This is a genomic window from Roseomonas sp. TF40, from assembly GCF_057219975.1.
In genome coordinates this window covers 166,190-222,790 of record NZ_JBXVVR010000006.1, presented here as the reverse complement: position 1 = coordinate 222,790, position 56,601 = coordinate 166,190, and the positions used below count along the sequence as shown (strand labels likewise).

46 protein-coding genes (2 of these 46 only partly in view) are annotated in these 56,601 nt (G+C 70.5%); 12 read left to right on the top strand and 34 right to left on the bottom strand.

The features are described from left to right. Together purN and purM are read right to left on the bottom strand one after the other, a co-directional pair. Positions 1-28, bottom strand: the 5' portion of a protein-coding gene (gene purN, locus AC2D9U_RS17850) for a phosphoribosylglycinamide formyltransferase (protein WP_484751551.1). It extends 569 nt beyond the left edge of the window; only the first 28 of its 597 coding nucleotides appear in the window; its start codon is at positions 26-28; its stop codon lies beyond the left edge, outside the window. 13 nt (positions 29-41) lie between these two features. Then, positions 42-1,103, bottom strand: coding sequence for a phosphoribosylformylglycinamidine cyclo-ligase (gene purM / locus AC2D9U_RS17845; protein WP_484751550.1), 1,062 nt, complete (start codon positions 1,101-1,103; stop codon positions 42-44). Positions 1,104-1,151: 48 nt separating this feature from the next. On the opposite strand from purM, the gene AC2D9U_RS17840 reads away from it, so the two are divergent. The 3 genes from AC2D9U_RS17840 to AC2D9U_RS17830 are packed head-to-tail and all read left to right on the top strand — an operon-like array spanning position 1,152 to position 3,587. Continuing rightward, the gene (locus AC2D9U_RS17840) at positions 1,152-1,868 is read left to right on the top strand and encodes a hypothetical protein (RefSeq protein WP_484751549.1); all 717 of its coding nucleotides are present in this window, start codon (positions 1,152-1,154) and stop codon (positions 1,866-1,868) included. Next, positions 1,852-2,442 (top strand): CDP-alcohol phosphatidyltransferase family protein, encoded by a 591-nt coding sequence (locus AC2D9U_RS17835; protein ID WP_484751548.1) that lies wholly within the window; start codon positions 1,852-1,854, stop codon positions 2,440-2,442. The genes AC2D9U_RS17840 and AC2D9U_RS17835 overlap by 17 nt, the downstream gene beginning before the upstream one ends. Beyond that, the gene (locus tag AC2D9U_RS17830; protein ID WP_484751547.1) at positions 2,439-3,587 is read left to right on the top strand and encodes an AI-2E family transporter; all 1,149 of its coding nucleotides are present in this window, start codon (positions 2,439-2,441) and stop codon (positions 3,585-3,587) included. The genes AC2D9U_RS17835 and AC2D9U_RS17830 overlap by 4 nt, the downstream gene beginning before the upstream one ends. 9 nt (positions 3,588-3,596) lie before the next feature. On the opposite strand, the gene AC2D9U_RS17825 is transcribed toward AC2D9U_RS17830, so the two are convergent. Genes AC2D9U_RS17825 through aspS form a run of 5 tightly spaced genes read right to left on the bottom strand, consistent with a single transcriptional unit; the run spans position 3,597 to position 10,766 of the window. Continuing rightward, positions 3,597-5,117, bottom strand: a complete 1,521-nt coding sequence (locus AC2D9U_RS17825; protein ID WP_484751546.1) for a Ppx/GppA phosphatase family protein — start codon at positions 5,115-5,117, stop codon at positions 3,597-3,599. Between the two features lie 4 nt (positions 5,118-5,121). Continuing rightward, positions 5,122-7,341, bottom strand: a complete 2,220-nt coding sequence (locus AC2D9U_RS17820) for an RNA degradosome polyphosphate kinase (protein WP_484751545.1) — start codon at positions 7,339-7,341, stop codon at positions 5,122-5,124. A gap of 9 nt (positions 7,342-7,350) precedes the next feature. Next, positions 7,351-8,073, bottom strand: coding sequence for an HdaA/DnaA family protein (locus AC2D9U_RS17815; protein ID WP_484751544.1), 723 nt, complete (start codon positions 8,071-8,073; stop codon positions 7,351-7,353). Positions 8,074-8,108: 35 nt separating this feature from the next. Beyond that, on the bottom strand, positions 8,109-8,957 hold the full coding sequence (locus tag AC2D9U_RS17810; protein ID WP_484751543.1) for a cell envelope integrity EipB family protein: 849 nt from the start codon (positions 8,955-8,957) through the stop codon (positions 8,109-8,111). A 9-nt stretch (positions 8,958-8,966) separates the two neighbouring features. After that, positions 8,967-10,766 carry an aspartate--tRNA ligase gene (aspS, locus tag AC2D9U_RS17805; protein ID WP_484751542.1) on the bottom strand — a complete coding sequence of 600 codons (1,800 nt, stop codon included), beginning with the start codon at positions 10,764-10,766 and terminating at the stop codon, positions 8,967-8,969. Positions 10,767-10,856: 90 nt separating this feature from the next. Between aspS and rnd the strand changes: the two genes are divergently transcribed. Next, a complete protein-coding gene (gene rnd / locus AC2D9U_RS17800) occupies positions 10,857-12,038 on the top strand; it encodes a ribonuclease D (protein ID WP_484751541.1) in 1,182 nt (393 codons plus the stop codon). A 186-nt stretch (positions 12,039-12,224) separates the two neighbouring features. Here the strand turns inward: rnd and AC2D9U_RS17795 are convergent, their stop codons facing one another. Beyond that, positions 12,225-13,808 carry an ABC transporter substrate-binding protein gene (locus AC2D9U_RS17795; RefSeq protein WP_484751540.1) on the bottom strand — a complete coding sequence of 528 codons (1,584 nt, stop codon included), beginning with the start codon at positions 13,806-13,808 and terminating at the stop codon, positions 12,225-12,227. Positions 13,809-13,975: 167 nt separating this feature from the next. Beyond that, complete coding sequence (locus tag AC2D9U_RS17790) at positions 13,976-14,614, bottom strand: calcium-binding protein (protein WP_484751539.1); 639 nt, start codon at positions 14,612-14,614, stop codon at positions 13,976-13,978. 375 nt (positions 14,615-14,989) lie between these two features. Between AC2D9U_RS17790 and AC2D9U_RS17785 the strand changes: the two genes are divergently transcribed. Together AC2D9U_RS17785 and AC2D9U_RS17780 are read left to right on the top strand one after the other, a co-directional pair. Further along, positions 14,990-16,597 carry an MFS transporter gene (locus AC2D9U_RS17785; protein WP_484751538.1) on the top strand — a complete coding sequence of 536 codons (1,608 nt, stop codon included), beginning with the start codon at positions 14,990-14,992 and terminating at the stop codon, positions 16,595-16,597. A gap of 73 nt (positions 16,598-16,670) precedes the next feature. Continuing rightward, positions 16,671-17,381 (top strand): TVP38/TMEM64 family protein, encoded by a 711-nt coding sequence (locus AC2D9U_RS17780; RefSeq protein ID WP_484751537.1) that lies wholly within the window; start codon positions 16,671-16,673, stop codon positions 17,379-17,381. 9 nt (positions 17,382-17,390) lie between these two features. Here AC2D9U_RS17780 and AC2D9U_RS17775 read toward each other — a convergent pair whose 3' ends face one another. Further along, a complete protein-coding gene (locus tag AC2D9U_RS17775) occupies positions 17,391-18,749 on the bottom strand; it encodes a glycosyltransferase family 4 protein (RefSeq protein WP_484751536.1) in 1,359 nt (452 codons plus the stop codon). A gap of 198 nt (positions 18,750-18,947) precedes the next feature. Here AC2D9U_RS17775 and AC2D9U_RS17770 point away from each other — a divergent pair, with 198 nt between their 5' ends. The 4 genes from AC2D9U_RS17770 (at position 18,948) to AC2D9U_RS17755 (ending at position 24,411) form a co-directional block, all read left to right on the top strand. Beyond that, positions 18,948-20,375 carry a mannose-1-phosphate guanylyltransferase/mannose-6-phosphate isomerase gene (locus AC2D9U_RS17770; protein ID WP_484751535.1) on the top strand — a complete coding sequence of 476 codons (1,428 nt, stop codon included), beginning with the start codon at positions 18,948-18,950 and terminating at the stop codon, positions 20,373-20,375. Positions 20,376-20,394: 19 nt separating this feature from the next. After that, positions 20,395-22,569: a glycosyltransferase gene (locus tag AC2D9U_RS17765; RefSeq protein ID WP_484751534.1), complete on the top strand. Its 2,175-nt coding sequence runs from the start codon at positions 20,395-20,397 to the stop codon at positions 22,567-22,569. Positions 22,570-22,621: 52 nt separating this feature from the next. Next, a complete protein-coding gene (locus AC2D9U_RS17760) occupies positions 22,622-23,245 on the top strand; it encodes a ribonuclease HII (protein WP_484751533.1) in 624 nt (207 codons plus the stop codon). A 62-nt stretch (positions 23,246-23,307) separates the two neighbouring features. Further along, on the top strand, positions 23,308-24,411 hold the full coding sequence (locus AC2D9U_RS17755) for a DNA methyltransferase (protein WP_484751532.1): 1,104 nt from the start codon (positions 23,308-23,310) through the stop codon (positions 24,409-24,411). 211 nt (positions 24,412-24,622) lie between these two features. Here the strand turns inward: AC2D9U_RS17755 and AC2D9U_RS17750 are convergent, their stop codons facing one another. The 10 genes from AC2D9U_RS17750 to AC2D9U_RS17705 form a co-directional block, all read right to left on the bottom strand. Then, entirely contained in the window at positions 24,623-25,567 is a 945-nt protein-coding gene (locus AC2D9U_RS17750; protein ID WP_484751531.1) for a metal ABC transporter permease, read from the bottom strand. Further along, complete coding sequence (locus AC2D9U_RS17745) at positions 25,564-26,907, bottom strand: metal ABC transporter permease (protein ID WP_484751530.1); 1,344 nt, start codon at positions 26,905-26,907, stop codon at positions 25,564-25,566. The genes AC2D9U_RS17750 and AC2D9U_RS17745 overlap by 4 nt, the downstream gene beginning before the upstream one ends. Next, positions 26,904-27,704, bottom strand: a complete 801-nt coding sequence (locus tag AC2D9U_RS17740) for a metal ABC transporter ATP-binding protein (protein WP_484751529.1) — start codon at positions 27,702-27,704, stop codon at positions 26,904-26,906. The genes AC2D9U_RS17745 and AC2D9U_RS17740 overlap by 4 nt, the downstream gene beginning before the upstream one ends. Next, a complete protein-coding gene (locus tag AC2D9U_RS17735; RefSeq protein ID WP_484751528.1) occupies positions 27,701-28,711 on the bottom strand; it encodes a metal ABC transporter solute-binding protein, Zn/Mn family in 1,011 nt (336 codons plus the stop codon). The genes AC2D9U_RS17740 and AC2D9U_RS17735 overlap by 4 nt, the downstream gene beginning before the upstream one ends. A gap of 230 nt (positions 28,712-28,941) precedes the next feature. Next, positions 28,942-29,283, bottom strand: a complete 342-nt coding sequence (locus tag AC2D9U_RS17730) for a hypothetical protein (RefSeq protein WP_484751527.1) — start codon at positions 29,281-29,283, stop codon at positions 28,942-28,944. A gap of 49 nt (positions 29,284-29,332) precedes the next feature. Continuing rightward, complete coding sequence (locus tag AC2D9U_RS17725) at positions 29,333-31,183, bottom strand: potassium transporter Kup (protein WP_484751526.1); 1,851 nt, start codon at positions 31,181-31,183, stop codon at positions 29,333-29,335. Between the two features lie 115 nt (positions 31,184-31,298). Beyond that, the gene (locus tag AC2D9U_RS17720) at positions 31,299-32,093 is read right to left on the bottom strand and encodes an amino acid ABC transporter ATP-binding protein (RefSeq protein WP_484751525.1); all 795 of its coding nucleotides are present in this window, start codon (positions 32,091-32,093) and stop codon (positions 31,299-31,301) included. 48 nt (positions 32,094-32,141) lie between these two features. Beyond that, the gene (locus AC2D9U_RS17715; RefSeq protein WP_484751524.1) at positions 32,142-33,284 is read right to left on the bottom strand and encodes an amino acid ABC transporter permease; all 1,143 of its coding nucleotides are present in this window, start codon (positions 33,282-33,284) and stop codon (positions 32,142-32,144) included. A 2-nt stretch (positions 33,285-33,286) separates the two neighbouring features. Continuing rightward, the gene (locus AC2D9U_RS17710) at positions 33,287-34,492 is read right to left on the bottom strand and encodes an amino acid ABC transporter permease (RefSeq protein ID WP_484751523.1); all 1,206 of its coding nucleotides are present in this window, start codon (positions 34,490-34,492) and stop codon (positions 33,287-33,289) included. Positions 34,493-34,612: 120 nt separating this feature from the next. Then, on the bottom strand, positions 34,613-35,662 hold the full coding sequence (locus AC2D9U_RS17705) for an amino acid ABC transporter substrate-binding protein (protein WP_484751522.1): 1,050 nt from the start codon (positions 35,660-35,662) through the stop codon (positions 34,613-34,615). Between the two features lie 186 nt (positions 35,663-35,848). Between AC2D9U_RS17705 and lhpI the strand changes: the two genes are divergently transcribed. Next, positions 35,849-36,787 (top strand): bifunctional Delta(1)-pyrroline-2-carboxylate/Delta(1)-piperideine-2-carboxylate reductase, encoded by a 939-nt coding sequence (gene lhpI, locus AC2D9U_RS17700; RefSeq protein WP_484751520.1) that lies wholly within the window; start codon positions 35,849-35,851, stop codon positions 36,785-36,787. Positions 36,788-36,830: 43 nt separating this feature from the next. Next, positions 36,831-37,724 (top strand): AraC family transcriptional regulator, encoded by an 894-nt coding sequence (locus AC2D9U_RS17695; protein WP_484751518.1) that lies wholly within the window; start codon positions 36,831-36,833, stop codon positions 37,722-37,724. Positions 37,725-37,896: 172 nt separating this feature from the next. On the opposite strand, the gene AC2D9U_RS17690 is transcribed toward AC2D9U_RS17695, so the two are convergent. The 14 genes from AC2D9U_RS17690 to AC2D9U_RS17625 all read right to left on the bottom strand — a co-directional run. Continuing rightward, positions 37,897-39,231: an RtcB family protein gene (locus tag AC2D9U_RS17690; protein ID WP_484751516.1), complete on the bottom strand. Its 1,335-nt coding sequence runs from the start codon at positions 39,229-39,231 to the stop codon at positions 37,897-37,899. A gap of 277 nt (positions 39,232-39,508) precedes the next feature. Beyond that, positions 39,509-39,826 carry a hypothetical protein gene (locus tag AC2D9U_RS17685; protein ID WP_484751514.1) on the bottom strand — a complete coding sequence of 106 codons (318 nt, stop codon included), beginning with the start codon at positions 39,824-39,826 and terminating at the stop codon, positions 39,509-39,511. A gap of 62 nt (positions 39,827-39,888) precedes the next feature. Next, positions 39,889-41,103 carry a 2-oxoglutarate dehydrogenase complex dihydrolipoyllysine-residue succinyltransferase gene (odhB, locus tag AC2D9U_RS17680; RefSeq protein WP_484751512.1) on the bottom strand — a complete coding sequence of 405 codons (1,215 nt, stop codon included), beginning with the start codon at positions 41,101-41,103 and terminating at the stop codon, positions 39,889-39,891. Positions 41,104-41,131: 28 nt separating this feature from the next. Continuing rightward, the gene (locus AC2D9U_RS17675) at positions 41,132-44,029 is read right to left on the bottom strand and encodes a 2-oxoglutarate dehydrogenase E1 component (protein ID WP_484751510.1); all 2,898 of its coding nucleotides are present in this window, start codon (positions 44,027-44,029) and stop codon (positions 41,132-41,134) included. A 139-nt stretch (positions 44,030-44,168) separates the two neighbouring features. Continuing rightward, positions 44,169-45,065 carry a succinate--CoA ligase subunit alpha gene (gene sucD, locus AC2D9U_RS17670; protein WP_484751508.1) on the bottom strand — a complete coding sequence of 299 codons (897 nt, stop codon included), beginning with the start codon at positions 45,063-45,065 and terminating at the stop codon, positions 44,169-44,171. A 1-nt stretch (position 45,066) separates the two neighbouring features. Then, a complete protein-coding gene (gene sucC, locus AC2D9U_RS17665) occupies positions 45,067-46,260 on the bottom strand; it encodes an ADP-forming succinate--CoA ligase subunit beta (protein ID WP_484751506.1) in 1,194 nt (397 codons plus the stop codon). A gap of 34 nt (positions 46,261-46,294) precedes the next feature. Continuing rightward, on the bottom strand, positions 46,295-47,248 hold the full coding sequence (gene mdh / locus AC2D9U_RS17660) for a malate dehydrogenase (RefSeq protein ID WP_484751503.1): 954 nt from the start codon (positions 47,246-47,248) through the stop codon (positions 46,295-46,297). A gap of 128 nt (positions 47,249-47,376) precedes the next feature. Continuing rightward, positions 47,377-47,727, bottom strand: coding sequence for a hypothetical protein (locus AC2D9U_RS17655; RefSeq protein ID WP_484751501.1), 351 nt, complete (start codon positions 47,725-47,727; stop codon positions 47,377-47,379). A gap of 138 nt (positions 47,728-47,865) precedes the next feature. After that, positions 47,866-49,275 carry an adenosylhomocysteinase gene (ahcY, locus tag AC2D9U_RS17650; RefSeq protein ID WP_484751499.1) on the bottom strand — a complete coding sequence of 470 codons (1,410 nt, stop codon included), beginning with the start codon at positions 49,273-49,275 and terminating at the stop codon, positions 47,866-47,868. 120 nt (positions 49,276-49,395) lie between these two features. Continuing rightward, a complete protein-coding gene (locus AC2D9U_RS17645) occupies positions 49,396-50,016 on the bottom strand; it encodes an ankyrin repeat domain-containing protein (protein WP_484751496.1) in 621 nt (206 codons plus the stop codon). Positions 50,017-50,057: 41 nt separating this feature from the next. Then, entirely contained in the window at positions 50,058-52,232 is a 2,175-nt protein-coding gene (locus AC2D9U_RS17640) for a hypothetical protein (RefSeq protein ID WP_484751493.1), read from the bottom strand. 151 nt (positions 52,233-52,383) lie between these two features. Then, complete coding sequence (locus tag AC2D9U_RS17635) at positions 52,384-55,134, bottom strand: DUF4159 domain-containing protein (RefSeq protein ID WP_484751491.1); 2,751 nt, start codon at positions 55,132-55,134, stop codon at positions 52,384-52,386. Continuing rightward, a complete protein-coding gene (locus AC2D9U_RS17630) occupies positions 55,134-56,030 on the bottom strand; it encodes a DUF58 domain-containing protein (protein WP_484751489.1) in 897 nt (298 codons plus the stop codon). Before AC2D9U_RS17630 ends, AC2D9U_RS17635 begins: the two co-directional genes overlap by 1 nt. Continuing rightward, on the bottom strand, positions 56,023-56,601 hold the 3' portion of the coding sequence (locus tag AC2D9U_RS17625; RefSeq protein ID WP_484751487.1) for an AAA family ATPase. The gene runs 426 nt beyond the window's last position; 579 of the gene's 1,005 nt are visible here — the last part of the coding sequence; the start codon falls outside the window, past its right edge; its stop codon occupies positions 56,023-56,025. Before AC2D9U_RS17625 ends, AC2D9U_RS17630 begins: the two co-directional genes overlap by 8 nt.

The following is a 56,601-nucleotide window of genomic DNA, read 5'->3' as shown; positions in this document are numbered from 1 at the left end:
TCAGGATCGCGGTGCGCAGTCGGCTCATCGCGGCCCCCTGCCTAGCGCGGCCAGGTGTCGGTGAGGTTGTCCACCCGCACCGCCGCAGCACCTGCCCCAGCCTCCAGCACCCCGATGCGGGTCACGTTCTCGCCATCGGCGGCGAGGCGCGCCATCGCCGCCTCGGCCTGGCCGGCCGCCACGACCAGCACCATGCCGAGCCCGCAATTGAACACGCGCAGCATCTCCTCCGGGGCGACATTGCCGGCCTCAGCCAGCCAGGCGAAGACCGGCGGCACGGCCCAGGCGCGGGCATCGAGCGCGGCGACCACGCCCCGGGGCAGCACGCGCGGCAGGTTGCCCGGCAGCCCGCCGCCGGTGATGTGCGCGGCCGCCTTCACCAGCCCGGCGCGATGCAGGGCCAGCACCGGCTTCACATAGATGCGCGTGGGCGTCAGCAGCGCGGCCGCCACGCTCTGGCCGGGCGCGAAGGGGGCGGGACTTTCCAGCGTCAGCGTGGTGGTGGCGAGCACCCGGCGCACCAGGGAGAAGCCGTTGGAATGCACGCCCGAGCTCGCCAGGCCCAGCAGCACGTCACCCGGGCCGACATCGGGCCGCGGCAGCAGCGCCTCGCGCTCCGCCGCGCCGACCGTGAAGCCGGCAAGGTCGTAGTCGCCACCCTTGTAGAGGCCGGGCATCTCCGCCGTCTCGCCGCCCACCAGGGCGCAGCCGGCGATGCGGCAGCCCTCGGCGATGCCGGCCACGACCTCGGCCGCCTGCGCGACCTCCAGCTTCCCGGTGGCGAAGTAGTCCAGGAAGAACAGCGGCTCGGCGCCCTGCACCACCAGGTCGTTCACGCACATCGCCACCAGGTCCTGGCCGACGAAGCCATGGATGCCCGAATCGATGGCGAGCTTGAGCTTGGTGCCCACCCCATCGGTGGAGGAGACCAGGATCGGGTCGCGGAACCCGGCGGCCTTCAGGTCGAACAGCGCCCCGAAGCCGCCAAGGCCCCCCATGGTGCCGCTGCGGTCAGTGGCGCGGGCGAGCGGCTTGATGCGCTCCACCAGCGCATCGCCGGCTTCGATATCCACACCGGCGTCGCGATAGGTCAGGCTGGTCATGACGGGCCCCGATCGGCTATTCGGCTGTCAGCAATTCGAGGTGGTCAGATGCCGGTCAGCACGCGGGGCGGAAAGAACCACGGGGGCGCGGCCACCGCAATCGCCGCGCTGTCGCTGTGGCTGATCTGCGCCGCCGCCAGCCCGATCCTGGCGCAGGCCCTGCCCCCGGCAGCCGGCGAAAGCCCGCTGATCCAGCGCAACGTGCCGGCCGAGGCCACCGCCGAGAACGCCGTGGTGGCGCGCGACCGGGCGCTGGTCGCCGGCCAGCGCGCGGCCTATGAGCGCCTCGCCAGCCAGATGGGCCTCGCCACCAATCTCAGCGATTCGCAGATCGAGGCGCTGGTGCAATCCATCGTCATCGAGAGCGAGCGGGTGACGACGAACCGCTACACCGGGCGCATCACGGTGAACTTCAACCCCGCGCGCATCACCGGCGGCCAGGCCGCCGTGGCGGCGGCACAGGGGCCAGGCCAGCCCGGCGCCCGGCCCGGCCCACCTGCCGTCGCCACGGTCGATGCCGTGGCGCGCTACGGTTCCTTCCGCGAGTGGCTCGAACTGAACCGCCGGCTCAAGGCCTCGGCCCAGGTGGCGGGGGTGGAGGTGGTGACGATCAGCGGGCAGATGGCGCGGCTGCGCGTGGGGCTGCGCAGCGATGCCACGACTGCCGCCGCCGACATGGCCGCGGGCGGCCTCGCGCTCGGCCCGGCACCGATGGGCGCCCCGCCCGGCGAGGGATGGCGCCTCAGCCTTGCCGGAGGCCGCTGACCGCGACCGCCGCGTCGGAACCGGAACCGTCAGGGATTCCGGGCATTTCACGCTGCCCAATGCCATCACCCTCGCACGGCTCTGCGCCGTGCCGGCGGCGGTGTGGCTGATCCTGAAGGGGCGGCTTGACCTCGCCTTCTGGGTCTTCGTGCTGGCCGGCGCCTCGGACGGGCTGGATGGCTGGCTGGCGCGGGTGCGCAACACGCGCTCGCATCTGGGCGCCATCCTCGATCCGATCGCGGACAAGGCCTTGCTGGTCTGCACCTACATCACCCTCGCCGTGATCGGCGTGCTCCCGGATTGGCTGGCGATCCTGGTCGTGTTCCGCGACCTGTTGATCGTGGGCGGGGTGCTGCTGCTCTACCTGCTGGGTGAGCCGCCGCAGATCCGCCCGCTGATGGTCTCGAAGGTCAATACGCTGGCGCAGATCCTGCTGGCGGCGGGGGCGCTGCTGCTGGCGGGGTATGGGTGGGGCGATGCCTGGGTGCTGGATGCGATGGTGGCGGTGGTGAGTGCCACGACCATTGCCTCGGGCGCGGCCTATGTCGTGCAGGCGGCGCGGCGGCCGCGATGAGCAACGCGCCGTCCACGCCCCCCGCTGCCGCGCCGGCGCGCCGGGCCGAGCCCCTCCCCGTGGCGCGCAACGCCACCCCGACGCAGCGCCTCGCGCTCGTGCTCGGGCTGGTGGCGGTGCTGCTGGCGGCGCTGTGGCTGTTCTCGGCCATCCTGACCCCCTTCGTGCTGGCCGCCTGCATCGCCTATTTCCTCGACCCCCCGACCGAGCGCCTCGCACGCATCGGCGTGCCGCGCGGGCTTGCCGCCTTCCTGCTGATCCTGACGTTGAGCGCGCTGGTGCTGCTGGCGATCCTGCTGCTCTACCCGCTGCTGATCGCCCAGATCGGCGTGCTGGTGCAGCGCCTGCCGGCCTATGTCGCGGGCATCGGCCAGCTGACGCGCCAGGCGCTGGAAGCGGCGCAGGAGGCCTTCGGGCCGGAGGTTGTGGATGCGCAGCTGCGCGACCTCGCCGTGCGCCAGGCCGGGCAGATCGTGAACTTCCTCGGCACCGCCGTGGGCCGGCTGATCGGCGGCGGCATGGCGCTGTTCAACGTCTTCACGCTGCTGATCGTGACACCGGTGGTGGGCTTCTACCTGCTGCGCGACTGGCCGCGCATCATCGGGCGGATCGAGAGCTGGCTGCCGCTGCGCTCCGCCCATGTGCTGCGCCAGCTCGGGCGCGACACGGACCGCGTGCTGGCCGCCTGGCTGCGCGGGCAGCTGCTGTGCTGCGCCATACTGGGCGTGTTCTACGCCGCCGCGCTCTCGGCCATCGGGCTCGAGCTGGGCCTGACGGTGGGGCTGATGACCGGCGTGCTGAGCTTCATCCCCTATGTCGGCTCGCTGACCGGCTTCGTCGCCGCCACGCTGCTGGCCGCCGCGCAGTTCGGCACCTGGGAAGGCGTGCTGCTGGTGGTGCTGATCTTCTTCGTGGGCCAGGCGGTGGAGGGCTATGTGATCTATCCGCGCCTGCTGGGCGACCGGGTGGAGTTGCACGCGGTGTGGGTGATCTTCGCGCTCTTCGCCGGTGGTGTCGCCTTCGGCTTCCTGGGCGTGCTGCTGGCCGTGCCGATGGCCGCCGCGATCGGCGTGATCGCGCGCTACTGGCTGCGCCGCTACCTGGAGAGCCCGCTCTACCTGGACCCGCCGCGCACCGGGGGATGAAGAGGGGGCTCAGCCCCCCGCCACCTCCACCGTGGCACTCAGCCCCAGCGCGGCGGCGAGCGCATCGAGCCGGCGCTGCACGCTCTCACCGGCGAAGACGCCGCTGCCCTCGACCAGGCGCAGCTGGATCTCCCCGCCGCGCCGGCGCAGCGCGGTGCCGCGCAGCAGCACGGGCGTGCCGCCGCTGAGCGTGAAGGCGAGGCGCAACGCGGCGCCCAGCTGCTCCGCCCGGCGCACCGCCTGCACGTCCAGCAGCGTCTTCGCCGTGGCGAGGTAGGGCGCATTCGCCTCGGCCTCGTAGCGAAGCGCCACTACCAGCGCGAGGAAGGCCCGCTGGTGATGGTCGAGCCCGACGCCGGGCTGGCGCAGCACGCGGTAGAAGGCCTGCTCGGCGCGGTAGTCGGGGTGGTCGTGGCTGCCGATGTCGGCCACCCAGCAGCTTGCGGCGCGCAGCGCGGCCTGCTCGCGGCTTTCTTCCTCGAAGATCGCATCGGTCCAGGCCAGCAGCGCGGGGGCGAGGCTCGCATCGCGGCCCCAGCGCAGCGCCAGATCCTGCCCGGCGGCCAGCAGCGGGTCTTCCTCGCGCACCTCGGGCGGCAGCAGGCGGGCATACCAGCCCTCCCGCAGCCCGTTCGCCGAGAACACCACGCGCCGCGCCCCGGTGGCGCGCAGCAGGCGGCGCAGCACCACCGCGGCATAGGCCATGTCGCCCACGCGCTTGGCCGGCGCGCCGGGCATGCGCTCGAGCGTCCGGCGCGGCGCCTGGGCCACCACGCCGGCCAGGTCGCGCGCTTCCTCCCGCCGCAGCACGTAGTGGTGCACGATGGAGAGCGGATAGCCGGTCTGGGCGATGTGCATCCGCGCGAGCGCCCGCCAGGCGCCACCGACCAGATAGAGGTCGCGCCCCTCGCCCCGCTTCAGCCAGGGCAGGGTCGCAAGCTCCGCCTCGGCGATGGCGCGCGCGCGCGGCATGTCGCCGCCGCTGCGATCGGCGAGGCGGATGGCGCCCAGCGGCAGGGAGGCCGCCGGCGCGGCCGCGCCCTGGTTCAGCTCGACCAGTTCCAGCGACCCACCACCGAGATCGCCCAGGATGCCGTCGGCGCCGGGAAAGCCCAGCAGCACGCCCTCGGCCGAGAGCGCGCCCTCTTCCGGGCCGGTCAGCACGCGGATGCCGATATCGGGCAGGCGGTCGCGGATGGCGGCGATGAAATCGGGCCCGTTCTCGGCGTCACGCGCCGCGGCGGTGGCGACGATCTCGATCGGGTCGGCGCCCATGGCGCGCGCCACCGCGGCGTAGCGGCCGAGCACGGTCAGCGCCGGGCCGATCGCCTCCTCGTTCAGCCGCCCGGTATTCTGCAGCCCGCGGCCGAGGCCGAGCACCGCCTTCTCGTTGAAGATGGTCAGCGGGTTGCGCGACAGCCCCTCGAAGATCACGAGGCGGACGGAATTGGAGCCCAGATCCACCACGCCAAGGCGCGGGCGGATGCTGGGGCCGGGGATCAGGGCATTGCGGTGTTCGTGCGTATCCAAGCGATCAATCCTGCAGCACGCGATCCTGCCGCGTGCGCCTGCTGCTGCGAACGGGCCGGCTGAGCGCGCTGCCCCGGCCGGAGAGTGAGGGGTTGGTCATGAAGTATTCGTGCGCGGAGACCGGCTTCGCGCCCGGATCCATGCGGCGATAGGCGCCGTCGGGGCCGAGTTCCCAGCTCTGCATCGTGTCCTGCAGGTTCACCACCATGATCTGGTCCAGCACCTGCGCGTGCACGGTCGGGTTCTCCACCGGCACCATCGTCTCCACGCGCCAGTCGAGGTTGCGCGCCATCATGTCGGCCGAGGAGATGAACACCCGCGCCTTGCGCGAGGGCAGCTTGTGGCCGTTGCCGAAGGCGTAGATGCGGCTGTGTTCCAGGAAGCGGCCGATCAGCGACTTCACGCGGATGTTCTCGCTCAGCCCGGGCACGCCGGGGCGCAGGCAGCAGATGCCGCGCACCACGCATTCCACCCGCACCCCGGCCTGCGAGGCCTTGTAGAGCGCATCGATGATCTGCTCATCCACCAGCGAGTTCATCTTGAGCCAGATGGTGGCGGGCTTGCCCTCGCGCGCGAAGGCGGCCTCGCGCTCGATCAGCCCGATCAACGCGGGGCGGATGGTGAGCGGCGCGAAGGCGAGGCCATCCATCGTCTCGGGCCGCGCATAGCCGGTCATGTAGTTGAACAGCTTCTGCGCATCGCGCGTGAGGCCAGGATCGGCGGTGAAGAAGCTCAGATCCGTGTAGATGCGTGCCGTGATCGGGTGGTAGTTGCCGGTGCCGAAATGCGCGTAGCTGCGCAGCGCATCGCGCTCGCGCCGCACCACCAGCGACATCTTGGCATGCGTCTTGAGCTCGACGAAGCCATAGACGACCTGCACGCCGGCGGCTTCCAGCTCCCGCGACAGGGCGATGTTGCGTTCCTCGTCGAAGCGCGCCTTCAGCTCGACCATGGCGGTGACCGACTTGCCGGCCTCCGCCGCCTCGATCAGGGCGCGGGCGATGGGGCTGTCGCGCGAGGTGCGATAGAGCGTCTGCTTGATCGCCACCACATTGGGGTCGCGCGCCGCCTGGCGCAGGAACTGCACCACCACGTCGAAGGATTCGTAGGGGTGGTGGACGACGATGTCCTTCGCCGCGATGGCCGCGAAGCAATCGCCGCCGAAATCGAGGATGCGTTCGGGAAAACGCGGCGCATAGGGCGTGAACAGCAGGTCCGGCCGGTCATCGACGATCAGCTGCTTCAGGTCGGCGACGCCGAGGAAACCCTTCACCGTGAAGATGCCCGGCCGCGCCGCGTCCAGCTCATCGGCCACCAGCTCGATCATGTCGGGCGCCATGCGCGCATCGATGGACAGGCGGATGGCGCGGCCGCGCCGGCGGCGCTTCAGCGCGCTCTCATAGGAGCGAACCAGATCCTCGGCCTCTTCCTCGAATTCCACATCGGTGTCGCGGATCAGGCGGAACAGCCCCTGCTCGGCCGGGATGAAGCCCGGGAACAGGCGCTGCAGGAACAGCGTGATCACATCCTCCAGCATCACGAAGCGGATCGGCGGGCGGCCCACGCCCGGGGTGGGCACGGCGGGCAGGCGGATGAAGCGCTCGATCTGCGGCGGCACGGGCAGCAGGGCGCGCATGGTCCCGCCATCCTCCTCGCGCACCAGCTTCAGCACCATGCACAGCGCGAGGTTGGCGATGAAGGGGAAGGGATGCGCCGGGTCCACGGCGAGCGGCGTGAGCACGGGGAAGACGCGCTCCATGAACCACTGGTCGAGCCAGGCGCGGTCCGCCTCGGTCAGGTCGGCGGTGTCGCACACGCTCAGCCCCGCTTCATGCAGCAGGCCGCGCAGTTCCTGCCAGGCGGATTGCTGCAGCGCGATCAGCGCCTGCGCCTCGGTATGGATGGCGGCGAGCTGCTGCGTGGGCGTCAGCCCATCGGGCGAGATGGCCGTGATGCCCGCGCGTTCCTGCCCGATCAGCCCGGCGACGCGCACCGAATAGAACTCATCGAGGTTGGAGGCCGAGATCGCCACGAAGCGCAGCCGCTCGAGCAGCGGGTGGCGCGGGTTCGCGGCCTCTTCCAGCACGCGCGTGTTGAAGGCGAGCCAGGAGAGTTCGCGGTTGATGAAGCGCGCCGTGCTGTCGGCGCCGATGGCGGCACCGGGCGCGGGGGCACCGGGCGAGGGGGCGTTGGGCGAGGCGGCGATGGGGGCGGGGGCGTCCATGCCGGCAGTCTAGCCCCGCGCCGGGGGGCGCGGCGAGGGATGGATCGACGCTGTCACAGAACCCTCATCACCCGCCTCCTCCGGCGCCAGCAGCCCGGCCAGGGCGCGGGCCAGGAAGGGGCGCGTCAGCGGCGCGCCCTGCGCGAGGGAGGCCTGGTCGAGCAGCGCCACCGCCTCGGCCACCGCCGCCGCGCGGCGCGGCAGGCGCGCGAGCAGGAAGGCGCGCGCGGGCTGCTCCATCCGCAGCTGCCGGTCCGCGAGATGCTTGGTCAGCAGCGCCTCCAGCAGCACCTCGCCCGGCGGGCCGATGCCCAGCGCGGTGGTGGCGCGCAACCGGCTGGCGAGGTCGGGCAGGGCGGTAGGCCAGCGCGCGGGCGGGGTGCGCGCGGCGAGCAGCAGGGGCTGGCCGGCCTCCGCGCAGCGGTTGATGAGGTGGAACAGCGCCGCCTCGGGCGCGGCCTCGGCGTCATCGAGCGCGGTGGGGCAGGCGGGGGCCAGGGCCTCGGCCAGGCTCAGCCCCGCGCCTTCGATCCGGCGCCAGCCCGGCGTGAAGGCGCGCAGCATATGCGTCTTGCCCACCCCCGCCGCGCCATGCAGCGCGAGCCGCCGCAGCGGCCAGGATTCGGGCGTGGCCAGGAAGGCCAGGGCCTGCGCGTTCGAGGCATCCTCGATCAGGTCCGCCCGCGCGAAGGAAGGCTCGGCCGGGAGCGGCAGGGGCAGTTGCGCGGCCATGGCGGGCGGCACCCCGGGCGGATCGCCGGCGGGGCTCAGCAGCCGCCGGGCAGGGGGGTCAGTTCCAGCATCCGGCCGGTGACCGAGAATTCGCCGAAATCCATGACCAGCTCATCAGCCACGCCATTGTCGTAGTAGCGCAGGCCGACCTCGTATTCCGGCTGGGAGGCGCCGCCACTCGCCGCGCCGCGCTCGAAGAAGGCGATGCGCATGCGCCCCGAGGGCATGGATGCGAGCATCGGGAAGCGCGGCTCGCCCGGCATCACGCCCCAGCCGGCGATGACCGTGGTGGTGTCCTGCGCGCCCTCGTCCGAGGTGCCGTCGAAGAGCGGCGAGACCAGCAGCCGGCGGCCGGCGCGCGCGGTCTCCACCGAGACGACGGTATGACGCATCGGCAGCAGCGTGCCGGGGGGCAGCGTCTCTTCCTGCCCGGCGGGCTCGGTGAAGCGCACCAGGCCCGAGCCATCCGGCTTGAGTTCCGCCTCGCCCGCGACGCGCGAGCTGACCGAGCCCTGCGTGGACTGCACGATGGAGAAGCGCAGGCGCGAGCCGTCCTTCGCCTCATAGGTCGCGTAGTCGGAGACGGTCTCGACATCCGTGCCGTCGCGGTCGGTGACCGTCATGGTCATGCGCTGGCGCGTCGCCCAGCCCTCGCAGGCATCGGCGATGTCGAAGACCATGGCGCCGCGCACCGCCGTGATCGCCCCATCGCGCGAGCCACCGAGATCGAGCCGATAGGCCGCGCGATGCGCCGCCATGCGGCCGATGCCGGCCGTGATGGCCTCGGCCGAAAGGCCATGCGCCGGCAGCACGCTCAGGGCGGGCTGGGCGGCGACAGGCGTGGCCAGGAGGAGGGCGACGGCGAGGGGGGCGAGGATGCGCATGAGGGGTATCTAGGTGGCCTTCTTCGCCGGCGGCAGGTCCAGCCTGATGGAAAGTTCCTTGAGCCGCGCCGGCTCCACCGCCGCCGGGGCGCCCATCATCAGGTCCTCGGCCTGCTGGTTCATCGGGAAGAGGATGACCTCGCGGATGTTCGGCTCATCGGCCAGCAGCATGACGATGCGGTCGATGCCCGGTGCGGAGCCACCATGCGGCGGCGCGCCGTAGCGGAAGGCGTTGAGCATGCCGCCGAAGCGCGCCTCCACCACATCCGCGCCATAGCCCGCGATCTCGAAGGCGCGCAGCATGATGTCGGGGCGATGGTTGCGGATGGCGCCCGAGCTCAGTTCGATGCCGTTGCAGACGATGTCGTACTGATAGGCCTTGATGTCGAGCGGGTTCATCGTGTTCAGCGCCTCCAGCTCCCCCTGCGGCATGGAGAAGGGGTTGTGGCTGAAATCGATCTGTCCGGTTTCCTCGTTCAGCTCATACATCGGGAAGTCGGTGACCCAGCAGAAGCGGTAGGCGTCGGCCTCGATCAGGCCGAGCTCATTGCCGAGCCGCGTGCGCGCCTTGCCGGCGAGCTTGGCCGCGGTCTCGGCCTTGTCGGCGGCGAAGAACACCGCATCGCCATCCTGGAGGCCGCAGGCGGCCTTGATGGCGGCGACGCGATCGGCTTCGAGGTTCTTGGCGATCGGCCCGCCGGCCTCGCCATTCGCGAAGGTGATGTAGCCGAGCCCGCCGGCCCCTTCCTCGCGCGCCCACTCGTTCATCTTGTCGAAGAAGCTGCGCGGATTGCCGGCCGCGCCGGGCGCGGGGATGGCGCGCACCACCGCGCCCTTGTCGATGGCGCGGGCAAACAGGCCGAAGCCGCCGCCGGCGAAATGCGCGGTGACGTCGGCGATGCGGATCGGGTTGCGCAGATCGGGCTTGTCCGAGCCGAACTCCAGCATCGCCTGGTCATAGGGGATGCGCGGGAAGGGCGCGGGGGTCACGGCGCGCTTCGTGCCGGAATAGTCGGCAAACTCCTCGAAGACGCCGGCGAGCACGGGCTCGATCGCCGCGAACACATCCTCCTGCGTGACGAAGCTCATTTCGAAATCGAGCTGGTAGAATTCGCCCGGGGAGCGGTCGGCGCGGGAGGCTTCGTCGCGGAAGCAGGGCGCGATCTGGAAGTAGCGGTCGAAGCCCGCCACCATGCAGAGCTGCTTGAACTGCTGCGGCGCCTGCGGCAGGGCGTAGAACTTGCCGGGATGGTTGCGCGCCGGCACCAGGAAGTCGCGCGCCCCTTCGGGGCTGCTCGCGGTCAGGATCGGCGTCTGGAATTCCGTGAAGCCCTGGTCGATCATGCGGCGGCGGATCGAGGCGATGACGGCGCTGCGCAGCATCAAATTGCGGTGCTGGCGCTCGCGGCGGAGATCGATGAAGCGGTAGCGCAGGCGCAGATCCTCGGGGAATTCCTGCTCGCCCGCCACCTGGATCGGCAGCACCTCGGCGGCGGATTGCACCGTCACCTCGCGCACGCGCAGCTCGATCTCGCCGGTCGGCAGCTTGGCGTTGATGGTCGCACCCTCGCGCGGCACCACCTCGCCGGTCACGGTCACCACGCTTTCGGGCCGCGCCGTGTCGAGGATGCGGAAGGCCTCGCTGCCTTGCGGCAGGACGCATTGCGTCAGCCCGTGATGGTCGCGCAGATCGACGAAGAGCAACCCGCCATGGTCGCGCTTGCGGTGCACCCAGCCCGAGAGGCGAACGGTCTTGCCGGCGTCGGTGGCGCGGAGCGCGCCGCAGGTATGGGTGCGGTAGGCGTGCATGGGGGGCCTGTAATGTCCGAGGTGTGGCCGGCAAAGCGCCTGAGCGGGCCGGGGCTGTCAAGAGTGGCGCGGCTTCGCTAAAGGGGTCGGATGAACCGCCGCCCCGCGGACGCCGATGCGGCGCCCGACCTGATCGCCGACAGCGCTGCCCTCGCCGCCCTCTGCGCCCGCCTGCGCAGCGAGCGCTTCGTGACCGTCGATACCGAGTTCATGCGCGAGCGGACCTACTGGCCCGAACTCTGCGTGATCCAGCTGGCCGGGGAGCAGGAGGTCGCGGTGGTCGATGCCCTGGCGCCGGGCCTCGACCTTGCCCCGCTTGGCGAGTTGCTGGCCGATCCGGCCGTGGTGAAGGTGTTCCACGCCGCGCGGCAGGATGTGGAGATCTTCCTGCTGCGCTACGGCGCCGTGCCCACGCCGATCTACGACACCCAGATCGCCGCCACCGTGGCCGGCTTCGGCGACCAGGTGAGCTACGACCAGCTCGCCCGCGCCCTGGCGAACGCGCAGATCGACAAGGCGCACCGCTTCAGCGACTGGGCGGCGCGCCCGCTTTCGCCCGCGCAGATCGCCTATGCCGCGGCCGATGTCACGCATCTGCGCCGCATCTATGTCGGGCTGACCACGAAGCTGGAACGCGAGGGCCGCACCGGCTGGGTGGCGGAGGAGATGGCCGCGCTGGCCGACCCGGCCACCTATCGCCAGGACCCCGAGACGGCCTGGGAGAAGCTGCGCCCGCGCACGCATAACCGGCGTTTCCTTGGCATGCTGCGGGCCCTGGCCGCCTGGCGCGAGCGCGAGGCGCAGCGCGTGAACATCCCCCGCCAGCGCCTGGTGAAGGATGAGACGCTGCTGGAACTGGCCGCCACGGCGCCCGAGACGGCCGGCGACCTCGCCCGCGCGCGCGGCATCAGCGAGGGCTTCGCGCGCGGCAAGTCGGGCGTGTCGCTGCTGGCCGCGCTGGCCGCCGCCAAGGCGCTGCCCGATTCCGCCCTGCCCGAGGCGCCGCGCGAGAAATCCGGCGCGGGCGCCTCGCCGGCCCTGGTGGCGCTGCTGAAGGTGCTGCTGGCGGCGAAGAGCGAGGAGCACGGCGTCGCCCCCCGCCTGCTGGCCAATACCGAGGAGCTGGAACGCCTTGCGGCCGGCGAGACGGACCTGCCCGCGTTGCAGGGCTGGCGGCGGGATGTGTTCGGCGAAGCGGCGCTCGACCTCAAGGCCGGGCGCGTGGCGCTGGGCGTCGAGGGGCGGAAGGTGAAGTTGATCGCGGCCGGGTAGGCCTGCGGGCGGTCGCGTACCGGAAGAAAATGGGCCTGTCGCCGCGTGGCGACAGGCCCTTTCAGCATCAGGCATTGCGGACGGGTTATTCACCCGTCCGAGGCGCCGGACGGCGCCCGCCGCCAATGCGGCGAGCCAAGGCCGCGGAGGCGGCCGCCCGGCGCTTGAGGGCGCAAGAATACCCGATCAACGGCGCATGCGGACGTGGCGCAGCTCGAGGTCCTCCTGCACGCGCAGCGGCAGCTCGGCCACCGTGTCGCGCACGCCGAAGATCTGCGGCTCCTGGTGCAGCGGGATCATGGGCAGCAGTTCGCGGAAGCGCGCCCAGTACTGGTCGGCCAGGGCCTGACGGCGCGCCTGGTCGGTCTCGACCGCGATCTGGGTCAGCAGGGCGGCCATCTGGTCGTCCTGGAAGCGGCCCCAGTTGAAGCTGCCTTCGCCCAGCAGCTCGCGGCCCGGGTTGGTCATGTCGAAATTGCCCGGGGTCCAGCCCAGCAGGTAGAACTGGTACTCGCCATTGCCGCCGCCCTGCAGGAAGCGGCCGAAGGGCACCGCGTTCAGCCGCGCCTGGATGCCCACGCGCTGCAGCATGCCGACGGCGGCCTGGCAGATCGCCTCATCGTTCACGTAGCGGTTGTTCGGGCAGTTCAGCGTGGTGCGGAAGCCGTTCGGGAAGCCGGCCTCGGCGAGCAGGCGGCGCGAGGCCTCCGGGTCGAAGGGCAGGCGCTCATTCGCCGCCGCCGAGAAGCCGCCGATCGCCTGGGCGATGGGGATGCCCGCCGCGATGGTCGAGTTGCGCAGGATCACGCGCGTGATCGTGCCCATGTCGATCGCCTGGTACATGGCGCGGCGCACGCGCGGGTCGCGCATCGGGTTGGGCGTGCCGGGCGCGTCCATGTTCTCGGGGCGCGAGACATCCATGGCGAAGTAGATGCTGCGCGCCGTCGGGCCCTGGATCAGGCGGATGCCCGGCGCCTGGGAGATGCGCTGCACGTCCTGCAGGGGCACATGGTACATCGCGTCCAGCTCGCGGGAGAGCAGGGCGGCGACGCGCGTGGGGGCGGAGGCGACGGGGCGGAAGACGGCGCGGGTGATGCCGTGCTGCGCCTGGCCCCACCACTCCGGGTTCGGCACCAGCACGGTGCGCTCATCGGCGAGGCGCTCGGTCACGCGGAAGGGGCCGGTGCCGTTGGTGTTGAGCTGGACGAAGGTGTTGGTCGCCCCCGCCTGGCCGGCACGCGCCACGGCCATGGCGTTGTTGGCCTGCACCCAGGCGCGGTTCATGATGAAGAACAGCGTCAGGTCCTGCAGCAGGATCGGGTTCGGGCCGCGGGTGACCATCTCCACCGTGTGGTCGTCGATGGCGGTGACGCCGGTGACCGACTGCAGCACATAGGCCATGTCGTTCTGGCGCACGCGCTCGGCCGACATCACGACATCGGCGGCGGTGAAGGGCTCGCCGCCATGGAAGCGGACGTTGCGGCGCAGGTGGAAGCGCCAGGTGGTGGGGTTCACCTGCTCCCAGCGCTCGGCCAGGGCCGGGGAGAGCGAGCCATCCGCCTCGCGCCGCACCAGCGGCTCATAGACGTTGCTCTTCATGGCGTTGGTCACGCCATGGTTGTTGGCGTGCGGGTCGAGGCCAAGGATGTCGTTGGCGGTCGCCCAGGTGAAGGTGGTGGCCTGCGGCGCGGTGGTGCCGAGCGGCGCGGCGGCGATGAAGGCACCGAGGGCCGCGGCCCCCAGCGCGGTGCGCAGCGAGATCTGCTTCATGTTCTGGTGCTTCCCTGGCTTTGGCAGATGAACGGCCGGCAACATGCGTGAGGTGCCGCGGGCTGTCCAGCGCCCCGAAAAGCGAAGGGCGGAAAAGCGAAGGGCGGCCCTGCCTTCCGGCGGGGCCGCCCCTGGGGGTCTCGGAGAGGCGGGGCCGCCGCCTTGCGTCAGACGATGTTGACCACGTCATCCAGCCCATCCAGCAGGTCGTCGCGGGAGACGCCCTGGAGGGTGATGCTGTCGCCATTGGGGAAGGAGATCACGGCATTGCCGCCGACCTCGGTGATGTAGGGGGCGAGGTCGGACGGGTCGTCGATGCTGGTGCCGTTGATGTTCTCGCGGAACTCCAGCGTGTCCTTGTTGAGGTCGAAATCGGTGATGATGTCATCGCCGAAATTGCTCTCGTAGTAGAACACGTCTTCCTTGAGCGAGCCGCCCGAGCCGTCGCCGGTGAGGGTGTCGTTGCCGATGCCGCCGGTCAGCGTGTCCTCGCCCTGGCCGCCGATCAGGCGGTCATTGCCGGACTCGCCGTAGAGCTCGTCATTGGTGTTGCCGCCATCGATGTAGTCGTGGCCGGCGCCGCCATAGAGCGTGTCCTGCGCGGCCTCGCCATAGATCGTGTCGTTGCCCGAGCCCGCATAGACCAGATCCTTGCCCGAGCCGGCATAGATGATGTCGTCGCCGCCGCCGGTGGAGATCGTGTCGTTGCCGTCCTTGGCGTCCACGAAATCGGGGCGGGTGCCGAAGCCGGTCGTGTCGATGTGGTCGTCGCTGTCGGTGCCGTGGATGGAGGCATAGCCGGTCATGGGAGGGCTCCTTTCCCGGGGCGCCCGCCACGCTGGGCGTCGATCCGGTTCTTCGTGGAAATTCCTATATTTTGGACAAGCCCGGCGTCAACGCTTTTTTATGCCCATTCGCAAAGAAAATCCCGATTTCGCGGCCATTCTCATTTTTGAGGGCAACCCCGGAGCGCCCTGAGGTGTGGGGTCGGGTTCGATGAAATTCGTGAAATCAGAGCGTTGATGATGCTTCGCCCGCCAGCCGGCCTCAGGCTGGGGATGGAGTGACGCATCGACAATCACAAACAAAATATTTTTTGAGATGATTACGCGATGCCGGTCTTGCGCCGGCGCCGCGATTGGCCCTTCCCGCGCCGGCTGGCGCCTGCCAGTCTCCGCCCGATGCGCATGCCCGCCGCCTTCGTGCCCTTGCGCCACCCGGCCTTCCGCCTGCTGTGGTTCGCCAACCTCATCGCCAATACCGGCATGTGGATGCAGAACACCGGCGCGGGCTGGCTGATGACCTCGCTCGCCCCCTCGCCGATGATGGTCTCGCTGGTCCAGGTCGCGAGCCTGCTGCCGGTCTTCCTGCTCGCCCTGCCGGCCGGCGCCCTGGCCGACATCGTGGACCGCCGGAAATTCCTGCTCGTCGCCCAGGCCTGGGTCGCTGCCTGCGGGATGGTGCTGGCCATCCTGACCTTCACCGGCACGCTCGGCCCCTGGGGGCTGATCGCGCTGACCTTCGCCATCGGCGCCGGCACGGCCATGAACTCGCCCGCCTGGTCCGCCACCACGCCCGAGGTCGTGCCGCGCGCCGATCTCGCCCAGGCCATCGTGCTGAACGGCATCGGCTTCAACATGACCCGCGCCGTGGGCCCGGCCATCGGCGGGCTGATCGTCGCCTGGGCAGGGCCGGAGGCGACCTTCGCCCTCAACGCCCTGTGCTTCCTGGCCGTCATCGTCGCGCTGCTGGCCTGGAAGCGTGAGCCCACGCGCCGCACCGGCCCGCGCGAGCATTTCCTCTCCGCCATGCGGGCGGGCATCGGCTTCGCCCGGGCCTCGCCGGTGCTGCGCGCCACCATGATCCGCGGCGTGGTCTTCTTCCTGTTCGGCGCCGCCGTCTGGGGGCTGCTGCCGCTGCTGGTGCGCAAGCAGCTTGGCCTCGGCCCCGAATGGTTTGGCGTGATGCTGGCGGCGATGGGGGTGGGCGCGGTCGGCGCGGGCTTCCTGATGCCGCTGCTGCGCGGCCGGCTCGACCGGGGCGGCACTGTCACCGCCGCCTCGATCCTGGGCGGGGGCGCGCTGGTGCTGCTGGGACAATCCACCACCGCCTGGGTCGCCGCCCTCGCCATGCTGCTCTACGGCGTGTCCTGGCTGGCCGGGGCCTCGACGCTGCAGGCCTCGGCGCAGCTTGCCGTGCCGGCCTGGGTGCGCGCGCGCGCCATCGGCATCTACCAGCTGGCGACCTTCGGCGCGCTCGCCACCGGCGCGGCGCTGGGCGGCTGGGCCGGCGAGGCGCTGGGCCTCGGCCTCGCCCTCGGCACGGCGGGGACGGTCTGCGCGCTTGGCGCGCTGGCCGTGCGGCATCTGGCGATCGAGCCGCAGGCGCCCCCCGAGAACGCGCCGCCCCCCGCTTTGGTGCCTGCCCCCGAACCGGCCGACGCCGCGCTGCGCGGGGCACTCAACGAAAAATCCGGCCAGGTGCTGGAGGTCGTGCGCTACCAGATCGCCCCCGCCGACCGCGAGGCCTTCCTGGCCGCCATGGCCGAGTGCCGGCAGGTGCGGCTGCGCAGCGGCGCGCTGGGCTGGCGCTTGTTCGAGGACATCGCCCATGCCGAGCGCTGGGTCGAGCTCTGGGCGGTGGAGAGCTGGACCGACCATCTGCGCGAGGCCGAGCGCCTGACCGATTGGGACCGCGCCGCCCTGGCCCGCGCCGCGGCCCTGCACCAGGGCAGCGCCCCGCCCGAGGCCGCGCGCTACCTCAACATCGTGCCCGGCGCGGCAGGATGAGCGTGATCGGCGCGTTACCGCAGGCCCGGCCCCGGCGAATCGCAGGGATGTCCCCCCTGGCCGGAGATCTGCCGTGAGCCTCGCCCGCATCCTGCGCGACCGCCGCCTCTGGCTCGGCCTTGCGGCGCTCGGCCTGGTGCTGGCGCTGCGTGCGACGGGGTTGGGCGAGCAGCTTTCGCTCGAGACCCTGGCCCGGCACCGGGAGGCGCTGGACGGTTTCGTGCGCGCCCATGCGGTGGTCGCGGCGGTCGCCTATGTCGCGCTCTACGTCGCGGCGGTGGCCTTTTCCCTGCCCGGCGCGGTGTTCCTGACCCTGGCGGGGGGATTCCTCTTCGGCCCCGTGCTCGGCACGGGCCTGACGGTGCTGGGCGCCACGGGGGGGGCGACGGGGGTGTTTCTCTTCGCGCAGCGCCTGTTCGGCGCCGATGCGCTGGACCGGCTGGGCCCGCGCGCCCAGGCGCTGGGCGCGGGCATCCGCCGCAATGCCGCGGCCTATCTGCTGGTCCTGCGGCTGGTGCCGCTGTTTCCCTTCTTCCTGGTAAACCTCGTGCCCGCCTTCGTCGGCGTGCGGCTGCCGGTCTATGTCGCCACCACGGCGCTGGGCATCCTGCCGGGCACCTTCGTCTTCTCCCTGGCCGGGTCGGGGCTGGGCGAGGTGCTGGCCCAGGGCAGCGCCTTCGAGCTGCGCAGCGTGCTGACGCCGCAGATCCTGGGCGCGCTGCTGGGCCTGGCCGCGCTCGCGCTCGCGGCCATTCCGCTCAAGGCGCGCTTCGCCCGGGGGTGAGGCGCTTCCTCAGCCCGGCAGCGTGACGCCCACCTTGGCGTAGAGCGCGCTGAGGCGCTTGCCATAGGCCTCGCTGTCGAACTTCGCCGCCTGCACCGGCCCCTTCGCCGCCAGCTCGGCGCGCAGCGCGTCGTTGCTGTCCAGCGCCTGGATCGCCTCGGCCATCTGGCGGGTGTCGTAGGGATCGACCAGCAGCGCCGCATCGCCTGCCACCTCGGGCAGGGAGGCAAGGTTGGCGGTCATCACCGGCGTGCCGAGCAGCATGGATTCCAGCACCGGCAGGCCGAAGCCCTCATAGAGCGAGGGGAAGGTCACGGCGCGGGCGCCGCGGATCAGGCTCACCAGCAGGCGGAAGGGCGCGTATTCCAGCATGATGACCTTGCCGCGCAGCTTGCGCGCGAGCGACTGGATGCCGTCCGGCGGGCCGGGGTCGTTCATCACCCGCTGGTCGTCCTCATAGAGCAGCGCCAGCTCCTGCTTCGACTGCCAGGCCTGGCGGCCGCAGATCACGAGCGGGTAGGGGCTGCCTGAGGCGAGGTGCGCCTCGATCAGCCGGCTGACGTTCTTCTTGGGCTCGATGGCGCCGAAGAAGAAATAGTATTGCTGCCAGTCGAGGCCGAAGACGCCCTTCACCTCGGCCCGCGCCAGGGATTCGGGTTTGCCGGTCAGGGCCTTGGGCAGTTCCACCGCCTGATAGGTGCAGGTCACCTGGTCGTCGCGCGCGCCCAGCAGGTCCATGATGTCGCGCTTCGAGGCCTCGCTGACCGTCGCGATATGGTCGCCGCTCGCCAGGATCTCCCGGCAGGTGCCGAGGAAGCGGCGCTTCACGTCCAGCGTGGCGTAGGGCATGCGCAGGGGCACGAGGTCGTGGATCGTGTAGACGTTCTTCGCCCCCTCCACCTTCAGCGGCAGCGGGTAGGTCCAGTGCATCACCTGCGGGCCGTCCGGCAGCGTGACCTTGCCGAAGCGCCCGGCGCGGCCGAAGCCCAGGATGCCGGCGCGGAACAGCTCCGGCACGTTCCAGGCGCGGTCGGCATAGGGAATCCGGCTTTCGATGCCGCGGCGGATGATCCGGTCGGTGATCGGCACGGGCGTGGCGGTGACGCCGAACGAGATGCTGATGCCGCGGCGGAAATCATCGATGGCGCGGATGATGGGGTGGGTGCTGCGCGGCTTGGCGTCCAGCAGCGTGACCTCGCGCAGCAGGTCGTCCTTGCCCGAGGCGGCGGCGCGCTGGCCGTAGAGCACGCCCACCTCCGCCCCCATGGCGCCGAGTTGGAAGGAGAGGTTGCGCGCATAGGTCGCGATGCCGGTGCCCTGCTCCAGGGTCAGGTTGTAGCCATCAAGGGCGATCCGCGGCTTCGGCATCGGTGGAGGCATCCTTGTTCGGGGGCGGCCGGGGTGGGGTAGGGGTGGGCGGGGGTGGCGTCAACCGAGGGCGGCCATCGGCCGTCCCCGGGATGAAACCGGGCGCAACGAAGCGCGGCGGGTATCGGGCGGCGTTGCCTTTCTTTTTCCGGATTGCTGCGACATATCACCCGCATTCACTTCCCGAGGTCTGAACACATGCCCGCAACCGCCCCCGCGATCGTCCCGGTGATTCTGTGCGGGGGCACCGGCTCGCGGCTCTGGCCGCTGTCGCGGGAGGCCTATCCGAAGCAGTTCTGGCCGCTGGTCTCCAAGGGCACGATGCTGCAGGAAACCGCGGCGCGCGCGCGTGGCGAGGGCTTCGCCGCCCCCGTCGTGGTCAGCGGCGAGCAGCATCGCTTCCTGGTCGCCGAGCAGCTGCGCGAGGCCGGGATCGCCAATGCGCGCATCATCCTCGAGCCCGCCGCGCGCAACTCCGCCGCCGCCATCGCCGCCGCCGCCGTGCTGGTGGCCGAGACCGAGCCCGAGGCGGTGCTCTGGATCATGGCCGCCGATGCGGCGATCGCCGACCTGCCCGCGCTGCTCACCGCCCTGGCGCCGGCCGCCGCGGCCGCGCGTGCCGGGCGGATCGCCACCTTCGGCATCCGTCCCACCGCGCCCGAGACCGGCTATGGCTACATCGAGCTGGGCGCACCCCTGGCCGAGGCGCCGGGCGCGCTGGCCGTCGCGCGCTTCGTCGAGAAGCCCGATGCCGCCACCGCCGCGCGCTTCCTCGAGGGCGGGCGGCATCTGTGGAATTCGGGCATGTTCGTCGCCGGCGCGGCGACGCTGATCGCGGAACTCGCCACCCATGCCCCGGCCGTGCTGGCCGCCGCGCGGGCCGCCGTGGCCGGCGATGTCGAGGATCTGGATTTCGTCCGCCTCGGCCCGGGCTTCCTCGACGCGCCCTCCATCTCGATCGACCATGCGGTGATGGAGCGCACGGCCCATGCCGCCGTCGTGCCCTGCGATCCGGGCTGGTCGGATGTCGGCTCCTGGGACTCGCTGTGGGACATCGCGGCGAAGGACAGCGACGGCAACGCCGCGATCGGCCCGGTGGAGATGCTCGATTCCAAGCGCTGCTACGTGCGCAGCGAGGGCCTTCTCACCGCCGTGGTGGGCCTCGATGACGTGATCCTGGTGGTCACCGACGACGCCGTCCTGGCCTGCCCGCGCGCCCGCGCGCAGGATGTGAAGAAGATCGTCGAGAAGCTGAAGGCGTCCGGCAAGAAGGAGGCGACCGAGCAGCGCCTGGTCTATCGCCCCTGGGGTTCCTATGAGGGCGTGGCGCATGGTGCGCGCTTCCAGGTCAAGCGCATCAGCGTGCGGCCCGGGCGCAAGCTCTCCTTGCAGAAGCACTACCACCGCGCCGAGCATTGGGTGGTGGTCGCCGGCACCGCGATCGTCGAGCGCGACGGGGAGCGGATTCTCCTGCGCGAGAACGAAAGCGTCTACCTCCCGCTCGGCTGCGTGCATCGCCTGGAGAATCCCGGCATGATCCCGCTGACGCTGATCGAGGTGCAGTCCGGCCCCTATCTGGGCGAGGACGACATCGTGCGGCTCGAGGACAATTACGGCCGCGCCTGAGCGCGGCCCAGGAGAGGGCATGGATCCGGATCGGGCGCGCGGCATGGCGGATCTGCTGGCCGAGGCCGATCGCCGGCGCGACGCGCAGGACTGGCCCGCGGCGGCGCGTGGCTATGCCGCCTGGCTAGCCCTGCATCCGGATGACGCGGCCATCGCCACCCAGCTCGGCCATTGCCTGAAGGAGATGGGCGACGCCGCCGGCGCGCTCGCCGCCTATCGCCGCGCCGCGCGCTGGCGTCCCGCCGATGCCGATCTCCAGGTGCAGATCGGCCATGCGCTGAAGCTGAGCGGCGAGGTCGCCGCCGCCCGCGCCGCCTATGCCCGCGCGCTCGAGATCGACCCCGCCAGCGACGCCGCCTGGCGCGAAGTGGCGGGGCTGCTCGGCCAGGGTGCGCCGCCTGTCGGCCAGGAACCCCCGCCGGAGGGGCTGAGCCATGTCGATGCCCTGACCGTGGTCTTCGACCTGTCCGACCTGCTCTCCTGGTTCGCGACCTCGCGCATCCCCTCGGGCATCCAGCGCGTGCAGGTCGAGCTGGTGAGTGCGGCGCTGCGCCCCGCCGCCCCGGCCGGGCGTGTGCTGCTCGCCGGCTTCAACGGCGCCACCGGCACCTGGCGCGCCCTGCCGCGCGAGATCTTCCTCCGACTCGCCGCCCTGTCGCGCAGCGGCGCGGAGGCCGAGGACCCCGCCTGGCAGGAAGCCGTGGGCGCGGCCGGCGCCGCGCTGGCCGCCGCACCCGACCTCGCCTTCCCCGAGGGCGCCTGGCTGGTCAATCTCGGCACTTCCTGGGGCCTGCCCGACTACCACCTGGCGCTGCGCGCGGCGAAGGCGCGGCTCAGCCTGCGCTATGCCACGCTGGTGCATGATTGCGGCCCGCTGCTGGTGCCCGAGCATTGCGCGCCCGAACAGGTGGCCAGTTTCAGCCGCTGGTTCGCGAGCCTCGGCCCGCATGCCGACCTGCTCTTCACCACCTCCGCCGCCACCGAGGCGGATCTGCTGCGGCTGCGGGCCGAGCTGCTGCCCGGCCTGCCGGCCCCGCCCACCGCCGTGCTGCGGCTGGACGCCACGCCGCCGCGCCCGCCCGCCGCCGCCACGCTGCACCCGGCGGTCAGCGCCCTGCAGGGCCGGCCCTATGTGCTCTTCGTCGCCACGCTGGAGGCGCGCAAGGATCACCTCTTCATCCTCAACGCCTGGCTGGCGCTGCTGCGCCGCCACCCGGGGGCGAGCCTGCCGCTGCTGGTGCTGGTGGGGCGGCCGGGCTTCCAGGCCGGCCCCGTCTTCGCCCTGCTGCGCGCCGCGCCTGCCTTGGCCGAGGCGGTGGAGGTGCTGAGCGACATCCCCGATTCCTCGCTTGGCCCGCTCTATGACGGCGCGCTCTTCACCCTCTACAACAGCCACCATGAGGGCTGGGGCCTGCCGGTGACCGAGGCGCTGGCGCGCGGCAAGGCGGTGGTCGCGCCGGGCCATTCGGGCCTGCTCGAATCCGGCGCCGGGCTCGCGCTGCATTTCGCCCCGCAGAGCGAGCCGGAATGCCTCGCGCATCTGGAGAGCCTACTCTTCGACCCGGCCGCCCTGCCGGCGCTGGAGGCGCGCATCCGCGCCGAGCTGAAGCTGCGCAGCTGGCCCGCCGTGGCGGACCAGCTGCTCGGCCGGCTCTTCGCCACACCGCCGACCCCGCCCGGCCCGCCCGTGCCCGCGCCGCTGGGCCTGGTGCAGCCGCTCGGGATTCCCCAGGCGCCGCGCCCCGAGCCGGCCATGGCCCTGGCCGATCTGCTGCGCGCCGGCCCCTTCTGGCACCCGCCCGAGGATTTCGGCTGCTGGACGAAGCCCGGCCGCGCCCTGCTGCGCCTGACCCATCCGGCCCCGCCGGGCACGGCGCTGCGCCTGCTGGTGACGCTGCGCGCCCCTTCCGCCGGCGGGCGCGTGGTGCTGCGCGCGGGGGGCGGGCAGCCGCTCGCGCTCGACATGCCGCCGGGCGGCAAGCTCACCGCCGCGCTCGACGTGATGGCCGAGGGGCCGAGCCTGGAACTGGCCATCGAAGCTGCCCCTGCCGCCGCCGCCGGCGCCACGCCCGAGGCGCCGCTGCGCCAGGTCGGGGTGGGGGTGATCTCCGTGATGCTCTGCGAGCGGGAGGATCTGGCCGCGCGGCTCGACTACCTGGAACGCCAGCGCTTCGCCTGGCCGGTGCCGGTTTGAATCCTGCCCGCGCGGCCTCAGCCGGCGCCCTGCTGACGATCCGGAGATCCTGATGCCCGACTTCTCCCTTGAGCGTGCGGGGCCCGGCCCGGTAGCCGGGGTGGACGAGGTGGGGCGTGGTCCGCTGGCCGGTCCTGTTCTCGCGGCCGCGGTCATTTTCCTCGGCCCCCCTCCACCCTGCCTGTCCGCCCTGCTCGACGACAGCAAGCGACTTTCGGCCCGGAACAGGGAGCGCGCAGACCAAGCGCTGCGCCAGGCGGCGGTCCAGGGGCTTCTGGTCTTCGCCCTGGGCGCTGCGAGCGTCGCCGAGATCGGGCGTCTGAACATCCTCCGGGCCAGTCACCTCGCCATGCGGCGCGCGGTGCAGCGGTTGCCGGTCAGGCCGGCCCTCGTGCTTTGCGATGGGAATGCGACCCCCGACTTCGGCTGCCCGAGCCTGGCCGTGGTCGGCGGCGATGCACGCAGCCTCTCCATCGCCGCGGCATCCATCCTGGCCAAGGTGCTGCGCGACAAGGCCATGTCGCGGCTCGAGAAACGCTGGCCCGGCTGGGGATATGGGACGCATCAGGGCTATCCCACGCCGGCCCATCGTGCGCGCCTCGCGGCCCTGGGCCCGACGCCGCATCACCGGCGTGGCTTTGCGCCCGTTGACCAGGCCGTGCTGCGCTTCGGTTGACGACGCGACTCCCGCCCGCGCATGGTGGTCGGGGCGATTCGAAAGGGCGCGGAACGCAAGCCATGGGCACGGGCCTTCACCTGCCGCTCGACGAGATTCTGGTTGGCGACTGCATCACCATGCTGCGGATGCTGCCGCCGGCCTCCGTGCATGCCGTTTTCGCAGATCCACCCTACAACCTTCAGCTCCGGGGTTCCCTGCGTCGGCCCGATGAGAGCCTGGTCGACGCCGTGGACGATCATTGGGACCAGTTCGCGGATTTCGCGGCCTATGACGCCTTCACCCGGCAATGGCTGGTCGAATGCCGGCGCGTGCTGAGGAAGGATGGAACCCTTTGGGTCATCGGGTCCTACCACAACGTTTTTCGCCTCGGCGCCGCCGTGCAGGATCTCGGCTTCTGGATCCTCAACGACATCATCTGGCGCAAGGCCAATCCCATGCCGAATTTCCGGGGGCGCCGCTTCACGAATGCGCATGAGACGCTGATCTGGGCGGCGCATGGTCCCGAGTCCCGGTATCGCTTCAACTATGCGGCCACGAAGGCCCTGAACGACGATCTGCAGATGCGCAGCGACTGGTATTTTCCCCTCTGCACCGGCGCCGAACGGTTGCGCGGCGAGAACGGCGTGAAGCTGCACCCGACCCAGAAGCCCGAAGCGTTGCTGCATCGTATCCTCGTGGCCAGCACCTCTCCGGGCGATGTCGTGCTCGATCCCTTCCTGGGAACCGGAACCACCGCCGCCGTCGCGAAGCGATTGGGCCGCCGGTTCATCGGCATCGAACGCGAGGATGTCTATGCCGCAGCGGCTCGCCTTCGGGTGGATGCGGTTGAGACGCTGCCCGAGGGTTCGGCCTTCTCCCTGCCCGGCAAGCGCGAACAGCCGCGGATCGCCTTCGGGATGCTGGTGGAGCAGGGGCTTGTGCCGCCCGGCACCATGCTGACGGATCGCAACCGCCGCTGGCGCGCGACGGTCGGCGCCGATGGCACGCTTCGATGCGGAAGCTCCACGGGCTCGATCCACAAGGTCGGCGCCGAGATCCAGGCCGCGCCCTCCTGCAATGGGTGGACCTTCTGGCATACGGAACTGCGCGATGGGCGCCTGCGCCTTCTCGACGAACTCCGTCAGGAGTTCGTGTCCCAGCGGCAGGGTTCGACCCCGGCATAGCCGTTCGCCCAGATTGCGCGCCCAGACCGGCCGGAAATCCTTTCAGCACGGGTCGTGCTCCATGATTTCCCTCCTGTCGGGATCAAGACATCCCCGCCGGCTGCATCCCGGGCCCAACTTGCCACAGGCGGTAGAGCATGGTCGCTCCTGATGGATTGACCTATTGTGATATAACCCATTGAATCTACAGAAAAAATAGACGGGCGCGGATTCAGCGGTTGTCGATGTTGCTGTAGATCGGGGCGGTTCTTCCGGCGCTTCGGCCGAAGCGGCCGAAATACCAGGCTGCCGCCAGCAGCACCCCGGCCACCACGGCGACCATGCCGGACGCGCTGAGTCCATGGCCAAGGCCGAGGAGACCGGGCATGGCCGCCGCCGCGAGGTAGCCGCCGGCGCCCATCGTCGCCGCAATGCCAGCCGAGAGCATGAACTGCGCCCGGTAGCTGTTGGTCAGCAACCGCGCCACGGCGGGCGGGGCCACCAGCGCTGCGATGACCAGAACCGAGCCCACGGCCCAGAATGCCGCGACGCAGGCCACGGCGACCAGGGCGAGCAGCAGTGGCGCGAGGAAGCGCGGCGAGTAGCCGATCGCCTGGCCGAAGTCAGGGTCGAAGGCCGCGAGGCGCAGTTCCTTCCACAACAGGGTCAGCGCCAGCAGGATCAGCGCAAGCGCCCCGAAAAGTGTCCAGACCTCGGCCGGGAACTCCGCCATCGCAACCGGATCCAGGAAGGAGCCAAGCCCCGTTGCTGCCGGCCAGATGAGCGCCTCCAGCTGGCCGTAGAGGACGCAGTCCAGGTCGAGGTCGATGGCCCTGGCGCCGCTGGCCTCGATCATCACGAGGCCGAGCGCAAACAGACCCGAGAAGACCACGCCCATGGCGGCACCGGATTCGAGCCGCGTGAGGCGGCTGACCAGGGTGATCAGCATGGCCGCCAGCAGCGCTGCCGCCAGCGCCCCCGCGACCATCGGTACCGGGTCGCGCGTGCCGCTGATCCAGAAGCCCAGCACGATGCCTGGCAGCACGGAATGGCTGATGGCATCGCCCATCAGGGACTGGCGGGTCAGGAGCAGCAGGTTGCCGATCAAGCCGCAGACGAGGCAGGCCAGCGTCGCGGCGAGCAGCGGTGCGAGGTCGAGTTGCAGGAATTCGGTCATTCGTGCCTGCCTCGCCCTGCGTCGCCGTGCGGCGCTTCACCGGGTCGTGGCAATTTGGCGTCCTCGGGCAGGCGTCCGGGGTCATGGCGGCGCAGCCAGGCCTCCGCGTCGCGCGCCACGTCGGGGGGCAGGGCGTGCTCCACCTCATCGGCAGCGCGATGTGCCGCCGGCGCCGGCAGCCCGCCGGCGGCCTGCATGTAGTGTTCCCAGATGCGATGCCGGCGTGTGACGTGTTCGGCCAGCGCCGTGCCGCTTGGCGAGAGTGCGAAGGCCCCGGGGATCATCCACCCCGCCCGGTGGAACCAGGCCGGCAGGACCAGCCGCTGCAGGCGCGACCAGCCGGCGGTCTCGGCCAATTGCTGCCAATCGCGCGGCGGATCGCCCCGCTCTGCGCCTTCGATCATGGAGCGCAAGGCATGGTCGCGCGCGATGGTCAGGGACAGCCGCCCCTGGCGCCATGCAAAGGCCAGCGCCCCGCGCTGGGGGGAGAAGATCAGGGCCAGAAGGAACAGGGCGCAGGCCGTCAACACGATGGTGGCGCCGGTGGGCAATTGCGGCGACGCGGCGGACATCGCGGTGCCGATCCAGGCGGAAAAGGCACCCAGGCCCGCGGCAATCGGAACCATGGCCTCCAGCCGGTCGCTCAGCAGCCGGGCGGTGACGGCGGGGATGACCATGAGCCCCACCACAAGGATCAACCCCACGGCCCGCAGGCCGGAGACCGCGATGGCCAGCATCAGCCCGAGCAGGACCGCATCGAGCAGCCGTACGGGCAGGCCGGCGGCGGCGGCGAAGCTCTCATCGAAGCACATCGCGGCCAAGGGGCGGAAAAGCACCGCCAGCGCCAGCAGGCAAGCCAGGGCCAGGCCCGCGATCAGCGTGGCGTCGGCGGCACTCATCCCCGCAGCGTGACCGAGGATGAAGCCCTTCAGCCCGGCCTGCCCCCCCACCGGCAGGGATTGCACCACCGAGAACAGCACCACGCCGATGCCGTAGCCGATGGACAGGACCAGTGCCATGGAGGCGTCGTCGCGCAGCCGCCCGCCGCGGTTCATGGCGAAGATACAGGCAAGGCCGAGCGCCGCGCTCAGCGCCGCGCCCAGCAGCAGCAGCGGGAGCGAACGCGCATCCAGCCCGAACAGCGCCGCCAGGATGAAGGCACCCGCCACACCCGGCAGCGTGGCATGCGCCGCCGCGTCGCTCACCAGGGCGCGCCCGCGCAGCAGCACGAAGCAGCCGACCGCCCCCGCCGCCAGCCCGAAGGCGATGCAGCCGAGGGCGACGACCGCGGCATTGTAGCCGGCCGAGAAGACCAGGGCGGCCAGGAAATCGCCGCTCATCGTGCCGGCAGCGCACCGTCGCGATTGGCCGCGGCGACTGCCTGCTCCAGCAGGGAAAGCCGCCCCCCATAGGCCCGGCCGAGATTGGCCGCGGTGAAGGTGGCCTCCATCGGCCCATGCGCGATGACCTGCACGTTCAGCAGCAGCACGTCCTGGAAATACTGCGGTGCCGTGGCCAGGTCGTGATGAACGGCGACAACGGTGCGCCCCTCACGGCCCAGTCGCTGCAGCACATCGACGATGGCGCGCTCGGTCGCCGCATCGACACCCGCGAAAGGCTCGTCCATCAGATACAGGTCGGCTTCGAGTGCCAGCGCCCGGGCGAGGAAGACCCGCTGTTGCTGACCGCCGGAGAGCTGGCCGATCTGGCGCTCCGCGAAATCCGCCATGCCGACCTCATCCAGCGCAGCCCGCGCCTTCTCCCGCTCCGCGCGGGGCAGGGGACGGAACCAGCCGGCGCGCGGATAGCGACCCTGGCTTGCCACCTGCAGCGCGGTCACGGGGAAGTCCCAGTCCACACTCGCGCGCTGCGGCAGGTAGCCGATGCGTCGGCGCGCTGCCGCCAGCGGTTGGCCGAAGATCCGCACATCGCCCGACAGCCGCGGCACAAGCCCGAGCGTGGCCTTGATCAGCGTCGACTTGCCTGCCCCGTTCGGCCCGACGATCGCCACAAGCCGCCCCGGCGTGCAGGACCAGGTGACATCCCACAGCACCGGCTTCTCGCTGTAGGCGACCGAGAGATGCCGCACGGCCAGCGGGGCGACCTGCAAGGCGACGACGGCGGCGGAGGGGCTCATGCCCGTGTGCCGAGACGATTCTGGAAGCCGCGCTCCGGCGCCTGCCCGCCCAATGCGCGGACCAGCGTCGTCACGTTGTGATCGATCATGCCGATATAGGTGCCCTCATAGCTTCCCGGCTCGCCCATGGCGTCGGAGAACAATTCGCCGCCGACGCTCACGCGGTGACCGCGCACGGCGGCGCCCTCGACCAGCGCGCGCACATTGCGGTCGGACACCGAACTCTCGACGAAGACCGCAGGGATCCGGTCGGCGACCAGCCGGTCCACCAGATCCTGGATGCGTCGCACGCCGGCCTCGCCCTCGGTCGACAGGCCCTGGATGCCGAGAACCTCGATGGCGTAGCGGCGCTCGAAGTAGTTGAAGGCGTCATGTGCCGTGACCAGCACACGCTGCCGCTCGGGGATCGAGGCGATGGCGCGCTCGGCATAGGCGTCGAGCTCCGCCATCTTTGCCTGAACCGCCGCGAGGTTGCGGCGATAGGTGTTGGTCCCGGGGCGATCGAGTTCGATCAGCCGGTCCGCCATGAAGCCCGCTGCCTGGGACCATAGCCGCACATCCATCCAGACATGCGGGTCATAGAGGCCGTTCTCGCCTTCGGGCTCGATCAGCTGCTCCTGCGGCAGCAATTCCGTGACGGCGAAGACCGGCTTGCCGCTGCGCGCGACCCGCACGATGGCGTCCGTCATTTTCCCTTCGAGCACCAGGCCATTGTAGAAGATGACATCGGCGCGGAGCATGCGTGCGACATCTTCGCGCGTGGCGCGATAGAGATGCGGATCGACCCCCGCTCCCAGCAGCGTCTCGGCGCGGATGCGATCGCCGCCGATCTGGCGGACCACATCGCCGATCATGGCGATGGTGGAGAGCACATTCAGCGGCAGGCGCCGCTGCGAGCCCTGGGCAAGGGCCGGGCTGGCGCCGGCGGCACCGAGCGCCAGGCCCAGGCCCAGAGCCAGGGCGTTGCGGCGCGGGATTGCCTGGCTGTCGTGGCGACGGTCATGCATGGCTGTATCACCCCCTGCTTCCGGACGGAAAAACCTTGGCCAAGAGGATGGTCTCTGCATCTTCACGTTCAAGCACGAAAATGCAGCCTTGGCTAAGTTTTTCGGTATCCTCTCGGGCGCGCGGGTTCTTCGCCATCGGCGTCCGGTGCATCGGTGCCCATCAATAGTGATTTAGTTTCAATGTCTTATGGAGCTTGGCATCGATCCGCCACGATCCATCATGCGCGAACTCAGCCGATGCTGACCACCCGCCAGGCGGTGGTGACGCCGTTGGGGGCGCACAGGCTCACCACTTCGCCGGGGCGCAGGCCGCCTTCGAGGTTCAGCAGCCGGTGCGGCGCAGCTTCCGGATCTATGCCCTCGCCCGGCGTAAGGCGCAGCGACCAGCCCTCCTCGTCATGGATCACATCGCCATGGCGTATGGGTGCGTCGGGGCGGTGGCGTTCCGCCGGCCAGGGCTGCGGGTCCGCGAGCCAGGCCGCGCGGTCGAAGTGACCTTGCGCGTCGAGCACGGCCGTGAAGCGGATCAGATGCGCCTCGGCCGGGCTGCCCGGCTGCCAAGCCATCACCATCGTCACCTGCATGCGCCGCCCTGCCAATGGCCGGACCCTCCCTGGCGTTTCAGATGGCGACCCTGACGCCGAGTTCCACCACGCGGTCGGAAGGAATGCGGAAGAACTCCGTCGCCGGCATGGAGTTGCGGGTCAGCAGCGTGAAGATCCACTGCCGCCAGCGCGACATCTTCGGCACCGCAGCCGCCACCACCGTCTCGCGCCCCAGGAAGTAGCTGGTCTGCATCGGCTCGAAGGGGATGCCGATGTCGCGCAGCGATTCCAGCTCCCGCGGGATGTGCGGGCTCTCCTGGAAGCCGTAGCGCAGGATCACGCGGTGGATGTCGGGGGCAAGCTCCGTCACCTCGCGCCGTGCCTCGGCGCCGACTCGCGGGATGTCCTCATTGATCACGGTCACGAACAGCACGCGCTGGTGCAGCACCTTGTTGTGCTTGAGGTTGTGCAGCAACGCGGCCGGCACGAAATCCGCCTGCCCGGTCATGAACACGGCGATGCCCGGCACGCGCGTGGTGCGGCTCTGCGGCAGGCGGGCGAGGAAGGATTTCAGCGGCAGGCTGTCCTGCCGGAAGCGCGCGAAGAGCAACTCGCGCCCCTGCTTCCAGGTCAGCATCAGGATGAAGGTGAAGATGCCCAGCAGCAGCGGCACGTAGCCGCCCTCGGGGATCTTCAGCGCGGTCGAGATGAAATAGGCGAGGTCGAGCAGCAGCAGCGGCCCGAAGACGCCGATCACCAGGGGCCATGCCCAGCCATAGACGCGCCGGAACACCAGCAGGGCGAGGCAGGAGGTGCACAGGAAGGTGCCGGTGACCGCAAGGCCATAGGCGGCGGCCAGGCTGTCGCTGTTCTTGAACTCGAGCACCAGGATGATCACGCCGATCAGGAGCATGAAGTTCACCTGCGGCATGTAGATCTGGCCCTGCTCGGTCTCGCTGGTGTGGCGCACCTCGAGCCGCGGCGTGAAGCCGAGCTGCACGCATTGCCGCGCGATCGAGTAGGCCCCCGATATCATGGCCTGGGAGGCGATGATGGTCGCCGCCGTCGCCAGCACCACCAGCGGCAGGCGGAACCACTCCGGCGCCAGCAGGAAGAAGGGGTTCTCGATGGTGGTGGCATCCGAGAGCAGCAGCGCGCCCTGGCCGAAATAGTTCAGGGTCAGCGCGGGCAGCACCAGCGCGACCCAGGCCAGCTGGATCGGGCGACGGCCGAAATGGCCCATGTCGGCGTAGAGCGCCTCGGCCCCCGTCACGGCCAGCACGACCGAGCCGAAGGCGATGAAGGCCGCCAGCTTGTAATGCGCGCAGAACCCGATCGCGTAGGTGGGGGAGAGCGCGACCAGCACGCCCGGTTCCTGCACCACCTCGATCAGGCCGAGCGTGCCCAGCACCAGGAACCACACCAGGCAGATGGGGCCGAAGATCGCGCCCATGCTGCCCGTGCCCTTCCACTGCACCAGGAAGAGCGCGAGCAGGATGCCGAGCGCGATGGGCACCACGGCTTCCTCGAAGGTGGGCGAGATGACCTTCAGCCCCTCGACCGCGCTGAGCACGGAGATGGCGGGCGTGATGATGCCGTCGCCAAAGAACAACGAGGCCCCGACGATGCCGATCAGCGCCACGATCCAGCGCCCGCGCGGTGTCGCCGTGTGGCGCTGCGCGAGCGCCATCAGCGCCAGGATGCCGCCTTCGCCACGGTTGTCGGCGCGCAGCACGAAGAGCACGTATTTCACCGTGACGGTCAGCACCAGCGCCCAGAAGATCAGGCTGAGCAGGCCCAGGATCTCCCAGCGCTCGACCCCGTCATCCGCGAAATGCAGCAGCGCGGCGCGCATGGCGTAGAGGGGGCTGGTGCCGATATCGCCATAGACGATGCCCAGGACACCGATCAGGGCAGCCTTCGTCACGGGACGATCTGCTGCGGGGGAATGGCTCAAGGGGGCACTCCGAAGCCGTAACCGACTCAGGCATAGGCCCGCTTGGCCCCGCGGCGCAAGGGCACCGCGGGGGCGCGCAGCAAGCTTAGTGCCCGCGCAGGATCTGCGACAGGAACAGCTTCAGGCGGTCCGTCTTGGGGTCGTTGAACAGGCCTTCCGGCTCGCCGCTCTCCACGATCTCGCCACGGTCCATGAAGACCACGCGATCGGCCACCTGGCGGGCGAAGCCCATCTCATGCGTCACGCAGATCATGGTCATGCCGGTCGCGGCCAGCATCACCATGGTGTCCAGCACTTCCTTGATCATCTCGGGATCGAGCGCGCTGGTCGGCTCGTCGAACAGCATGATCTTGGGCTTCATGCACAGCGCGCGGGCGATGGCCACGCGCTGCTGCTGCCCGCCCGAGAGCTGGCCGGGATACTTCTTCGCCTGCTCGGGAATCCTGACGCGGGTCAGGTATTCCATCGCCAGTTCCTCGGCATCCTTCTTCGGCATCCGCCGCACCCAGATGGGCGCGAGGGTGCAGTTCTCGAGGATGGTGAGGTGGGGGAACAGGTTGAAGCTCTGGAACACCATCCCGACCTCGCGGCGGATGGCGTCGAGCGAGCGCAGATCGTCCGACAGCTCGATGCCATCGACGATGATCTTGCCTTCCTGGTGCGTCTCGAGCCGGTTGATGCAGCGGATCAGGGTGGATTTGCCCGAGCCCGAAGGCCCGCAGACCACCACACGCTCGCCGCTGGCGACCGAGAGGTTGACGTCGCGCAGCACATGCAGCGCGCCGAACCACTTGTTCACGCCCTCCAGCACGATGGCCGGCGGCGCATCCGTACGCATGGCGGAGGCAACCTGCCCCACCATCTCCATGGTCTCACCCATCTGAATTCTCCCTGTATCCTTGTGGCATCGCAACTTCGCGCATCGCCGTCAACGGCGCCGATGCGCGTTCAGGTCGCGTTCCAGATCCTGGCTGTATTTGCTCATGGCGAAGCAGAAGACGAGGTAGATCAGCCCGACCGTGACATAGACCTCGATGCCGAAGCCCTGCCAGGAGGGCTCGACGATCGCGGTCTTGCCCGCCGTCAGCAGGTCGAAGATGCCGATGATCAGCACCAGCGACGTGTCCTTGAAGAAGCCGATGAAGGTGTTCACCAGCGGCGGGATCACCAGCCGCAGTGCCTGCGGCAGGATGATGAAGCCGGTCTTCTGCCAATAGGAGAGGCCGAGCGCATCGGCGGCCTCATACTGCCCGCGCGGCAGCGCCTGCAGCCCCGCGCGCACCACCTCCGCCAGATAGGCCGCGGCGAAGAGCGTGATGGCGACCTGCGCGCGCAGCAGCTTGTCGATGTTCATCCCCTCCGGCAGGAAGAGCGGGAACATCACGCTGGCCATGAACAGCAGGCTGATCAGCGGCACGCCGCGGATCAGCTCCACATACAGCACGCAAAGCGTCTTGATCGCCGGCAGCTTGGAGCGCCGGCCGAGCGCCACCAGCACCGCGATCGGGAAGGCGAAGGCCAGGCCGAAGGTGGACAGGATCAGCGTGATCGGCAGGCCGCCCCAACGCTCCTGCGGCACGAAGGTCATGCCCAGGATGCCGCCCCACATCAGCACGCCGATCAGCGTCAGTGTGCCGAGCCAGATCGGGATCAGCCGCCAGTTCCAGAAGCGGCGCATGGCCGAGACGATGTAAAGACCCACGAACAGGAAGCAGGCGACCAGCGGGCGCCAATGCTCCTCATAGGGGTAGGTGCCGAACAGGATGAAGCGGTGCTTCTCCGTGATCACGGCCCAGCAGGCGCCAACCCCCTTGATCTCGCGGCAGGCGGCGGTCTGCGCCTGGCCGTTCACCACGGGGACGGACCAGATGCTGTTCACGAAGGCCCAGTCGATGAAGCCGATGGTCCAGCGCGCGATCAGATAGACCAGCACCAGCGTGACCGCGGTGCTGAGCCAGGAGGAGAACAGGTTCTGCTTCGCCCAGGCGATGGCGCCGGTCGTGGCGATCGGCGGCGCGCGGCGCGGTTCCGTGGTGGGGGTAGGCATCGAAGCCATGGCCATTTCACTCATGGTCAGCGCTCCACCAGCGCAATGCGCGCGTTGTACCAGTTCATGAAGAGGGAGATCGACAGGCTGATCGTCAGGTAGACCAGCATGATGATCGCGATGCCCTCGATCGCCTGGCCGGTCTGGTTCAGCGTCGTGTTCGCGATGCTGACGATGTCCTGGTAGCCGATGGCGACAGCAAGCGAGCTGTTCTTCGTCAGGTTGAGATACTGGCTCGTCATGGGCGGCACGATGACGCGCAGGGCCTGGGGCAGCACGATCTTCTTGAGGATGTCGCCGCGCCGCATGCCCAGCGCCTCGGCCGCCTCCCATTGCCCGCCACTGACGGATTGGATGCCGGCGCGCACGATCTCGGCGATGAAGCCCGCCGTGTAGGTGACGAGGCCGATCAGCAGCGCGAAGTATTCGGGGCTGACCGTCAGGCCACCGCGGAAGTTGAAGCCGCGCAGCGCCGGCCAGTCGACGGTCCAGGGGGCGCCATGCGCGGCCCAGACCACCAGGGGAAAGCCCAGGAGGAAACCGATGGCGAAGGGCCAGAGCTTGCGGGGCTGGCCATCCGCATATTGCCGGGCACGTTGGGCGCGCGCCGTGAGGATGGTGGCGACGATGCCCACCAGGAACGCGACGATGGTCCAGCTATGTGCCGTCTCCCACTGGATGAAGGGCAGCTTCATGCCGCGGTTCGACAGGAACACCCCTTCCACCGGGTTCAGCGCCTGGCGCGGCCCAGGCAGGCCTTGCAGGATCGTGTACCAGAACAGCAGTTGCAGCAGCAGCGGCAGGTCGCGGATCACCTCGACATAGACGGCGGCGATCTTGGAGACGAGCCAGTTCCTGGACAGCCGCGCAATGCCGATCAGCGTGCCGAGGATGGTGGCCAGCACCACGCCGACCACCGCGACCTTGAGCGTGTTCAGCACGCCCACCATGAGGGCACGCAGATAGCTGTCCGTGGGCTCATAGGCGATCAGGCTCTCGCCGATCGGCAGCCCGGCCTCACGCGCCAGGAAGGCAAATCCCGTGGCGATCCGGCGCACTTCCAGATTGTGGACGGTGTTCGACCAGAGCCAATAGATGACGCTGCCGATGAAGCCGACGATCAGGACCTGCCAGACGATGCCGCGCAGGCGCTCATCAGACCAGGAAAGCCGGATCGGCCGGCGCGGCGGTCCGGCCTTGGCGTAGCGCGGATCGGCGGTTGATGAGGACATGCTGCTTCCCTGCTGCAAGGTATCCGTGACCGGGGTTGGCTCCCCTGTCCGGCTGGCACCCGGTGTAGTCTATGCAAAGTCGGGGCCGGGATGTGAGTCCCGGCCCCGTTCAGCGCTGGCTCAGCGGAAGGGCGGCGCGTATTGCAGGCCACCCGCCGTGGTCCAGAGCGCGTTCGGGCCGCGCTGCAGGCCGATCGGGCCCAGGTTGCGGGCGAAGATCTCGCCGTAATTGCCCAGTTCGCGGATCACATTGACCATGAAGGCGTTGTCCACGCCGAGCATGCGGCCCAGATCCCCGGTGCGGCCGAGCATGCGGGCGACCTCAGGATTGGTGCTGGCGGTGGATTGCTGCACCACATTCGCCGCCGTGATGCCCAGTTCCTCGGCACCCACCAGGCCGAAATGGATCCAGCGGAGCAGGTCCGCGAAGCGCTGGTCGCCATGGCGCACCAGCGGGCCCAGCGGCTCCTTGCTGATCACATCGGGCAGGATGGTGTGGTCGGCCGGCCGCTGCTGGGCCGAGCGCACGGCGGCGAGGCCGGAGACGTCCGTGGTGTAGGCGTCGCAGCGACCGGCGACATAGGCCTGCACCACTTCCTGCAGCTGCTCGATCACCACGGGGGTGAAGCGGATGCGGTTGGCGCGCGCCCAGTCGGTCAGGTTCTGCTCGGTGGTGGTGCCGGGCTGCACGCAGATGGTCGCGCCGTCGAGGTCGCGCGCGCGGGTCACGCCGGTCGAGGCCTTCACCATGAAGCCCTGGCCGTCATAGAAGTTGATGCCCGTGAAGTCGAAGCCGAGCGAGGTGTCGCGCGAGAGCGTCCAGGTCGTGTTGCGGCTCAGCATGTCCACTTCGCCGGACTGGAGCGCGGTGAAGCGGTTCTGCGCCGTGGTCGGCACGTAGCGGACCCTGGAGGCGTCGTTCCACAGGGCCAGCGCCACGGCGCGGCAGTAATCCACATCGAAGCCGCGCCAGACGCTCTGGCTGTCGGGCTGGGCGAAGCCGGCCAGGCCCGTGTTCACGCCGCAGATCAGCGTGCCGCGGGCGCGGATCGCGTCCAGGGTCGGCGAACCGGCGCCCGCCGGCGCCTGCGCGAAGGCGGGCAGGCTCAGCGTCGCGGCAAGTGCCACGGCACCCACGCCGCGGGTCATGGCAAGGCGAAATGCCTGCATGGTCTTGTTCTCCCTCATCTTTGTGTCCAGGCGGACAGAATGCCAGCCTGGATCGACCCGTTGTGCCGGGAGGCGTCCTTTCTTGGAAGGGCCCCCCGGAGCTTCCCCGATGCCTGATGCTGCGCCAGCCTTGCGCCGGGATCAACGCGTAAGGCTGTCGCGGCCTCATCAGGGGAAGGGAATCGGATGCGGTTCGTCAATGCGGAGGCGGTGCGTGCGGCCCTGCCCTGGGGGGCGCTGGAAGGGGCGCTGGCTGCCATGTTCCGCCAGGGCTGCGAGGCGCCGCTGCGTCATCGCCACGCCCTGCCGCAGGGCGATGAGAGGGGGGATGGCATGTTGCTCCTCATGCCAGCCTGGAGCGGGGCGGCCGCGACGCCCCGCTATACGGGCGTGAAGATCGTGCATGTGCTGCCCGGAAATGGCGCGCTTGGCCTGCCCGCCGTGCAGGCCGTCTATCTGCTGTCGGATGGGCAGACCGGCCAGCCCGTCGCCCTGCTCGATGGCGGGGAGCTGACGGATCGCCGCACCGCCGCGGCGAGCACCCTGGCGGGCCGTTTCCTCGCGCGGCCCGAGAGCCGCCGCCTGCTGGTGCTCGGGGCGGGGCGGGTGGCTGGGGCGCTGGCCGAGGCCTGGGCGGATCGATTCGCGCTTGATGAGGTCGCGATCTGGTCGCGCCGGCCCGAGCAGGCGGGCGCGCTGGTCGCGCGCCTGCGGGCGCATGGCGTGCCCGCGGTGGTGGCCGCGAGCCCCGACCCGCGCGGCTTCGACATCGTCAGCGCCGCCACCCTGTCCGAGGCGCCGCTGATCCGCGGGGCCGATGTGGATCCGGGCACGCATATCGACCTCGTCGGGGCCTTCCGTCCCACGATGCGCGAGAGCGATTCGGCCCTCATCGCCCGCGCCACCCTGGTGGTGGACACGCGCGCCGGCGGCCTGGCGGAGGCGGGCGACGTGGTGCGGGCCATCGCCGAGGGCGCGATCACCGAGGCCCATGTCGTGGCCGACCTCGCCGATCTCTGCCGCGGGACGCATCCCGGCCGCACGAGCCCGGAGGAGGTGACCCTGTTCAAATCCGTCGGCTGGGCCGGGGAGGACCTGGCCGCCGCCATGCTTGCGGTGGGCTGAACTGCGCAAGCGCGATCAAGCCGGGTTGCGCCATGATGCGCGCATGGAGAACGCACCCCATCGCCGCCTGAAGCCAGCCACGCGGCTCGACTATGGTCGCCGCATCGCCCGCGCCATGGCGCTGATCGCGGCCGACCCGCAGCGCCCGCCGAGCCTGGAGGCGATGGCCGAGGCCGCCGCCTTCAGCCCCTTTCATTTCCACCGCCTCTACCGGGAACTCACCGGCGAGACCCCGGCCGAGACCCTGGCGCGCGAGCGGCTGTCGCGTGCCGCCGCCCTGCTGGCGCGCGGCGGAATCGGCGTGGCGGCGGTGGCCCGCGCCTGCGGCTATGGCAGCGCGGCCGCCTTCACCCGCGCGTTTCGCGCAGCCTATGGCCTGCCGCCCGCGACCTATCGCGATGCGGGGGGCATCGGCGCGCCTTTGCCCCCACCCACCCGCACCGAGGAGGAAACCGCCATGTTCGCTGTCCAGATCCGCGAGGAACCCGCGCTGCGCCTCGCCACCCTGCCGCATCGCGGCGCCTATGCGCAGATCGGCACCGTCTTCGATCGCCTGATGGCCTGGGGGGCGGCCCGCGGGCTGGTGAGGGAGGAGACCCGCTTCATCGCCCTCTATCACGACGATCCCGTCACCGTGGCCGAGGCCGAGCTGCGCTCGGAGGCCGGCTTCACCGTGGGGCCCGAGGTGCAGGCGAGCGACGGGGTCAGCATCCGCGACCTGCCGGCCACGCGGGTCGCCGTGCTGGTCTTCAAGGGCCCCTATGCCGAGCTCGAGCCCGCCTACACCTGGCTGTACCGGGAGTGGCTGCCGGGCAGCGGCGAGGAGCCCGCCGACCAGCCCCCGCGCGAGGACTACCTCAACGACCCGCGTAGCCTGCCGCCGAGCGAATGGCTCACCGCCGTGATGCTGCCGCTGCGGGAGCGGGTGGCGGCCTGAACCGCCACCCGCCCCCGGGCCTGATCATACCAAATCCCATTGATCGGAACCTGCGGCCGGCGCAGCCGGCCGAGGCGCCGAATGGCGCCCGCCGCCAGTGCGGCGCAGCCAAGCGCGCGGAGCGCGCGCCGGCGACCGAGGCCGGATCGGCCACGATCCGTGGGATTGGATATCAATCCTTGAAGGGATCGAACTCGCCCGGCCCCGCCATGGCGACGGCGAAGGGACGCAGGCGGTGCAGCACGCGCACCGTATCGCCCTGGGCCGCCAGCACCTCCGGCAGGCGGCGATAGGCCATCGGGCTTTCATCGAGGTCACCGCCCGAGACCACCACGCCGCGATCGCGCAGCCATGCCTCCATCTGCTCGCGCGTGAAGCGGCGCAGCGCCTCCCGCCGGCCGAAGACGCGCCCGGCGCCATGGATCGTGGAGTAGAGCGAGGCGCGTGCGGCCTCGCTCTCCACCCCTTCCAGGATCACCGCGTCGTCGCCCATCGAGCCGCCGACGAAGCCGCGCTGGCCGGGGAAGGCGGGTGTGGCGCCCTTGCGCACCACCCAGAGATCCTGCCCGCCATGCGTCTCGCGCCAGGCGAAGTTGTGGTGGTTGTGCACGCAATCGGTGACATGGCCGCCGATGATCGCCCGCACGCGTTCCACCACCCATTCGCGCCCGGCATAGGCGTAGCGCCCGGCCAGCTCCATCGCCGCGATGTAGCGCGTGCCGAGCTCGCCCTCTGCCTCCACCACGGTCGGCGGCACATGCATGCCTTCCTGGCCACCGGCGGCCTTCAGGTAGCGCGTGGCGGCGGTATGCCCCAGGCCGCGGCTGCCGAAATGCACGCCGATCCAGACGAAGCCGGCCTCATCCTCGAACAGGTCGACATAGTGGTTGCCGCTGCCGACCGTGCCGAGCTGGGCGGCCGCCTTCTGGCGGTAATCCGCCATGTCGGCGGCATGCCAGGCGTCGTCGTCGTCGAACAGGTCATGCTCGACGCGCTCGGCATTGGTGCGGCCCATGCCGAAGGACACGGCGGCACGGATGTCGGCCAGGAGGGTCGCCGCGCGGTCCTTCACCGCCGCGGCGGGCGTATCCAGCCGCACGGCCATGTTGCCGCAGGCGATGTCGAAGCCGACGCCGCTGATGCTGATCTGCCCGGCATAGGCGATGACACCCCCCACCGGCTGGGCATAGCCGAGATGCCCATCCGCGCAGAGCGTGCCGGCCACCGCGGCGCCGACCTTCATGCAGTTGCGCATCTGCTCGAGGGTGGCGGGCGCGTGCTCGCCGAAGACGTGCAGCGGCGCGTCGCTGGCACCCCCGCCGAGGACGATGCCCAGGCGCGCCTGCGCCTCGGCCTGGGCCGCTGCACGCGCGGCGTCGCGGAAGCCTGTCCAGACGGGCATGGTCTTCTCAGGCTTGGCCGGGTTGGGGATGCGCGCATCGGGATCCTGGCCAGCGGCAAGGGCCAGGGCGCGCGCGCGCGCCTCCAGCGGGTCGGGCAGACGCATAGGGGTACTCCGGGAAGTCAGTCGTTCAGGAAAAAGGCGCTGTCGCGCCGTGGGTGTCAGGCGAGGGTCGGTTGGACCGGGGCTTTGAAGCTTGCCGGTCGTGCGAACGCGTTCTGTCCCGGCCGTGTCTGGCCGGTCAGGTCGCGGGCGACGACAGCGCGGGGCGCGTTCGGCAGCATCGGGACACACACATCACGCGCCGGAACGATTTCCGGCGCGGGGCGAGCGTTTAGGCGCGGAGCGCGCAAAAGGGAAGCGGAATCTTCCGGGGAGGTCGTTATCGCAGCGTGGCGCCGATCAGCAGGCCAAGCCCGAAAACCCCTGCCGCCGGCGAGATCATCGGCCACCAGCGCGCCGGGGCGAAGCCGGCCAGGAAGGCGAAGACCGCGCCGAGCAGATAGGCGGCCGCCCCCTCCGCCAGCCCGACCCGGGCCATGACCACCAGCGGCCCGAAGCCGGCGATCACGCCACTCGCGGTGCCGATATAGCGCCAATTGCGGTCGCTGCGGGGATCGGGCCGCAGCAGCGGTTCCTCGCGCGATCGGTATTCGAGCGCGGCGCAGATGGCGAGGAATCCGAAGGCCAGAATCAGCATGGGCAGCGCTCAGGAAGAACGCTGCCCATGATGGCAGAAGTGCAACGGCCCGGAAGGGGGGATCAGAGGTCCAGCATCAGCCGGCGCGGATCCTCGATGCTTTCCTTCACGCGGACCAGGAAGCTCACCGCCTCCTTGCCGTCCACGATGCGGTGGTCGTAGCTCAGCGCGATGTACATCATCGGGCGGATCTCGACCTTGCCGCCCACCGCCATCGGCCGTTCCTGGATCTTGTGCATGCCCAGGATGCCCGATTGCGGCGGGTTGAGGATCGGCGTGGACATCAGCGAGCCGTAGATGCCGCCATTGGTGATGGTGAAGCTGCCGCCCGTCAGCTCATCCAGCTTCAGGGCGCCGTCGCGGGCCTTCTTGCCGAAGCCCGCGATCGCCTTCTCGATGCCGGCGAAGGACATGTCGTCTGCGTGCTTCAGCACCGGCACGACCAGGCCTGAGGGCCCGCCCACCGCGATGCCCATGTGGACGAAGTTCTTGTAGACCACGTCGTCGCCGTCGATCTCGGCGTTGACGGCGGGGAACTCCTTCAGCGCGGCGACGCAGGCCTTCACGAAGAAGGACATGAAGCCGAGCTTCACGCCGTGCTTCTTCTCGAAGACATCCTTGTATTCGGCGCGCAGGGCCATCGCCGCGCCCATATCCACCTCGTTGAAGGTGGTGAGCATGGCGGCGGTGTTCTGCGCCTCCTTCAGCCGGCGCGCGATGGTCTGGCGCAGGCGCGTCATCTTCACGCGCTCCTCGCCCCCTTCCAGGGCGCGCGGCGCCTTGGGGGCGGCGGCCGGGGCGGCAGCCGGCGCGGGCTTGCTGAGGAAGGCGAGCACATCGCCCTTCGTCACGCGCCCATCCTTGCCGGTGCCGGCGCCGATGGCCGCGGGCGAGATGCCGGCATCGGCCATCGCCTTGGTCGCGGCGGGGCCGTTGGGCAGGCCGGCAGCGGCGGGCGCGGGTGCCGCCGCGGGGGCGGGCGCAGCCGGGGCCGGGGCGGGTGCCGCCTTCGGCGCGGCAGCCTTGGGGGCTGCCGCAGCGCCACCGGCCGTGATCTCGCCCAGCACGGCGCCGGGACCCACCTCGGCGCCCTCGGCGGCGGCGATGGAAGCCAGCACGCCGGCCGTCGATGCGTTCACCTCGACCGTCACCTTGTCGGTTTCCAGCTCGACCAGCGGCTCATCCGCCGCCACGGCCTCACCCACCTTCTTCAGCCAGCGCGCGATGGTCGCGCTGGCCACGCTTTCCCCGAGCGGGGGGACGACGATGTCGGTCATGTTCTTCGCCTTTTGCCTGTCGCGCCGCTCAGCCGAGGCCGAGCGCGTTGCGCACCAGGGCTTCCTGCTGCTGTTGATGCACCTTCGCGAGGCCGGTCGCCGGGCTCGCTGCTTCCTCGCGGCCCACATAGCGCGGACGCTGCGCCTTACCCCCGATCTCCCGCAGCACGCCTTCGATCCGACGGTCGAGGAAGGTCCAGGCGCCCATATTCTCGGGCTCTTCCTGGCACCACACCACCTCGGCGTTGGTGTAGGGCGAAAGCGCCTTCGTCAGGCTCATCTTCGGGAAGGGATAGATCTGTTCCATGCGCACCAGGGCGACATCCTTGATGCCCTTCTCGCGCCGCTCGGCGAGCAGGTCGTAATAGACCTTGCCCGTGCAGAGCACGACGCGCTTCACCGCCTCGGGCGCGGCGATCGCGTCGATCTCCGGGATCACGTACTGGAAGGCGCTGCCCGGGCCGAACTCCGCCAGGGAGGAGACCGCGAGCTTGTGCCGCAGCAGCGATTTCGGCGTCATCAGCACCAGCGGCTTGCGGTAGTTCGCCTTGAGCTGGCGGCGCAGCGCGTGGAAGTAGTTCGCCGGCGTGGTCAGGTTGCCCACGCGCATGTTGCGCTCGGCGCAGAGCTGCAGATAGCGCTCGAGCCGGGCGGAGGAATGCTCCGGCCCCTGGCCCTCATAGCCATGCGGCAGCAGCATCACGAGGCCGGACATGCGCAGCCACTTCGTCTCGCCGCTGGCGATGAACTGGTCGATGATGACCTGCGCGCCATTCGCGAAGTCGCCGAACTGCGCCTCCCACAGCACCAGCGTGCGCGGATCGGCCAGGGTGTAGCCATATTCGAAGCCGAGCACGCCCATCTCGCTCAGCAGCGAGTTGAAGGCCTCGAAGCGCGGCTGCCCGGCGCGGATGTTGTTGAGCGGCACGTATTCGGCCTGCGTCGTCTGGTCCACCAGATGCGCGTGGCGGTGGCTGAAGGTGCCACGCTGCACATCCTCGCCCGACAGGCGCACGCGATGGCCTTCCAGCAGCAGCGTGCCGAAGGCGAGCGCCTCGCCGGTGGCCCAGTCGATGCCTTCGCCGGATTCCAGCGCCTGCTTCTTCGCCTCGATCTGGCGCAGGATCTTCGGGTTGGCGCCGAAATCCGCCGGCACGCGCGACAGGGCGGCACCGACCTCGCGCAGCGCATCGAGGCCCACGGCCGTTTCGTGCAGCCGCTCCACCTCCTCGCCGGAGGCCACGGCCTTGAGGCCCGACCAATGGCCTTCGAGCCAATCCGCCTTGTTCGGCTTGAAGCTCTGGGCCGCCTGGAAGGCTTCCTCGAGCTGCGACTGGAAGGCGTCGAGCATGGCCTTCGATTCGTCCGCCGGGACGCTGCCTTCCTTGGCCAGGCGCTCCGCGTAGAGCGTGCGCGTGGTCTTCATCTCCTTGATCCGGCCATACATGATCGGCTGGGTGAAGGCGGGCTCGTCGGTCTCGTTGTGGCCGTGGCGGCGGTAGCAGACGATGTCGAGCACGAAATCCGCGCCGAATTCCATGCGGAACTCGGCCGCCATCTTCGCGCAGAAGACCACCGCCTCGGGGTCGTCGCCGTTCACGTGCAGGATCGGCACCTGGATGCTCTTCGCCACGTCGGTGCAGTACAGGCCCGAATAGGCGTGCACCGGCACGGTGGTGAAGCCGATCTGGTTGTTCGTGACGATGTGGATGGTGCCGCCGGTGCGGTAGCCGATCAGCTGGCTCATCGCCAGCGTCTCATAGACCAGGCCCTGGCCGGCGAAGGCCGCGTCGCCATGCAGCAGGATGCCGAGCACCGAGCGCCGGCCCTTGGTGTCGCCGGCCATGTCCTGGCGGGCGCGCACCTTGCCCACCACCACGGGGTCCACCGCCTCGAGATGCGAGGGGTTCGGCTGCAGGGAGAGATGCACCATGCGGCCGCTGATCTCGATGTCGGTCGAGGTGCCCAGGTGATACTTCACATCGCCCGAGCCCTGCACGTCCTCGGGGTTGGCGGAGGTGCCCTTGAACTCGCTGAAGACGGCCGTGTAGGGCTTCTTCACCACGTTCACGAGCACGTTGAGGCGCCCGCGATGCGCCATGCCGATGCTGATCTCGCCCACGCCCTTGGCGGCGGCGACCTCGATGACCGACTGGATGGCGGGGATGGTGCTCTCGCCACCCTCAAGGCCGAAGCGCTTGGTGGTGGAATACTTCTTCGCGCAGAAGGACTCGAAGCCCTCGGCCTCGGTCAGCTGGCCGAGGATCTTGCGCTTCTCCTCCGCGGCGAAGCTGCCGATCCAGGGCGCGCCCTCGATGCGGCGCTGGATCCAGGACTTCTGGTCCGGATCCTGGATGTGCATGAATTCGACGCCGATCGAGCCGCAATAGCTGGCGCGGCAGATCTGCAGGATCTCGCGCAGCGTCGCGTATTCGCGACCCAGCACGTAGTCCAGGAAGATCGGCCGATCCATGTCGGCCTCGGTGAAGCCGTAGGTGGCGGGCGTTAGCTCGGCATGGGGCTTGGGCTTCTGCAGGCCGAGCGGGTCGAGCTGCGCCTCCAGATGGCCACGCACGCGGTAGCTGCGGATCAGCATCAGCGCGCGGATGGAATCGAGCACGGCGCGCTGGGCTGCCGCCTTGTCGATGCCGGCCGGCGCGGCCGGTGCGGCAGCCGGCTTCTCGCCCTTCTTCGGGGCGGGCGGGGGCTCGGGATCGGGGCCGAAGCCGCCCCGCTGGCGCGGCGCCCAGGAGGCGCCCGAGGCGTCCGTCAGCACGGCGCGGGCCTCATCGTTCAGGGCGCCGAAGAGGTCTGCGAAGGAGGCATCGACGCTGTCCGGCTTCTCCACCCAGCGGGCGTAGAGGTCGGCGAGGTAGGCGGCATTCCCGCCCGACATCGCACTCGCGAGGATATCCACTCCGGCCATCTTTTTTCTCCGTGCGCGGCATTCTCGGCCCTGGGGCCGGCGCCGCTGCGTCCTCAACCTTCGTTCAGGCGCGCAACATAGCCCGCCCGAAGCCGCCAGGGCAGGCCCCCCTGCGGGGCGCCGCCCTGCGCGCGCCGCCCTATTTGCGCAGCGCCTTCACCATCGTCGAGCCCAGCGAGGAGGGGCTGTCGGCGACATGGATGCCCGCGGCCTTCATCGCCGCCATCTTGGCCTCGGCCGTGTCCTTGCCGCCCGAGATCACCGCGCCCGCATGGCCCATGCGGCGGCCCGGGGGCGCCGTGGCGCCGGCGATGAAGCCGACCACGGGCTTGTTCGGCTTGCCGGGGCCGAAATTGTTCGCCGCCAGGTATTCCGCGCCGATCACCTCGGACTGCCCGCCGATCTCGCCGATCATGATGATCGACTCCGTCTCCGGGTCCTTGAGGAACATCTCGAGCACGTCGATGAAGTCCATGCCCTTCACCGGGTCGCCGCCGATGCCGACGCAGGTGGACTGGCCCAGCCCCGCCGCCGTGGTCTGCGCCACAGCCTCATAGGTCAAGGTGCCGGAGCGGCTGACGATGCCCACCGAGCCGCGCCGGTGGATATGGCCCGGCATGATGCCGATCTTGCAGGCGTCTGGCGTGATCACGCCCGGGCAGTTCGGCCCCACCAGGCGCGACTTCGAGCCATCCAGCGCGCGCTTCACCTTTACCATGTCGAGCACGGGAATGCCCTCGGTGATGCAGATGATGAGCGGCAGTTCGGCGTCGATCGCCTCGAGGATGGCATCCGCCGCGAAGGGGGCGGGCACGTAGATGACCGAGGCGTTGGCGCCGGTGGCCGCCACGCATTCGGCCACCGTGTTGAACACCGGCAGGTTGAGCTCGGGATGCATGGTCCCGCCCTTGCCGGGCGTCGTGCCGCCGACATAGGTGGAGCCGTAGGCGATGCCCTGGGAGGCATGGAAGGTGCCCTGGGCGCCGGTGAAGCCCTGGGTCATGACGCGCGTCGAGGCGTCGATCAGAACGGCCATGTCAGTGCCCCTTGACCGCGGCGACAACCTTCTGGGCCGCGTCCGCAAGATTGTCGGCCGCGATGATCGCGAGCCCCGACTCGGCCAGGATCTTCTTGCCGAGCTCGACATTCGTGCCCTCGAGCCGCACGACCAGCGGCACGCTGAGCGAGAGGTTCTTCGAGGCCTCGACGATGCCGTTGGCGATCATGTCGCACTTCGCGATGCCGCCGAAGATGTTGACCAGGATCGCCTTGACGTTGGCGTCGGAGGTGATGATCCGGAACGCCTCGGTCACGCGCGCCGCATTCGCCGTGCCGCCGACATCGAGGAAGTTCGCCGGCGAGGAGCCGTAGAGCTTGATGATGTCCATCGTGGCCATGGCCAGACCCGCGCCGTTCACCATGCAGCCGATCTCGCCGTCGAGCGCGACATAGTTCAGGTCGTTCTTGACCGCGTCGAGCTCCTTGGGGTCCATCTCGCTGTCGTCGCGCAGCGCCTCGAGGTCCTTGTGGCGGAACAGCGCGCTGTCGTCGAAGGACACCTTGGCGTCCAGCGCCACGATCTCGCCCTTGCCGGTCACGACCAGCGGGTTGATCTCGACGATGCCGCAATCGAGCTCGAGGAAGGCGCCGTAGAGCGCGGTCACGAACTTCTGGAAGCTCGCCACCTGCTTGCCCTCGAGGCCAAGGGCGTAGGCCAGCTTGCGCGCATGGAAGCCGGAGATGCCCGAGGCCGGGTCGATCGCCACCTTCAGGATCTTCTCGGGGTGGTTGTGCGCCACCTCCTCGATCTCCATGCCGCCCTCGGTCGAGGCCATGATGGTGACGCGCGAGGTCTCGCGGTCCACCAGCAGGCCCAGATAGAGCTCGCGCTTGATGTCGCAGCCATCCTCGACATAGACGCGCGAGACGAGCTTGCCGGCCTCGCCGGTCTGCTTGGTGACGAGCACCTTGCCGATCATCGCCTCGGCCGCGGCCTTCACGTCGTCCAGCGACTTCACCACACGCACGCCGCCCTTGCCGTTCGGGTCATTGGCGAAGCGCCCGGCGCCGCGGCCGCCGGCATGGATCTGCGACTTCACCACATAGACCGGCCCAGGAAGCTTGGCGGCACCCGCCACGGCTTCCTCGGCAGTCCAGGCGACATGGCCATCGAGCACCGTCACGCCGTAGCGGCGCAGCAGCTCCTTGGCCTGGTATTCATGGATGTTCATCCGCTGGGCTCCAGCAAGGGTTACGCGCGCGCGTTCAGACGCCGAGCTTCTTGAAATCCTCGATGAGCTTCTTCACCGCGTCGCAGGATTTGTCGAAGGCGGCCTTCTCGGCCTCGGTGAACTGCACCTCCATGATGCGTTCCACGCCACCAGCGCCGATCACCACCGGCACGCCGACGTAGAAATCGTTCTGCCCGTATTCACCGTTCAGCATCACGGCGCAGGGCAGCACGCGCTTCTTGTCGAGCAGGTAGCTCTCGGCCATCGCGATCGCCGAGGCGGCGGGCGCGTAGAAGGCGCTGCCCTTCTCCAGCAGCTTCACGATCTCGCCGCCGCCATTGGCGGTGCGCGTCACGATCGCGTCGATCTTCTCCTGCGTCGTCCAGCCCATCTTGATCAGGTCCGGCACCGGCACGCCGGCCACCGTGGAGTAGCGCGTCAGCGGCACCATCGTGTCGCCATGCCCGCCCAGCACGAAGGCCGTCACATCTTCCACCGAGACGCCGAATTCCTGCGCCAGGAACAGGCGGAAGCGCGCGCTGTCCAGCACGCCGGCCATGCCCACCACCTTGTGCGCCGGCAGGCCAGAGCGCTGCTGCAGCACCCACACCATGACATCGAGCGGATTGGTGATGCAGATGACGAAGGCGTTCGGGCAATGGGTCTTGATGCCCTCGGCCACCTGGCCGATCACACCGGCATTCTTGGTCAGCAAATCGTCGCGGCTCATGCCCGGCATGCGGGGGAAGCCGGCGGTGACGATCACGACATCGCTGCCCGCGATGGCGCTGTAGTCGCCGGTCCCGACCATGTGGCTGTCGAAGCCATCCACCGGCCCGGACTGCATGATATCCAGCGCCTTGCCGGCGGCCACGCCCGGGAAAACGTCGAACATGACGACGTCGCCGAGCTCCTTCAGCCCGATCAGATGGGCGAGCGTGCCCCCGATATTGCCGGCGCCGATGAGCGCAATTTTCTTGCGGGCCATGAAACGGTCCTCGACCTTGCCCCAGGCTTTGACGGGCCTAGTGGCGGTATTGCGGTTTTTCAAGTGTGCGGTGCACACCCGGCCCGGTTCCTACTCCCGCCCGGCGCCTCCGGCAAGGCGGTGCGGCGTCAATGCCCGCCGCGGGTCTGCATCGGCGCCAGCGCGTAGCGACTGGCCGCGCGGCGCAGCAGGGAGCCGATGACAAGGAAAACCAGCGAGGTCAGCATCAGCACGCCGCACCAGACCAGCATGCTGTAGAGGCTGGCGCCCACCAGGCGCGGCCCGTAATTGGCGAAGACGCCCAGGACCAGCGCCATCAGCAGGCCGAACAGGCCGGCCGCCATGCAGACCATGGCCACGCCATCGGTCAGCGCCGCCAGGAAGGCAAGCGGGCGGGAGGAGGTGGCGGACAGGCCATCCCCCAGGCTCTTGGCCATCAGGTAGAGGAAGATGCCGACAATCAGAATCCAGACCCACATCCCGAAGGCACCCTAGCTGGTTCGCTTGCGCTCGATGATGCGGGGGGAGCCGGCCGGCGGCAAGGCCGAAGGCTCGTGCCCTCCCCCGACCAAGGGGGAGGGGAGGGCCGGTGAAGGGGGCGCAAGCCCCCTCCCGTCTCAGTAGCGGTACTGCTCGGCCTTGAAGGGGCCCTGCTCCGGCACGCCGATATAGCCGGCCTGCTGCGGGCTGAGCTTGGTCAGCTTCGCGCCGACCTTGGCCAGGTGAAGCGCGGCCACCTTCTCGTCCAGGTGCTTGGGCAGCACATAGACCTTCTTCTCGTACTTGCCGGGGTTCGCCCACAGCTCGATCTGCGCCAGCGTCTGGTTGGTGAAGGACGCCGACATCACGAAGGAGGGGTGGCCCGTGGCGTTGCCGAGGTTCACCAGGCGGCCCTCGGAGAGCAGGATGATGCGCTTGCCGGTCGGGAACTCGATCTCGTCCACCTGCGGCTTCACATTGTCCCACTTGTAGTTGCGCAGCGCCGCGACCTGGATCTCGCTGTCGAAGTGGCCGATGTTGCACACGATCGCCCGGTGCTTCATCGCGCGCATGTGGTCGGCGGTGATGACGTCCACATTGCCGGTGGCGGTGACGAAGATGTCGGCGACCGGGGCGGCCTCCTCCATGGTCACCACCTGGTAGCCTTCCATCGCCGCCTGCAGCGCGCAGATCGGATCGACCTCGGAGACCATGACCCGGCAGCCGGCGTTGCGCAGCGAAGCGGCCGAACCCTTGCCCACATCGCCGAAGCCCGCGACCATCGCGATCTTGCCGGCCATCATCACGTCGGTGCCGCGGCGGATCGCATCCACCAGCGATTCGCGGCAGCCATAGAGGTTGTCGAACTTCGACTTGGTGACGCTGTCATTCACGTTGATGGCCGGGAAGAGCAGCTTGCCCTCCTTCGCCATCACGTAGAGGCGGTGCACGCCCGTGGTCGTCTCTTCCGACACGCCGACGATGTTCTTGGCGAGTTCGGCGAACCAGCCGGGCTTGGTCTTCACCAGCTTCTTGATCAGCGCGAAGAAGACCTCTTCTTCCTCATTGGTCGGCTTCTCGAGGAAGGCGGTGTCGCCCTGCTCGGCGCGCAGGCCGTAATGCACCAGCAGCGTCATGTCGCCGCCATCGTCGAGCAGGACGTTGGGCGTGCCGCCATCGGCCCATTCCAGGGTCTTCTGCACATAGTCCCAGTAGTCCACCAGCGTCTCGCCCTTGATGGCGAAGACCGGGGTGCCGGCGGCGGCGATGGCGGCCGCGGCATGGTCCTGGGTCGAGAAGATGTTGCACGACGACCAGCGGACATCGGCGCCCAGATGCTTGAGCGTCTCGATCAGCACGGCGGTCTGGATCGTCATGTGCAGGCAGCCCGCGATGCGCGCCCCCTTCAGCGGCTGGCTGGCACCGTATTCGGCCCGCACCGCCATCAGGCCGGGCATCTCGTCCTCGGCCATGTTGATCTCCTTGCGGCCCCAGCCGGCGAGGGAGATGTCCTTGACGATGTAGTCGGCGGCAGCGGTGCTGGACATGGTGCTCTCTTGATCCTGACGTGCAATGGCCCGGCGGGTAGCACGGGCTGACGCGCAGGCCAAGAGGCGCCGCTAAGTCATAAGGATATGTTTATGTCTGGCGAAAGAGTCGCCAGCCCTTCAGCCGCGCCCGCCCCGCGCCCCGCCAGGCGGCTGGCTGCCCGCCGGCCGGCCCGCATCGAAGCCGAGGAAGCCGATCTCCGGTCGGGGCGCACCCCCATCGCCGGCCCAGAGCCGTGCCGTCCGGGGGGCCTGGGGGGCCGGCGGCGCCGAAAGCTGGCGGGGCTGCGGGCGGGAGGCCGGCGTGGCCGGGGAGGGCCGCACCAGCGCCGTCGGTGCATCCGCAGGCAGCGGCCGCCCGGCCTCGCGGGCGGAGAGCAGGAAGAAGGCGATTTCATTCCGCCCCTGATCCACCGCCGCATCCAGGGCGGTGAGGCCGAGCGCATTGCGCGACTGCAGATTGGCCCCGCGCGAGACGGCGTCGCGCGCCGCGGCAAGGTCGCCGCGGTTCACCGCATCGAACAGGGCCTCATTGGGCGAGAGGTTGGCCGAGGGATCCGCATCGATCGGCGCGGGCGCCGAACGCGTGGCAAGCCCGGGCAGCGCCGGCGCCGGGCCGGCTTGCGGGCGCGCCTGCTGGTTCGGCCGGATCATGCCGGGGGTGCCGGATTGCGCGGCGGCCTCGGCGATCGGGAGCGCCAGGAAGGCCGCGAGGGTAAGCAGGCGGGGCAGGGTCTTCATGCCCGGAAACTAGGCCGAACGGCGATGGGCCGGAAGGGCTCTCAGCGTCCCTCCCGGCGCCAGGCCAGCAGCGCCAGCCCCAGGATCAGCGGCAGTGCCGCCCAGGGCGGGAGCAGCGGGAGCGCGGTGATGCCGGTCACCGTATGGTCGGCATTGCGGCGCAGCCCGATCCAGCCCGGCCCCGGCGTCGCACCGCCATGCGAATCGCGACCTGCCGCGACCCGGCGCAATTCCGGCACGGCCGGCACCGCTTCACTGCCGAGCCAGCGCAGCCCGCCGGCGCTGGCGGCGACGAGCGGGGCCAGGGGGCCGGCATCGGCGCGCAGATCGGCAACCTCCAGGGGATTGGGCGCCTCGGCGGCGGCGAAGGCGGTGCGGCGGCCATCCGCGACCTGCCAGACACCGGCCTGGGTCGCCGCCATCTCGACCACGGCGCGTCCCCCGCGCGGCTCGGGCCGGTGGCGGGTGATCGAGCCGTCGGGGGCGGTGACGGTGATCTCGGGCGCCGGCCCGGCCTCGATGCTGCGGCGGACGGCGCTGAGCTGGCCGTGCTCGATCCGCGCGGTGAGGTCCTCTTCCTCCAGCTCGGGCTCCTTCATCGCCCAATGCGCGATCCGGCGGAGCAATTCCTGCTGCGGCCCGCCGCCATCATGGGCGCGCGACCAGAGCCAGATCTGATCGGACAGCAGCAGCGCCACCCGGCCTTCCCCGACGCGGTCGAGTTGCATCAACGGCACGCCGCCCGGCCCTTGCATCAGCGTGGCGCCAGCCCGTGGCTCGGCGCGCATGGCGCGGTACCACCGGCCCCAGCTGGCATCGGCGAGCGGCCCGCCGCCGGCGTTCCAGGTATTGGCGCCGGGCAGGTTCTCCGTCACCGGATGGCGGGCGCCCATCTCGGTGACCAGGGGGCGGAAGGGCTGTTCGATCAGCCCGGTCTGCGCCGCCTGCGCGCCGGTCGGCGGGCGCGCCGGCAGGATCTGGCCAAGCGGTGTGGCAGCTAGGCTGGTGGGACCGACGAATTCCGGCCCGACGGAGAGCAGCAGCGCCCCGCCGCCGCGCACGTAGTCGGCGATGTTGCGCAGATAGACCGGCGGCAGCAGGCCGCGATTGCCGAAGCGGTCGAAGATGATCAGGTCGAACTCGCGCAGCTTCACCTGGAACAGCTCGCGCACCGGGAAGGCGATCAGGGCGAGTTCCTGCAGGGGCGTCAGGTCATCCTTCTCCGGCGGGCGAAGAATGGTGAAGTGGACGAGATCGACATTCGGGTCGGCCTTCAGCAGCCGGCGCCAGGTGCGTTGGCCGGCATGGGGCTCGCCGCTCACCAGCAGCACGCGCAACCGGTCCCGTACCCCGTTGATCGACACCACGGCACGGTTGTTGAGGTCACTGACCTCGCCGGGCCGGGTTTCGGCGGTGAGTTCCACCACCGTCTGCCCGCCGCGCTCGATCGGCACGACGATGCGGTGCTCACGCCCCACGGGCACGCTCTCGACACGCGGTGCCTGGCCATCGCGCCGGATGGTCAGCCGCGCCGCCCCGGCTCCGCCCGGGCTGGCTGGCGCGCCGAGATCCTCGACCACCACGCGCAGCTCGACAGGGCGGCCGACGATGCCGAAGCCCGGCGCCTCGACCACGCGGATGCGGCGATCCACCTCGCCCGGCCGACCAGGCAGCAGCAGGTGGAAGGGCGCATCCAGGGCGGGTGCTGCGGGCATGTCATGCACCTGCCCGTCGCTCAGCGCGATCACGCCGGCGAGGCGCGCGCGGGGAATGTCGGCCAGCGCGCGTTCGAGCGCGGCGTGCAGCCGCGTGCCCTGGTTGCCGCCCTCCGGCGCCTCGACCGTCCGCAGTTCCAGTTCCGGCAGGCGCCGCGCGCGGGCCTCGAGTTGCTCGCGCGCCGCGGTGATCTGTGCCTCGCGCGGGCCGAGCATGGCGGAGGCGCTGCGATCGACCAGCAGCAGGGCGATGTCCGGCCGCGTCTCGCGCGTTTCCTCGACCAGGCGCGGATTGGCGAGTGCCAGCAGCAGCACCGCGAAGGCGGCGCCGCGCAAGAGCGCCCCGCGCGCCGGGCGGATCAGCCGCCTTGTGCCATCGGCGTCGCGCGCGACCCGCACCAGGGCCGGCAGCAGCGCCAGGATCGCCAGCGCGCCCAGGCCGAGCAGCAGCCACAGCGGGATGACGGGTGCGAAGTCGATACCGGCGAAGGCCTGTCTCATGTCATGCCCTCAAGCGGCGGGCGCGCGCCCCGCGCGCTTGCCTTGCGCGCCGTCGTGCCGAAGGCTCGCCCCCGACGCGACGCGCTGATGCGCTGCTGCGCGAGGGCGGTCTGTGCGCGGGGCCGCTTTGCGGCCCGAACCCGGGAAGCGTTCAATTGCCCAACCTCTCCAGGATGGCCGGCACATGCACCTGGTCGCCCTTGTAGTTGCCGGTGAGCGCGTACATCACGAGGTTGGTGCCGAAGCGATAGGCGAGCACGCGCTGCCGCGCCCCGCCGGGGATCGCCGCATAGGGGTTGTTGCCGCGGGCATCGATCGCCCAGGCCGCCGCCCAGTCATGGCCGCCGATGATCACCGGGCTCACGCTGTCATTTGCCCGGTCCTGCTCGCGTGCCACCCAGACCGTGCCGCCGACGAAGCGACCGGGCAGATCTTGCAGCAGGTAGAAGGCACGCTTCAGGACATGCTCTTCCGGCACCGGCATCAGCGGCGGCACGGAGAGGTCGCGCGTGACGCGGCGCAGGGCGGCGCGGGCGCCGGGCGCATAGCCCTCGCCCGAACCTTCGTCGCGCGTGTCGAACAGGATGATGCCGCCCTGGCGCATGAAGCCGTTCAGCGCCGCGGCCGCGGCGGCGGAGGGCGGCTGCGCGTCCGGCAGAACCGGCCAGTAGAGCAGCGGAAAGAAGGAGAGGTCGTCGGCGCCCGGCGTCACCGCGATCGGTTCGGCGAGAGCCGCCGCGGTGCGGCGATTGACGAAATCCGACAGGCCGATGAGGCCCGTGCGGCTGATCTCATCCACCTGCGGATCGCCGGTGACGACATAGCCGAGGCGCGTCGCGATTGCCGCCGCCCCCTCCAGCCCTTGCCCCTGCGCCGGCAGGCCGAGGCCAAGCGCCAGGAGGACCACCGCCGCGCGCGCGCTGATGGTCGCGCGGCCCAGCGCGCCGCGAAGCCACAGCGAGGCCAGCAGGTCCATCGCCAGCAACACCAGGGCGCCGGCCAGCAGCCAGGGGCCGAGGTCGCGCTCGGCCGGCACGCCGCCGATGCCGGTCAACTGCGCCGAGGCGGGTGGCGCGGTCATCACGCGCGGCGCCGGCACCCCCGCACCCAGGTTCAGCGCGCGCCGATGCGCCGCCTCGCCGGAGGAACCGCTGCCGTACCAGCCAGGCGGATGGCGCGGAGAGGGCACCTCGCTCTCGATCCGCGCCGCGCCGATCGGCTGCGCGCCGGGGGCGGGCGGGCCAAGCCGGCCGAAGCCGTCGAGTGTCTCGAAGGGGGCCAGCGGGGCTTCGCCCTCCGCCCCGGTCACGCCGACGGAAAGCGCAACCAGCCGGCGCAGCATGTCCACGAACAGGCCCGAGAGCGGCAGGTTCGACCACTCGGCATTGGCGGTGACGTGGAAGAGCACGATCCGCCCGGCGCCGCGATTCTCGAAGGTCACGAGCGGCGTGCCGTCCGACAGCCGGGCCCAGGTCCGCCCGGTCAGCCGGGCCGAGGGCTCGGCCAGCACCTGCCGTTCGACCGTCACCTCGGGCGGTGGCAGCAGGCCCTGGAAGGGCGAGCCTTCCGGGAAGGGGGCCAGCGTCTGCGGCCGCTCCCAGGACAGCGCGCCGCCGATCTGGCGCTCGCCCGCGCGCAGCGGCACGGGCAGCAGCGGGTCCGGCGCCTCCGCCACCCGAGCGCCGGCGAAGCGCACCAGCGTGCCGCCCGCTTCCACCCAGCGCGCCAGGGCTTCCCGCTCGCGGCCCTCGGCGACGGGGCGATCCGCCAGCACCAGCACCGAGAGGCTGCGAGCCAGCAGGGCTTCCACCGGGCCGCGCCGGATCTCGGCATGGGGGGACAGCGCACGGTCGAGGTAGAAGAGTTCGCCGATCAGCGGCACGTCGGCGGCCGCTTCCTCGCCGCCCGCGATCAGCCCCACGGGCCGGCGGCGGAAGCGTTCATCCAGCAGCACGGTGGCGTTCGCGCCGACCACCCCCTCCAGGTCCAGCCGGACCACCTGGTTGCGCAACTCGATGGGCAGGGGCATCGCGACCCCCGCCTCTCGCGCCCCGGCGGGGATGGCGATGACGGCGCGATCCAGCGTGCGGCCATCGCCGGTGCGCGCCAACACCACGGCTTCGCTCGGCACGGGCAGGGGGGTGGTGCGCAGGGTCAGCAGCAGCCGATCGGCCTCGGCGCGCGGTGGCGGCAGCAGGCGGGTGGGTCGGCCCTCGCTGCGTGCAAGCGTCAGGGCGCCGCCCGCGGCCAGCGCCTCGGCAAGCGGGGTGAAGGCGTTGCCCGAGCCATCCTCGCCGGGACTATGCTCCAGCCCATCGGCCACATAGAGCGCCCCGAACCCCCCCGGATGCTGGGCCCGCCAGGCGGCCAGCGCCTCGAGCGCCGCGGCGCGGTCCGGCGCCCAGGGCTTGGGCCGCAGCGCGGCGAGGCGCGCGCGCAATTCCTGGGCGGGCATCAGGCCGGTCATGCGCGGCGCATCGGCCAATGCCGGGGCGGCGGTCAGCAGCAGCGCGGTGCGACGGTCTTCGCGCGCGGCGGCATCAAGCGCGGCCTCGGCGGCGGCGATCCGGTCCGGCCAATCGGCGGCGGCGGCCCAGCCATCATCAAGGACGATGAGCAGGGGCCCCTGGCCGCCCGTGCCGGCACTGGGCCCCCAGACAGGCCGCGCCAGACCGATGATGATCAACGCCGCCGCGGCGAGGCGCAGTGCCAACAGCCACCAGGGCGTGCGCGAGGGCGTCTCTTCCGGCGCCGGCAGGTCGGCGAGCAGGCCGATGGCCGGAAAGCTCTGGCGCCTGGGGGCGGGCGGCGTGACCCGCAGCAGCCACCACAGCAGCGGCAGCAGCGGCAGCGCCAGGAGCAGCCAGGGCGCGGCGAAGGAGAGAGAGCCGATCGCGAGCATCAGCCGGGTGCCAGGATCTGGTGCAGCGCCAGCAGCGCAACTTCCGGGGGTTGGTCGGTGTGATGCACGGCGAAGCTCCAGCCTGCGGCCTGGGCCAGGGCCGCCAGCCCCGCCCGGTGGCGCGCCACGCGCTCGGCATAGACCTCGCGCACCGACTCGACGCGCGGGACCAGCGCCGCAAGCGCCGTGCCGGCGACCTCCTCGAAGCGGATCCGCCCCGTATAGGGCAGCGATTCCTCCGCCGGGTCGGTGACCTGCAGCAGGTGGCCGCGTACCCCTTGCTGCGCCAGCAGCCCGATGGCGCGGCGGGTTTCCTCAAGCGGCGCCCAGAAATCGCCCAGAAGCACGGCGCGGGCATGTCGGGCGAGGCGCGCATCCACCGGCTCGGCGGCCATCTGGCCCAGCCCCTCGGCCACGGCGGGAAGGGCGCTGCGCCCGGCATAGGGGCGCGGCAGGCCGAACAGCCGCACGCGCTCTCCCCCGCGCAGCAGCAATGAGGAGAGCGCCAGCAGCAGCAGCGTCGCCCGCAGGGATTTCGCCGGCAGGTTGGGGCTGGAGCGCCAGGCCATGCCGGGTCCGGTGGCGCACCACAGGGCCACGGTCTGCGCGGCCTCCCATTCCGTCTCGCGCACGAAGAGCCGGTCGGATTTGGCGGATTGGCGCCAATCGATGCGGGTATCGCCAGCCACGTAGGGGCGGAATTGCCAGAAGGCCTCACCCGGCCCGGCGCGGCGGCGGCCATGGACGCCGGGCATCACGGTGGCGGCCACGCGCTCGGCCTCCACCAGCAGGGGCGGAAGCCGGGCGCCGATCTGCTCGGCCCAGGGGATGGTGACCTGGGCGGCCCGCCGCGCCGGGTCGCGCGGGCCGGTCTTCTGGGGGGCCGGGTCAGCCAAGCTGCGCCTTCAGCACATCGATGATCTCCGACAGCCGCACGCCATCCGCCCGCGCCGAGAAGTTCAGCGCCATGCGGTGCCGCAGCACGGGCTCGGCAAGGGCCAGCACATCCTCCACGCTGGGGGCGAGCCGCCCCTCGAGCACGGCGCGCGCGCGGGTGGCGAGCATCAGCGCCTGCGCCGCGCGCGGGCCCGGGCCGTAGGCGAGGTTGCGGCGCACTTCCTCCAGTTCGGTGGTCTCGGGCCGGGCGGAACGGACCAGCTTGAGGATCGCCTCCAGCACCTGCTCGCCCACTGGCAGGCGGCGGATCAGGCCCTGGGCGGCGATCAGCTCGGCGGCGCTCATCGCCGGCTGGGCCTTGGCCTCTTTCGCGCCGGTGGTGGCCAGCAGCATGGCGCGCTCGGCGGCGAGGTCGGGGTAGCTGACATCGATCTCGAGCAGGAAGCGATCGAGCTGGGCTTCGGGCAGCGGATAGGTGCCTTCCTGCTCGATCGGGTTCTGCGTTGCCAGCACATGGAAGGGCGCGGGCAGGGGGTGGATCTCGCCGGCGATCGCCACCTTGTGCTCCTG

Bases quoted from the DNA above. Each gene is read 5' to 3' on its own strand.
- purM (WP_484751550.1), bottom strand. From the start codon at position 1,103: ATGACCAGCCTGACCTATCGCGACGCCGGTGTGGATATCGAAGCCGGC.
- AC2D9U_RS17840 (WP_484751549.1), top strand. From the start codon at position 1,152: ATGCCGGTCAGCACGCGGGGCGGAAAGAACCACGGGGGCGCGGCCACC.
- AC2D9U_RS17830 (WP_484751547.1), top strand. From the start codon at position 2,439: ATGAGCAACGCGCCGTCCACGCCCCCCGCTGCCGCGCCGGCGCGCCGG.
- AC2D9U_RS17820 (WP_484751545.1), bottom strand. From the start codon at position 7,341: ATGGACGCCCCCGCCCCCATCGCCGCCTCGCCCAACGCCCCCTCGCCC.
- AC2D9U_RS17815 (WP_484751544.1), bottom strand. From the start codon at position 8,073: ATGGCCGCGCAACTGCCCCTGCCGCTCCCGGCCGAGCCTTCCTTCGCG.
- AC2D9U_RS17810 (WP_484751543.1), bottom strand. From the start codon at position 8,957: ATGCGCATCCTCGCCCCCCTCGCCGTCGCCCTCCTCCTGGCCACGCCT.
- aspS (WP_484751542.1), bottom strand. From the start codon at position 10,766: ATGCACGCCTACCGCACCCATACCTGCGGCGCGCTCCGCGCCACCGAC.
- rnd (WP_484751541.1), top strand. From the start codon at position 10,857: ATGAACCGCCGCCCCGCGGACGCCGATGCGGCGCCCGACCTGATCGCC.
- AC2D9U_RS17795 (WP_484751540.1), bottom strand. From the start codon at position 13,808: ATGAAGCAGATCTCGCTGCGCACCGCGCTGGGGGCCGCGGCCCTCGGT.
- AC2D9U_RS17790 (WP_484751539.1), bottom strand. From the start codon at position 14,614: ATGACCGGCTATGCCTCCATCCACGGCACCGACAGCGACGACCACATC.
- AC2D9U_RS17785 (WP_484751538.1), top strand. From the start codon at position 14,990: ATGCGCATGCCCGCCGCCTTCGTGCCCTTGCGCCACCCGGCCTTCCGC.
- AC2D9U_RS17775 (WP_484751536.1), bottom strand. From the start codon at position 18,749: ATGCCGAAGCCGCGGATCGCCCTTGATGGCTACAACCTGACCCTGGAG.
- AC2D9U_RS17770 (WP_484751535.1), top strand. From the start codon at position 18,948: ATGCCCGCAACCGCCCCCGCGATCGTCCCGGTGATTCTGTGCGGGGGC.
- AC2D9U_RS17765 (WP_484751534.1), top strand. From the start codon at position 20,395: ATGGATCCGGATCGGGCGCGCGGCATGGCGGATCTGCTGGCCGAGGCC.
- AC2D9U_RS17760 (WP_484751533.1), top strand. From the start codon at position 22,622: ATGCCCGACTTCTCCCTTGAGCGTGCGGGGCCCGGCCCGGTAGCCGGG.
- AC2D9U_RS17755 (WP_484751532.1), top strand. From the start codon at position 23,308: ATGGGCACGGGCCTTCACCTGCCGCTCGACGAGATTCTGGTTGGCGAC.
- AC2D9U_RS17750 (WP_484751531.1), bottom strand. From the start codon at position 25,567: ATGACCGAATTCCTGCAACTCGACCTCGCACCGCTGCTCGCCGCGACG.
- AC2D9U_RS17745 (WP_484751530.1), bottom strand. From the start codon at position 26,907: ATGAGCGGCGATTTCCTGGCCGCCCTGGTCTTCTCGGCCGGCTACAAT.
- AC2D9U_RS17740 (WP_484751529.1), bottom strand. From the start codon at position 27,704: ATGAGCCCCTCCGCCGCCGTCGTCGCCTTGCAGGTCGCCCCGCTGGCC.
- AC2D9U_RS17735 (WP_484751528.1), bottom strand. From the start codon at position 28,711: ATGCATGACCGTCGCCACGACAGCCAGGCAATCCCGCGCCGCAACGCC.
- AC2D9U_RS17730 (WP_484751527.1), bottom strand. From the start codon at position 29,283: ATGGTGATGGCTTGGCAGCCGGGCAGCCCGGCCGAGGCGCATCTGATC.
- AC2D9U_RS17720 (WP_484751525.1), bottom strand. From the start codon at position 32,093: ATGGGTGAGACCATGGAGATGGTGGGGCAGGTTGCCTCCGCCATGCGT.
- AC2D9U_RS17715 (WP_484751524.1), bottom strand. From the start codon at position 33,284: ATGAGTGAAATGGCCATGGCTTCGATGCCTACCCCCACCACGGAACCG.
- AC2D9U_RS17710 (WP_484751523.1), bottom strand. From the start codon at position 34,492: ATGTCCTCATCAACCGCCGATCCGCGCTACGCCAAGGCCGGACCGCCG.
- AC2D9U_RS17705 (WP_484751522.1), bottom strand. From the start codon at position 35,662: ATGCAGGCATTTCGCCTTGCCATGACCCGCGGCGTGGGTGCCGTGGCA.
- lhpI (WP_484751520.1), top strand. From the start codon at position 35,849: ATGCGGTTCGTCAATGCGGAGGCGGTGCGTGCGGCCCTGCCCTGGGGG.
- AC2D9U_RS17695 (WP_484751518.1), top strand. From the start codon at position 36,831: ATGGAGAACGCACCCCATCGCCGCCTGAAGCCAGCCACGCGGCTCGAC.
- AC2D9U_RS17690 (WP_484751516.1), bottom strand. From the start codon at position 39,231: ATGCGTCTGCCCGACCCGCTGGAGGCGCGCGCGCGCGCCCTGGCCCTT.
- AC2D9U_RS17685 (WP_484751514.1), bottom strand. From the start codon at position 39,826: ATGCTGATTCTGGCCTTCGGATTCCTCGCCATCTGCGCCGCGCTCGAA.
- odhB (WP_484751512.1), bottom strand. From the start codon at position 41,103: ATGACCGACATCGTCGTCCCCCCGCTCGGGGAAAGCGTGGCCAGCGCG.
- AC2D9U_RS17675 (WP_484751510.1), bottom strand. From the start codon at position 44,029: ATGGCCGGAGTGGATATCCTCGCGAGTGCGATGTCGGGCGGGAATGCC.
- sucD (WP_484751508.1), bottom strand. From the start codon at position 45,065: ATGGCCGTTCTGATCGACGCCTCGACGCGCGTCATGACCCAGGGCTTC.
- sucC (WP_484751506.1), bottom strand. From the start codon at position 46,260: ATGAACATCCATGAATACCAGGCCAAGGAGCTGCTGCGCCGCTACGGC.
- mdh (WP_484751503.1), bottom strand. From the start codon at position 47,248: ATGGCCCGCAAGAAAATTGCGCTCATCGGCGCCGGCAATATCGGGGGC.
- AC2D9U_RS17655 (WP_484751501.1), bottom strand. From the start codon at position 47,727: ATGTGGGTCTGGATTCTGATTGTCGGCATCTTCCTCTACCTGATGGCC.
- ahcY (WP_484751499.1), bottom strand. From the start codon at position 49,275: ATGTCCAGCACCGCTGCCGCCGACTACATCGTCAAGGACATCTCCCTC.
- AC2D9U_RS17645 (WP_484751496.1), bottom strand. From the start codon at position 50,016: ATGAAGACCCTGCCCCGCCTGCTTACCCTCGCGGCCTTCCTGGCGCTC.
- AC2D9U_RS17640 (WP_484751493.1), bottom strand. From the start codon at position 52,232: ATGAGACAGGCCTTCGCCGGTATCGACTTCGCACCCGTCATCCCGCTG.
- AC2D9U_RS17635 (WP_484751491.1), bottom strand. From the start codon at position 55,134: ATGCTCGCGATCGGCTCTCTCTCCTTCGCCGCGCCCTGGCTGCTCCTG.